Origin of the sequence: Leucobacter sp. Ag1 (assembly GCF_000980875.1) — a bacterium.
GTDB classification, from domain to species: Bacteria; Actinomycetota; Actinomycetes; order Actinomycetales; family Microbacteriaceae; genus Leucobacter; species Leucobacter iarius.
The window spans coordinates 1-54,435 of the sequence record NZ_LAYO01000086.1 but is presented as its reverse complement, the minus strand read 5'-3'; the positions used below and the strand labels follow the sequence as shown (position 1 = coordinate 54,435).

At 71.3% G+C, this 54,435-nt stretch carries 56 protein-coding genes, 1 tRNA gene and 1 pseudogene; 23 read left to right on the top strand and 35 right to left on the bottom strand.

The features are described 5' to 3' along the window. From XM48_RS18445 to XM48_RS06225, 3 genes and pseudogenes are all read left to right on the top strand, one after another. Positions 1 to 409 (top strand): annotated as a pseudogene (locus tag XM48_RS18445) (hypothetical protein); the annotation flags it as partial. A 101-nt stretch (positions 410 to 510) separates the two neighbouring features. Next, a complete protein-coding gene (locus tag XM48_RS06230; protein ID WP_231580819.1) occupies positions 511 to 1,290 on the top strand; it encodes an HNH endonuclease family protein in 780 nt (259 codons plus the stop codon). 52 nt (positions 1,291 to 1,342) lie between these two features. Continuing rightward, positions 1,343 to 2,758 (top strand): dipeptidase, encoded by a 1,416-nt coding sequence (locus XM48_RS06225; protein ID WP_084821030.1) that lies wholly within the window; start codon positions 1,343 to 1,345, stop codon positions 2,756 to 2,758. 81 nt (positions 2,759 to 2,839) lie between these two features. Here the strand turns inward: XM48_RS06225 and XM48_RS06220 are convergent, their stop codons facing one another. Further along, positions 2,840 to 4,252: a dicarboxylate/amino acid:cation symporter gene (locus tag XM48_RS06220; RefSeq protein ID WP_084821029.1), complete on the bottom strand. Its 1,413-nt coding sequence runs from the start codon at positions 4,250 to 4,252 to the stop codon at positions 2,840 to 2,842. Between the two features lie 354 nt (positions 4,253 to 4,606). On the opposite strand from XM48_RS06220, the gene XM48_RS06215 reads away from it, so the two are divergent. Then, on the top strand, positions 4,607 to 5,239 hold the full coding sequence (locus XM48_RS06215; protein WP_046454934.1) for a hypothetical protein: 633 nt from the start codon (positions 4,607 to 4,609) through the stop codon (positions 5,237 to 5,239). Between the two features lie 94 nt (positions 5,240 to 5,333). Here XM48_RS06215 and XM48_RS06210 read toward each other — a convergent pair whose 3' ends face one another. The 3 genes from XM48_RS06210 to XM48_RS06200 all read right to left on the bottom strand — a co-directional run bounded on the left by XM48_RS06210 (position 5,334) and on the right by XM48_RS06200 (position 9,530). Then, positions 5,334 to 6,215 carry an ABC transporter permease gene (locus tag XM48_RS06210; protein WP_046454933.1) on the bottom strand — a complete coding sequence of 294 codons (882 nt, stop codon included), beginning with the start codon at positions 6,213 to 6,215 and terminating at the stop codon, positions 5,334 to 5,336. Positions 6,216 to 6,286: 71 nt separating this feature from the next. After that, positions 6,287 to 7,219 (bottom strand): ABC transporter ATP-binding protein, encoded by a 933-nt coding sequence (locus XM48_RS06205; protein ID WP_046454932.1) that lies wholly within the window; start codon positions 7,217 to 7,219, stop codon positions 6,287 to 6,289. 163 nt (positions 7,220 to 7,382) lie between these two features. Then, entirely contained in the window at positions 7,383 to 9,530 is a 2,148-nt protein-coding gene (locus XM48_RS06200; protein WP_156174946.1) for an intein-containing Rv2578c family radical SAM protein, read from the bottom strand. Positions 9,531 to 9,629: 99 nt separating this feature from the next. Between XM48_RS06200 and XM48_RS06195 the strand changes: the two genes are divergently transcribed. Then, positions 9,630 to 9,995, top strand: a complete 366-nt coding sequence (locus tag XM48_RS06195) for a hypothetical protein (protein WP_046454931.1) — start codon at positions 9,630 to 9,632, stop codon at positions 9,993 to 9,995. Positions 9,996 to 10,102: 107 nt separating this feature from the next. Further along, complete coding sequence (locus XM48_RS06190) at positions 10,103 to 10,342, top strand: hypothetical protein (RefSeq protein WP_046454930.1); 240 nt, start codon at positions 10,103 to 10,105, stop codon at positions 10,340 to 10,342. A gap of 45 nt (positions 10,343 to 10,387) precedes the next feature. On the opposite strand, the gene XM48_RS06185 is transcribed toward XM48_RS06190, so the two are convergent. From XM48_RS06185 to XM48_RS06130, 12 genes are all read right to left on the bottom strand, one after another. Continuing rightward, positions 10,388 to 10,690, bottom strand: a complete 303-nt coding sequence (locus XM48_RS06185; protein WP_046454929.1) for a chorismate mutase — start codon at positions 10,688 to 10,690, stop codon at positions 10,388 to 10,390. An 8-nt stretch (positions 10,691 to 10,698) separates the two neighbouring features. Continuing rightward, the gene (locus XM48_RS06180) at positions 10,699 to 11,985 is read right to left on the bottom strand and encodes an adenylosuccinate synthase (protein ID WP_046454928.1); all 1,287 of its coding nucleotides are present in this window, start codon (positions 11,983 to 11,985) and stop codon (positions 10,699 to 10,701) included. A gap of 1 nt (position 11,986) precedes the next feature. After that, positions 11,987 to 12,421, bottom strand: a complete 435-nt coding sequence (locus XM48_RS06175) for a DUF3151 domain-containing protein (RefSeq protein ID WP_046454927.1) — start codon at positions 12,419 to 12,421, stop codon at positions 11,987 to 11,989. 50 nt (positions 12,422 to 12,471) lie between these two features. Further along, on the bottom strand, positions 12,472 to 13,203 hold the full coding sequence (locus XM48_RS06170) for a hypothetical protein (protein WP_046454926.1): 732 nt from the start codon (positions 13,201 to 13,203) through the stop codon (positions 12,472 to 12,474). Between the two features lie 167 nt (positions 13,204 to 13,370). Further along, the gene (locus XM48_RS06165) at positions 13,371 to 13,859 is read right to left on the bottom strand and encodes a YajQ family cyclic di-GMP-binding protein (RefSeq protein ID WP_046454925.1); all 489 of its coding nucleotides are present in this window, start codon (positions 13,857 to 13,859) and stop codon (positions 13,371 to 13,373) included. A gap of 45 nt (positions 13,860 to 13,904) precedes the next feature. Beyond that, positions 13,905 to 14,732 (bottom strand): CoA ester lyase, encoded by an 828-nt coding sequence (locus tag XM48_RS06160; protein WP_046454924.1) that lies wholly within the window; start codon positions 14,730 to 14,732, stop codon positions 13,905 to 13,907. A gap of 9 nt (positions 14,733 to 14,741) precedes the next feature. Then, on the bottom strand, positions 14,742 to 15,128 hold the full coding sequence (locus XM48_RS06155) for a hypothetical protein (RefSeq protein WP_046454923.1): 387 nt from the start codon (positions 15,126 to 15,128) through the stop codon (positions 14,742 to 14,744). 28 nt (positions 15,129 to 15,156) lie between these two features. Next, the gene (locus XM48_RS06150; RefSeq protein ID WP_046454922.1) at positions 15,157 to 15,498 is read right to left on the bottom strand and encodes a hypothetical protein; all 342 of its coding nucleotides are present in this window, start codon (positions 15,496 to 15,498) and stop codon (positions 15,157 to 15,159) included. Then, positions 15,495 to 16,193, bottom strand: a complete 699-nt coding sequence (locus XM48_RS16860) for a M23 family metallopeptidase (protein WP_052961333.1) — start codon at positions 16,191 to 16,193, stop codon at positions 15,495 to 15,497. The genes XM48_RS06150 and XM48_RS16860 overlap by 4 nt, the downstream gene beginning before the upstream one ends. Before the next feature lie 23 nt (positions 16,194 to 16,216). Next, the gene (locus tag XM48_RS16855; RefSeq protein ID WP_052961332.1) at positions 16,217 to 17,101 is read right to left on the bottom strand and encodes a M23 family metallopeptidase; all 885 of its coding nucleotides are present in this window, start codon (positions 17,099 to 17,101) and stop codon (positions 16,217 to 16,219) included. Next, positions 17,088 to 17,327, bottom strand: a complete 240-nt coding sequence (locus tag XM48_RS18240) for a hypothetical protein (RefSeq protein WP_046454921.1) — start codon at positions 17,325 to 17,327, stop codon at positions 17,088 to 17,090. Before XM48_RS18240 ends, XM48_RS16855 begins: the two co-directional genes overlap by 14 nt. 265 nt (positions 17,328 to 17,592) lie before the next feature. Next, positions 17,593 to 17,922: a helix-turn-helix domain-containing protein gene (locus XM48_RS06130; RefSeq protein ID WP_156174944.1), complete on the bottom strand. Its 330-nt coding sequence runs from the start codon at positions 17,920 to 17,922 to the stop codon at positions 17,593 to 17,595. Between the two features lie 78 nt (positions 17,923 to 18,000). Here XM48_RS06130 and XM48_RS16850 point away from each other — a divergent pair, with 78 nt between their 5' ends. Both XM48_RS16850 and XM48_RS06120 read left to right on the top strand, forming a co-directional pair. Then, entirely contained in the window at positions 18,001 to 18,516 is a 516-nt protein-coding gene (locus tag XM48_RS16850; protein WP_052961331.1) for a helix-turn-helix domain-containing protein, read from the top strand. Next, positions 18,516 to 18,983, top strand: coding sequence for an ImmA/IrrE family metallo-endopeptidase (locus tag XM48_RS06120; protein WP_052961330.1), 468 nt, complete (start codon positions 18,516 to 18,518; stop codon positions 18,981 to 18,983). The genes XM48_RS16850 and XM48_RS06120 overlap by 1 nt, the downstream gene beginning before the upstream one ends. Positions 18,984 to 19,417: 434 nt before the next feature. On the opposite strand, the gene XM48_RS06115 is transcribed toward XM48_RS06120, so the two are convergent. Further along, positions 19,418 to 19,502, bottom strand: a tRNA-Tyr gene (locus tag XM48_RS06115). Between the two features lie 130 nt (positions 19,503 to 19,632). On the opposite strand from XM48_RS06115, the gene XM48_RS06110 reads away from it, so the two are divergent. Continuing rightward, positions 19,633 to 20,151, top strand: a complete 519-nt coding sequence (locus XM48_RS06110) for a GNAT family N-acetyltransferase (protein WP_046454919.1) — start codon at positions 19,633 to 19,635, stop codon at positions 20,149 to 20,151. 40 nt (positions 20,152 to 20,191) lie between these two features. Here the strand turns inward: XM48_RS06110 and XM48_RS06105 are convergent, their stop codons facing one another. The 5 genes from XM48_RS06105 to XM48_RS06085 form a co-directional block, all read right to left on the bottom strand. Further along, positions 20,192 to 23,950, bottom strand: coding sequence for an aldehyde dehydrogenase family protein (locus tag XM48_RS06105; protein WP_052961329.1), 3,759 nt, complete (start codon positions 23,948 to 23,950; stop codon positions 20,192 to 20,194). A gap of 58 nt (positions 23,951 to 24,008) precedes the next feature. Next, positions 24,009 to 24,800 carry an ABC transporter ATP-binding protein gene (locus XM48_RS06100; protein ID WP_046454918.1) on the bottom strand — a complete coding sequence of 264 codons (792 nt, stop codon included), beginning with the start codon at positions 24,798 to 24,800 and terminating at the stop codon, positions 24,009 to 24,011. 3 nt (positions 24,801 to 24,803) lie between these two features. Continuing rightward, positions 24,804 to 25,802 (bottom strand): ABC transporter permease, encoded by a 999-nt coding sequence (locus XM48_RS06095; RefSeq protein ID WP_046454917.1) that lies wholly within the window; start codon positions 25,800 to 25,802, stop codon positions 24,804 to 24,806. 60 nt (positions 25,803 to 25,862) lie between these two features. Continuing rightward, entirely contained in the window at positions 25,863 to 26,870 is a 1,008-nt protein-coding gene (locus XM48_RS06090; protein WP_046454916.1) for an ABC transporter substrate-binding protein, read from the bottom strand. Between the two features lie 166 nt (positions 26,871 to 27,036). Continuing rightward, entirely contained in the window at positions 27,037 to 27,594 is a 558-nt protein-coding gene (locus tag XM48_RS06085; RefSeq protein ID WP_046454915.1) for a YbhB/YbcL family Raf kinase inhibitor-like protein, read from the bottom strand. Positions 27,595 to 27,764: 170 nt separating this feature from the next. Here XM48_RS06085 and XM48_RS06080 point away from each other — a divergent pair, with 170 nt between their 5' ends. Beyond that, on the top strand, positions 27,765 to 28,535 hold the full coding sequence (locus XM48_RS06080; protein ID WP_046454914.1) for a FadR/GntR family transcriptional regulator: 771 nt from the start codon (positions 27,765 to 27,767) through the stop codon (positions 28,533 to 28,535). A gap of 34 nt (positions 28,536 to 28,569) precedes the next feature. Here the strand turns inward: XM48_RS06080 and XM48_RS06075 are convergent, their stop codons facing one another. From XM48_RS06075 to XM48_RS06065, 3 genes are all read right to left on the bottom strand, one after another. Continuing rightward, on the bottom strand, positions 28,570 to 29,433 hold the full coding sequence (locus XM48_RS06075) for a TipAS antibiotic-recognition domain-containing protein (protein WP_046454913.1): 864 nt from the start codon (positions 29,431 to 29,433) through the stop codon (positions 28,570 to 28,572). Between the two features lie 178 nt (positions 29,434 to 29,611). Next, entirely contained in the window at positions 29,612 to 31,012 is a 1,401-nt protein-coding gene (locus XM48_RS06070) for a pyridoxal-dependent decarboxylase (RefSeq protein WP_046454941.1), read from the bottom strand. 77 nt (positions 31,013 to 31,089) lie between these two features. Continuing rightward, a complete protein-coding gene (locus tag XM48_RS06065) occupies positions 31,090 to 32,118 on the bottom strand; it encodes an Lrp/AsnC family transcriptional regulator (RefSeq protein ID WP_046454912.1) in 1,029 nt (342 codons plus the stop codon). 122 nt (positions 32,119 to 32,240) lie between these two features. Between XM48_RS06065 and XM48_RS06060 the strand changes: the two genes are divergently transcribed. From XM48_RS06060 to XM48_RS06050, 3 genes are read left to right on the top strand one after another with little or no spacing between them, the layout of a single operon-like run. Further along, the gene (locus tag XM48_RS06060; protein WP_046454911.1) at positions 32,241 to 33,752 is read left to right on the top strand and encodes an MFS transporter; all 1,512 of its coding nucleotides are present in this window, start codon (positions 32,241 to 32,243) and stop codon (positions 33,750 to 33,752) included. After that, complete coding sequence (locus tag XM48_RS06055; protein WP_046454910.1) at positions 33,752 to 34,951, top strand: amidohydrolase; 1,200 nt, start codon at positions 33,752 to 33,754, stop codon at positions 34,949 to 34,951. Before XM48_RS06060 ends, XM48_RS06055 begins: the two co-directional genes overlap by 1 nt. A gap of 40 nt (positions 34,952 to 34,991) precedes the next feature. Next, positions 34,992 to 35,927 (top strand): rhodanese-related sulfurtransferase, encoded by a 936-nt coding sequence (locus tag XM48_RS06050; RefSeq protein ID WP_046454909.1) that lies wholly within the window; start codon positions 34,992 to 34,994, stop codon positions 35,925 to 35,927. Between the two features lie 25 nt (positions 35,928 to 35,952). Here XM48_RS06050 and XM48_RS06045 read toward each other — a convergent pair whose 3' ends face one another. Next, positions 35,953 to 36,531: a TetR/AcrR family transcriptional regulator gene (locus tag XM48_RS06045; protein ID WP_046454940.1), complete on the bottom strand. Its 579-nt coding sequence runs from the start codon at positions 36,529 to 36,531 to the stop codon at positions 35,953 to 35,955. A gap of 66 nt (positions 36,532 to 36,597) precedes the next feature. On the opposite strand from XM48_RS06045, the gene XM48_RS06040 reads away from it, so the two are divergent. Continuing rightward, positions 36,598 to 37,239 carry an NAD(P)H-dependent oxidoreductase gene (locus tag XM48_RS06040; protein WP_046454908.1) on the top strand — a complete coding sequence of 214 codons (642 nt, stop codon included), beginning with the start codon at positions 36,598 to 36,600 and terminating at the stop codon, positions 37,237 to 37,239. Here XM48_RS06040 and XM48_RS06035 read toward each other — a convergent pair. From XM48_RS06035 to XM48_RS06000, 8 genes are all read right to left on the bottom strand, one after another. Further along, a complete protein-coding gene (locus tag XM48_RS06035; protein WP_046454907.1) occupies positions 37,208 to 37,963 on the bottom strand; it encodes an ABC transporter ATP-binding protein in 756 nt (251 codons plus the stop codon). The two genes, XM48_RS06040 and XM48_RS06035, sit on opposite strands and share 32 nt — an antisense overlap. Then, on the bottom strand, positions 37,960 to 38,850 hold the full coding sequence (locus tag XM48_RS06030; protein WP_046454906.1) for an ABC transporter ATP-binding protein: 891 nt from the start codon (positions 38,848 to 38,850) through the stop codon (positions 37,960 to 37,962). The genes XM48_RS06035 and XM48_RS06030 overlap by 4 nt, the downstream gene beginning before the upstream one ends. Then, positions 38,847 to 39,662 carry an ABC transporter permease gene (locus XM48_RS06025; RefSeq protein WP_046454905.1) on the bottom strand — a complete coding sequence of 272 codons (816 nt, stop codon included), beginning with the start codon at positions 39,660 to 39,662 and terminating at the stop codon, positions 38,847 to 38,849. The genes XM48_RS06030 and XM48_RS06025 overlap by 4 nt, the downstream gene beginning before the upstream one ends. Continuing rightward, entirely contained in the window at positions 39,659 to 40,621 is a 963-nt protein-coding gene (locus tag XM48_RS06020) for an ABC transporter permease (RefSeq protein WP_046454904.1), read from the bottom strand. The genes XM48_RS06025 and XM48_RS06020 overlap by 4 nt, the downstream gene beginning before the upstream one ends. 90 nt (positions 40,622 to 40,711) lie before the next feature. Continuing rightward, positions 40,712 to 42,217 (bottom strand): ABC transporter substrate-binding protein, encoded by a 1,506-nt coding sequence (locus XM48_RS06015; protein ID WP_084821026.1) that lies wholly within the window; start codon positions 42,215 to 42,217, stop codon positions 40,712 to 40,714. Between the two features lie 79 nt (positions 42,218 to 42,296). Beyond that, on the bottom strand, positions 42,297 to 43,079 hold the full coding sequence (locus tag XM48_RS06010; protein WP_046454903.1) for a DUF1684 domain-containing protein: 783 nt from the start codon (positions 43,077 to 43,079) through the stop codon (positions 42,297 to 42,299). Positions 43,080 to 43,275: 196 nt separating this feature from the next. Further along, positions 43,276 to 44,652: a CoA transferase gene (locus tag XM48_RS06005; protein ID WP_052961328.1), complete on the bottom strand. Its 1,377-nt coding sequence runs from the start codon at positions 44,650 to 44,652 to the stop codon at positions 43,276 to 43,278. Positions 44,653 to 44,669: 17 nt separating this feature from the next. Then, positions 44,670 to 46,655, bottom strand: coding sequence for a M13 family metallopeptidase (locus XM48_RS06000; protein ID WP_046454902.1), 1,986 nt, complete (start codon positions 46,653 to 46,655; stop codon positions 44,670 to 44,672). Positions 46,656 to 46,729: 74 nt separating this feature from the next. Between XM48_RS06000 and XM48_RS05995 the strand changes: the two genes are divergently transcribed. The 5 genes from XM48_RS05995 to XM48_RS05975 all read left to right on the top strand — a co-directional run bounded on the left by XM48_RS05995 (position 46,730) and on the right by XM48_RS05975 (position 50,958). Then, entirely contained in the window at positions 46,730 to 48,088 is a 1,359-nt protein-coding gene (locus XM48_RS05995) for an MATE family efflux transporter (protein WP_046454901.1), read from the top strand. 69 nt (positions 48,089 to 48,157) lie between these two features. Then, on the top strand, positions 48,158 to 48,553 hold the full coding sequence (locus XM48_RS05990; RefSeq protein ID WP_304413610.1) for a VOC family protein: 396 nt from the start codon (positions 48,158 to 48,160) through the stop codon (positions 48,551 to 48,553). A 90-nt stretch (positions 48,554 to 48,643) separates the two neighbouring features. Continuing rightward, positions 48,644 to 49,900, top strand: coding sequence for an MFS transporter (locus tag XM48_RS05985; protein WP_046454900.1), 1,257 nt, complete (start codon positions 48,644 to 48,646; stop codon positions 49,898 to 49,900). Between the two features lie 20 nt (positions 49,901 to 49,920). Next, a complete protein-coding gene (gene nucS, locus XM48_RS05980) occupies positions 49,921 to 50,613 on the top strand; it encodes an endonuclease NucS (RefSeq protein WP_046454899.1) in 693 nt (230 codons plus the stop codon). 129 nt (positions 50,614 to 50,742) lie between these two features. Continuing rightward, positions 50,743 to 50,958, top strand: coding sequence for an SCO4848 family membrane protein (locus tag XM48_RS05975; RefSeq protein ID WP_046454898.1), 216 nt, complete (start codon positions 50,743 to 50,745; stop codon positions 50,956 to 50,958). A 23-nt stretch (positions 50,959 to 50,981) separates the two neighbouring features. Here the strand turns inward: XM48_RS05975 and XM48_RS05970 are convergent, their stop codons facing one another. Then, the gene (locus XM48_RS05970; protein ID WP_046454897.1) at positions 50,982 to 51,491 is read right to left on the bottom strand and encodes a TetR family transcriptional regulator; all 510 of its coding nucleotides are present in this window, start codon (positions 51,489 to 51,491) and stop codon (positions 50,982 to 50,984) included. A 122-nt stretch (positions 51,492 to 51,613) separates the two neighbouring features. On the opposite strand from XM48_RS05970, the gene XM48_RS05965 reads away from it, so the two are divergent. The 4 genes from XM48_RS05965 to XM48_RS05950 are packed head-to-tail and all read left to right on the top strand — an operon-like array spanning position 51,614 to position 54,222. Then, positions 51,614 to 52,291, top strand: a complete 678-nt coding sequence (locus XM48_RS05965) for a biotin transporter BioY (RefSeq protein WP_046454896.1) — start codon at positions 51,614 to 51,616, stop codon at positions 52,289 to 52,291. Then, positions 52,288 to 52,995, top strand: a complete 708-nt coding sequence (locus XM48_RS05960; RefSeq protein WP_046454895.1) for an energy-coupling factor ABC transporter ATP-binding protein — start codon at positions 52,288 to 52,290, stop codon at positions 52,993 to 52,995. The genes XM48_RS05965 and XM48_RS05960 overlap by 4 nt, the downstream gene beginning before the upstream one ends. Positions 52,996 to 52,999: 4 nt before the next feature. Further along, positions 53,000 to 53,659, top strand: coding sequence for an energy-coupling factor transporter transmembrane protein EcfT (locus XM48_RS05955; RefSeq protein WP_046454894.1), 660 nt, complete (start codon positions 53,000 to 53,002; stop codon positions 53,657 to 53,659). A gap of 23 nt (positions 53,660 to 53,682) precedes the next feature. Beyond that, positions 53,683 to 54,222 (top strand): SseB family protein, encoded by a 540-nt coding sequence (locus XM48_RS05950; protein WP_046454893.1) that lies wholly within the window; start codon positions 53,683 to 53,685, stop codon positions 54,220 to 54,222. Positions 54,223 to 54,435: the final 213 nt, after the last annotated feature.

The following is a 54,435-nucleotide window of genomic DNA, read 5'->3' as shown; positions in this document are numbered from 1 at the left end:
AGCCGGAGCCGGAGCCGGAGCGAGTGCGGATGCCGGGACAAAGGGCGGCGCCTCCGCGAACTCGGCAGCCGGGGCGGGTGCTGCGGCGAAGGCCGGCACTTCCGGAACAGCGGAAGCGACGGCGAAGTCAGCCGCATCCGCGACGGCGACGGCGAACGCCACGGCCACGACGGAGGCCGAGGGAGATCATGATCCGCAAGCCGGCGCGGCGAGCGGCGGTACCGGCGCGGATCCGCACGAGGGAGGTGCCTCGACTCGCGGCGCGACCAGCGACCTCTCGGTCACCGGGGCCTCCTCCGCCCCGCAGATCGGATGGCTCGCCGCGATCATGATCCTGCTCGGCACAGGACTCACCGTGTGGGGTGCTCGTCTTCGAGCGCAACAGCGATACGCAGTATCGGAGCGCTGATCCGCTGCGGCTCCGGGCGCGCCGGACCCGTCCCTCGGGTCCGGCGCGCCCGGAGCCGTGGCGAGGAGTCCTCCGCACCGATCCTTGGAAGAATGGAGCCGGTGAGCGCGAAGAACGACCTGGCCCGAGCCCGCCGCCGGCTGAAGTCCGCCGCATGGGTGCTGGGTGCGATCCTCGTCGCTGCCATCGCCGTCGGGGCGAAGCTGCTGCCCGAGGCGTTCGATCCCGCACCGACCGCATCGCCGTCACCGTCGCCGAGCACGGATCCGACCCGCACCCCCGAGCCGAGCCCGACGCCCGCACCGCCCGGCGGTGCCGCGCTGGCCGCGCTCGAAACGCTCGAGGTCAAAGGCCGCGCGCCGAAGACCGGCTACGACCGCACCGTCGTGTTCGGCAAGGCGTGGCTCGATGTCGACCGCAACGGCTGCGACACCCGCAACGACATCCTCGCGCGCGACCTGACGGACACCGCGCGCCTGAAGAACTGCAAGATCGCCTCCGGCACCCTGCTCGACCCGTACTCGGGCGAGACCATCGCCTTCGAACGCGGCCCCGAGACCTCGCCGCTCGTGCAGATCGACCACGTCGTCGCTCTCTCGGACGCCTGGCAGAAGGGCGCGCAGCAGCTGACGCAGGAGCAGCGCGAGTCGCTCGCGAACGATCCCCTCAACCTGCTCGCCGTCTCGGGCACGCAGAACTCCAGCAAGGAGGCCTCCGACGCCGCGAGCTGGCTGCCGCCACGGGCCGGGGCGCGCTGCCCCTACGTGGCGCGGCAGATCGCCGTCAAAGCGAAGTACGCGCTCTGGGTGACGGACGCCGAACGGAACGCGATGCGGGGCGTGCTCGAGCGGTGCCCCGCGGAACCGCTGCCGGCGGGCTGACGGCGCCGACGAGCGCTCGCCCGGGCGGGCCCGGGCGCGACAGAATAGAGGCATGACCGACGAAGCAGTCCAGACCCCGTTCACCCCGCCCGCCGATCGCGTCGAGATCGGCGCCCGCATCGACGCGCTCATGCCGCAGGTCCTCACCGACCTCACCGAGATCGTGGCGATCCCGTCGATCGCCGACGAGCGCGTCGTCGATCCCGCCGAGTGCGTGCGCGCCGCCGAGTGGGTGCGCGACGCGTTCCTCACCGAGGGGATCCCGGTCGAGCTCACCGAGACCCCGGACGGCACCTACGCCGTGATCGGCCACCGCCCCGCGCCCGCCGGGGCGCCGACCGTGCTGCTCTACTGCCACTACGACGTGCAGCCGATCCTCGACGAGCACGAGTGGCTGAGCCCGCCCTTCGAGCTCACCGAACGCGACGGCCGCCTCTACGGCCGCGGCTCCGCCGACTGCAAGGGCAACCTCGTGGCGCACCTCGCGGCGCTGCGCGCCCTGCGCGCGGACACCGCGGCGACGGACCCGGCCGCGTACCCCGTCGGCTTCGTGCTCGTCGCAGAGGGCTCCGAGGAGCAGGGTCGCGCGAGCCTCGACCGCTACGCCGAAGCGAACCCGGAGCTGTTCCGCAAGGCCGACGTGATCCTGATCCAGGACGCGGGCAACTTCGCGAACGGCGTGCCGACCCTGACGACGAGCCTGCGCGGCGCCGTCGACGTGGTCGTCGAGGTCTCCGCGCTCGAGGCTTCGCTGCACTCCGGCGAGTTCGGCGGCGCGGCACCCGACGCCCTCGCCGCGCTCATCCGCATGCTCGCGACCCTGCGCGACGAGCGGGGCGACCTCAGCGTGCCCGGGATCCCGACCGACCAGGTCTGGCCCGGCGTCGAGTACGGCGAGGACGCGTTCCGCAGCGACGCGGGCATGCTCGACGGCACCGAGCGGATCGGCTCGGGCGCGGTCGCGGATCAGCTCTGGGCGCGACCGACGCTGACGGTGCTCGGGATCGACGCGCCTCGCGTGGTCGGCGCGGTCGCCGCGATCCAGCCCCGCGCCGCCGCGAAGCTGAACCTGCGCGTGCCGCCGGGCGCCGACCCGGCCGCGCTGCGCGACGCGCTCATCGCGCACCTGCACGCCATCGCGCCGTGGGGCGTGAAGGTCGAGACGAGCGCCGGCGAGCTCGGCCACCCGTTCAGCGCCGACACGACGGGCGAGAGCTTCACCCTGCTCAGCGATGCGCTCACCGACGCCTACGACGGCGTCGCGACCGTCACGAGCGGCGGCGGCGGATCGATCCCCCTCACGAACGTGCTCGCAGGCATCAACCCCGAGGCCGAGATCGTACTGCTCGGCGTTCCGGATCCGGAGAGCCGGATCCACTCCACCAACGAGAGCGTCGACCCGAACGAGATCCGCCGGATCGCGCTCGGCGAGGCGCTGTTCCTGCAGCGGCTCAGCGCGCGGTCGTAGCACCGAATACGGAAGGGCCGGTGCCGGGAATCGATTCCCGGCACCGGCCCTTCCGCGTCATGAACGAGCGTTCGCGCTCGATCAGGCCTTCGCGGGCTCCGGATCCAGTTCGGCGCCGCGATCCGCGTCCGCGTCGTCGTTGTCGAACGCGCGGCCGTTCCGGGGCGCGTTGTAGAGGTCGAGGTCGAGGATCCCCTCGCGCTTCGCCACGATCGCGGGCACGAGCGCCTGGCCCGCGACATTCACCGCGGTGCGGCCCATGTCGAGGATCGGATCGACCGCGAGCAGCAGGCCGACGCCCTCGAGCGGCAGGCCGAGCGTCGAGAGGGTGAGCGTCAGCATGACCGTGGCGCCGGTGGTGCCGGCGGTGGCCGCCGAGCCGACGACCGAGACGAGCACGATCAGCAGGTACTGCGTGAACGAGAGCTCGAGGCCGAAGAACTGCGCGATGAAGATCGAGGCGACGGCCGGGTAGATCGCGGCGCAGCCGTCCATCTTGGTGGTCGCGCCGAGCGGCACCGCGAACGAGGCGTAGCCGCGGGGCACGCCCAGGTTGCGCTCGGTCACGCGCTCGGTCAGCGGCAGGGTGCCGATGGAGGAGCGGCTCACGAACGCGAGCTGGACCGCGGGCCAGACGCCCGAGTAGTACTGCTTGATCGAGAGGCCGTGGGTCTTCACGAGGATCGGGTAGACGACGAACAGCACGAGCGCGAGGCCGATGTAGATGGTCACCACGAACCAGGTGAGCGATCCCATGGTGCTCCAGCCGTACTCGGCGACCGCGTTGCCGATGAGGCCGAGCGTGCCGATCGGGGCGAGGCGGATGATCCACCACAGCACCTTCTGGATGATCGCGAGGGCGGACTCGACGACGCGGATGAACGGCTCCGCCTTCTCGCCGATCTTGAGCGCGGCGATGCCGATCGCGGCCGAGACGATGATGACCTGCAGCACGTTGAAGTTGGGGGCGAGGTCGAGCGCGCCGGTCGCCGGGTCGGCGATGGCGCCGCGGACCTCGAGGCCGAGGAAGTTGCCGGGGACGAGTCCGGCGAGGAAGTTCCACCAGGTGCCGACGGTGTAGGGGTCGCCGGTCTTCAGCTCGCCGTGCGCGGCCGCGGATCCGGGCTGGATCACGATGCCGAGCACGATGCCGATGGTCACGGCGATGAGCGCCGTGATCGCGAACCACAGCAGGGTCTGCCCCGCGAGGCGGGCCGCGTTGGTGACCCGGCGCAGACCGACGATGCTCGAGACGATCGCCGTGAAGATGAGCGGCACGACCGCGGCCTTCAGCAGCGAGACGTACTTCGACCCGATGGTGTCGAGCGTGACCTGCAGGCCGTTGGGGTTGCCGGCGCCGTCCTTGCCGAGCGAGAGCGCGATCGCGCCGAGCACGACGCCGAGCACGAGCGCGGCGAGGATCTGCCAGCCGAAGGAGGTCGCCCAGCGGGGCAGCCTCCGCTTCGCGGTCGGGGCCTGGGCGGTGGTCGACATGGATCGTCCTTCCTGCGCGGTGCGCGGGTTTCGATGTCGCGGTGGATCGACGGCGCGCAGCCGGATCCGATTCCGTGGAGGGGTCCGTTCGGACCCACAGCGGTCCAGCATAGCCTCACATCACGTTCACTTATGTCACCCATGTCGCAATGTTTCATAACGGGCCGTGACCGAACCGTCCCGCAGCGACCCGAGAAGCGCGCCCGAGACGGCTCGACGCACCCGAATCTCCCGCATGAATCCGCCGTTTTTGCAGCAAGACTTGCTTTGTAACGGTACGGTAACGCATACTGGAACTTGTGCCGCTCGATCAGAGCGTGAAACTTCAACCGAGGATCCAAGGAGAAACGCAGCGTGCAGACTCCCGCCAAGGCGTTCATCGTGACGCTCGTCGCGTCCGTGACGTTCGCCCTCGGCGCAGCGCCCGCAAGCGCAGCTCCCGCACCGGTCGACTTCGCCGCAGCTGCCGCAGAAGTGGTCCAGCCGCCCGCACAGACCCTGCGCACGCAGCAGGAGGACGTCAGCGCGAACACGCTCGATTCCATGCTGAAGATGAGCGATGTCGCCAACGCCCCGCACGGCTTCGATGTCGAGAAGACGATCGCGGCCGCCGAGAGCGAGGTCGGCACCAGCCGCCCCACCGGTTGGAGCGCCCCCGGCGAGTGCATCATGTCGGCCCAACGCTGGATCCTCGCGGGCGGCGGCAAGTGGGTCGGCAGCGGCGATCCCGTCGCGAACTACGCCGGCGCGACCCGCCTCGCGCTGTCCGACGCCCAGCCCGGCGACATCATCCAGTACGAGAACATCGCCTCCCCCACCTCCTGGGTCACCGGCGTCCACACCGTGCTCGTCACCGGCGTCGACAAGGACGGCACCCTCACCATCATCCAGTCGAACAGCCCCGGCGGTTCGGGCCTCGTGACCAAGAAGGAGAACTGGACTCCCGAGCCCCCCGCCGGCTTCCAGGCCGTCGTCTGGCGCTTCTAAGACTTCCCGCGCTTCAGCGGACGACGAAGGCCCGTGATGCTCACGCATCACGGGCCTTCGTCCGTCCCGGTGCCCGGCCGGGCGCCGGCGGCGGCTACTTCGCGTCGCGGGTGCGGAACAGGATCCCGGCGGGGATCACCGCGACGAGCGCCCAGGCGAGCATGATGAGCATCGCGCCCCAGTAGTCGGGACCCGTCGCGCCCGGCACGGTCGCCTCGGCGATGCCGGCGGACATGGTGTTGCCCAGCGCGGCCGGGATGTAGTGCGAGACGGTGGTGACCCACTCCCAGCCGGTCATCGTGGCGATCTGGAGCCCGAGGGGCAGCACGAAGGTAACTCCGGCGATCACCGCGATGCCGCCGGCGGTGCTGCGGAACAGGGTCGCGACGCCGAACGCGAGCAGCGCGATGAGCGTCAGGTACACGATGGCGCCGATCCCGCCCGAGACGACGACCTTCGAGAAGATCACCGAGCCGACCTCGGAGTTGAACAGCAGCGCGATGAGCAGACCACCGATCACCAAGATCGCCGCGGTGACGACGGCGACGACGGCGAGCACGATCGCCTTCGCGAGGAACACCGGGGTGCGCTTCGGCACCGCGGTGAGCGTCGAGAGGATCATGCCGCTCGAGTACTCGCTCGAGATCGCGAAGACGCCCAGCACGCCGAACACCAGCGCGATGAACGGCGCGGCGATGGTGGCCGAGGAGAGCGCGTAGGTCTCGGGCGGGATCGTGGGCACGCCCTCCATGCCCGCGCTGGACTTGAGCCCCCAGGAGATGAGGAAGCTGAGTCCGAGACCCGCGACGACGGTGGCGATGAGGGTCCAGCGGATGCTGCGCAGCGAGGAGAGCTTGATGCCCTCCGAGCGCAGCACGCCGCCGAAGCGGAGACGGGGGCGCACGGCGTTCCGTTGCGCGTCGGATCGACGGGCGGGCGCCTGCGGGGCGCTTCCGGCGGGAGCGGTGGTGGTCATGGTGTGAATCCTGTTCGTCTGGTGCGTCGCGGATGAGCGCGAGGCGAAAACTCGGTGTCTGGCGGCTCGGCTCAGGGAGCCGGCGGGAACGCGTGCGCGGCGTCGGTGCGGTACTCGACGTCGTCGCGGGTGAGCGCCAGGTAGGCGTCCTCCAGGCTGGACCGCACCGGCGTGAGCTCGTGCAGCTCCACCCCCGACTCGAAGGCCGCGCGACCGACCACGGCCGCGGGCACGCCCTCGACGGTCAACGAGCCGTCGGCGCCGTGCTCGACCCGGACCTCGGGGACCCGCAGCAGCAGCTCGGCCAGGCGGGCGGCCTCGGGGGCGCGCACCGAGACCCGGTCGGTCTGGGCGCTCGCGATGAGCCGATCGATCGGAGCGTCGGCGACGATGCGGCCGCGTCCCAGCACGATCACGTGGTCGGCGGTCTGCGCCATCTCGCCCATCAGGTGGCTCGACAGCAGCACCGTGCGCCCCTCGGAGGCCAGGTAGCGCACCAGCTGGCGCACCCAGAGCACGCCGTCGGGGTCGAGACCGTTGACGGGCTCGTCGAGGATCAGCACCTTCGGGTCGCCGAGCAGCGCCGCGGCGATCCCGAGCCGCTGACCCATGCCGAGCGAGAAGCCGCCGACGCGCTTCGCGCCGACCGCTGAGAGGCCGGTCATCTCGAGCACCTCGTCGACGCGGCGCTCGGGGATCCCGTGCGTCGCGGCGAGCGCCCGCAGGTGGCTGCGGGCGGAGCGACCCGGGTGCACGCCCTTGGCGTCGAGCAGCGCACCGGCGACCGCGAGGGGTGCGTCGTGCTCGGCGTAGGGCTTGCCCATGATGGTGACGGTGCCGCTGGTGGGCCGGTCGAGCCCGACCATCATCCGCATCGAGGTCGACTTGCCCGCGCCGTTCGGTCCGAGGAAGCCGGTGACCTGCCCCGGCTGGATGCTGAAGCTGATGCCGTCGACGGCGGTCTTGGCTCCGTAGCGTTTCGTGAGTCCGGTGGCCTCGATCATGGGGGCTCCTTCTCGTGGTCCCGCGCGAAGGCGAGGGGTCGGTTCCGAGCGGGGGATCCGCTCCGGGATGATTCCACGGTATGCGGGACACCCGGCCGAGCACGTCCCCCTGAGGTACCACTTCCCGCCCGGAGGCTCCGACCCGGGGAGGAGATCCGGTCGTTCAGAACAGCGTCGGCTGCGGTTGCAACTGCGGGATCGCGGGCTCCGGTGTCTCGCGGATCGCCGGGCGCCCTGGCGCCCACTCGAGGCCGTGCTTGCGGATGAGCGGTCGGATCCTGGCGGCGAGCGCCCGGCGGTACTCCTGGGGCGCGCGGCTCGCGCCCTCGGGGTACAGGCCGCGATACCGCTCGACCAGGTCGGGGTGCTCGCGCCGCAGCCAAGCGAAGAACCAGGGCTTCACACCGGCGCGCAGGTGCAGGGGCCCGTACATGACCGACCGCGCCCCGGCTTCCCGGATCTCGCGCAGCAGCGCATCGAGCTGCTGCGCACCGTCGCTGAGGTGCGGCAGCACCGGCATGACGAAGACGTCGATGGGCAGGCCCGCCTCGCGCGCTCGCGCGACGGTCTCGAGGCGCGCCCGGGTGCTCGGGGTGCCCGGCTCGACCGATTGCTGCAGTTCGTGGTCGCCGATCGCGATCGACATGGCGAGGTCGACCGGGGCGCGCTCAGCGGCGTCGGCGAGCTGCGGCAGGTCGCGGCGCAGCAGGGTGCCCTTGGTGAGGATCGAGATCGGGGTGCGGCTGCGCGAGAGCGCCTCGATGATGCCAGGCATGAGCCGATAGCGCCCCTCGGCGCGCTGGTAGGGATCGGTGTTGGTGCCGAGCGCGACGGTCTCGCGCGCCCATTTCGGCCTCGCGAGTTCGCGCGCCAGCACCTCGGCGACGTTGACCTTCACCACGATCTGCTGGTCGAAGTCGGCCCCCGTGTCGAAGTCGAGATAGCGGTGCGTGCCGCGGGCGAAGCAATTGTGGCTGATCACTCCGTTCGCAATGAAATCGCCGGTGCCTGTGGTGATGTCCAGCAGCTCGCGTTCGCCTTCGAGCGGCTCGATCGCGACCACCCGAAGATCGGCGACGGTCTTCACTGCGACGCCCTCGACCGACAGCTTCCTCGTAATGGCCGGCTGCACCGTGGCGAAGAATCTCTGCCGAGTCGGCAGGCCGCCGAGCAGACGGATACTCCGCACCCCGTTCGGGCGCGCAGGTTCGACGGTGTGCGAGAGCTCGAAGCGCTCCATCGCGGCCGAGATCTCCGAGAGGAACTCGGGGTTCTTATTCGGTATTCGAACGATTCCCCGGGAGCAGCTTCCCTCGGCGTCGAAGACGCCGGCGAGGAACCCGGCGCACCAGTCCAGGTCGGCAAAGCGCGTCTCGTGCGTGATGCGCTCGATCGCCTCGACCTGCTTCCGGGCGGCGGTGTGCAATGCGCGGATCGCCCGGCGGGTGCTGCTCGCGGGAGCGAACGGCCGCTCTCGCACGACGATCCCCTCCGCTTCCAAGTATCGGCGAGAGCGGTCCAGGGCCTCCTCGTCAGCCAGAGCAAGGCGGAACATGACGATGTCGCGCACGCGGGACCCGTCGTCGTAGCTGCGACGGAAGATCATGCCATCTCCGCGCACCATTCCCGCGAGGTACCCTCGCCGGTATGCATCGCCCTCGATATCGACGGCGCCTCGCGATGCACCTCCGCCCAGCCCGAAGCCCATCAAGCGATTCGCCGTGGTCAGGTGCGGACGCTGCCCGGACTCGCTGTTCCGTACGAACTTCCATCCTCGATCGGTGAGGAAGCGGTGATCGCCGCTCGCGATGAGGGTGGTCCCGTCCGCGAGGGCGACCCGGTAGGCAACCTTTCGGGTCCTCCACTTGTCGAGGATCGTCGTGCGCACGTACCGTCGGTACCTTCCGCGCCGTTCCGTTCCGATGATCTCGGCCCCGACCTGGAGCTCTCTCAACGGTCGCTGCCTCCCGTCCGCGCAGAGGATGAGCGTCTCCGGGGAGACGCAGTACACGCACGCATGACTGCAGCCGCGGTAGGGGTTGATGGTCCACGCGAACGGCATCGAGGACTGCCCCGGCACCCGGTTGAGCGCGCTCTTCGCCAGCACCTCGTGGAACACCGCGCCCTGGAACTCCGGCGCCCGCACCGTGCGCAGGTGCCCCGGGAGCGCCGCCAGCGTCGACCGTTCGAGCCCCGGCAGGGCCGGATCCGTCGCTTTCGCCGAGACCGAACCAGCCTCGGGCGCGGACGATCCCGCATCGGCGGCCGCCTCTGCGGCGCCGGGATCCCGCAGTTGACCGTCCCATCGCATGCGAATCATTCGAACATATGTTCGAATGATTCGCAACCCACTCGCCGGTCGGAAAGCAGTATCCTGACTCGGTACCCGGAACGCGACGATGGGAGATCCGTGGACGGATGGCAGCAGGGCGGCTGGGGCTGGTTCGCCCTTGCGCTCGTCAACGCCGGCCTGGCCGAGCAGAAGAACCGATCGCGCCTGAACTGGTTCCTGCTCTCGCTGCTCCTCGGGCCGTTCGCGACCGCCTACATCGTGATGACCGCGAAGCCGGAGCCGTCGGCGGCAGCGGGGGCCACTGTCATCGAACCGCACGCGGGCCTCTGGGTCATGGCCGTGCTGCTGCTCGGCGGAGCGCTGATCGCCGGCCTGTTCGCGCTCACCACCCCGTGGCTCTGGTTCGTCGCGGGCGGATGCTTCGCACTGTCCGCGACCGCCGGGGTACTCGCGTGGAAGGTCGCCGCGCGGAGCACCGTCTGAACGACGCACCGCCGCCCCGAGACAGTCGGGGCCCGCGCGGGTTAGGCTGTGCGCAGAGGCAGACAGCGGGCCCACGGGGGGTTCGCGCCCGGCGCAGGAGGTGGCCCGTGGACCAGTCGCACATCACCGACGAAGAGCTGCACGCCGCGCTCGAGAGCTACCGTTGGGCGCTCGGCGACGCCCAGCGCGAGGCCGGGGACGACGCCGAGCGCGACGAGGTCGTCGCCGCCGCGCGCGGCATGCTCCGCGACGACGACCCCGAGCAGCACGACCTCATCGTGGCCCTCGCGGAGAGCGACAGCGGCGATCCGGTCTGGAACCTCGAAGAAGAGCTGCTCGACGACTAGCGGGGCAGCGTGGTCGAGCCGCGGGTCCCGCGACTCGACCAGCGGCTACGCGTCCCGCTGCTCGGCGATCCGCACGTGGTGGTGGATCACCTCGGCGACCACGAAGTTGAACCACTTCTCGGCGAACTCCGGATCGAGGTTCGCCCCTTCGGCCAGCTCGCGCAGTCGGGCGATCTGCCGCGACTCACGGCCGGGATCCGACGCGGGCATCTCATGCTCGGCCTTCAGCAGCCCGACGGCCTGGGTGCACTTGAAGCGCTCCGCGAGCATGTGGATCAGCGCGGCGTCGATGTTGTCGATGCTCGACCGCAGTCGGTCGAGCTGCTCCTGGGCGGACGGCTCGGACACGGCGGTCCTCAGCCCACCAGGTCGTGCAGCACGACGACCTGCTCGCGCTCGGGGCCGACGCCGACCGCCGAGATGCGGGACCCGCTCATCGCCTCGAGCGCGATGATGTAGTCCTGCGCGTTCTTCGGCAGGTCCTCGAAGCGGCGGGCGCCCGAGATGTCCTCGTTCCAGCCGGGGAACTCCTCGTAGATCGGCTTCGCGTGGTGGAAGTCGCTCTGGTTGACCGGCATCTCGTCGTGGCGCACGCCGTTCACGTCGTACGCGACGCAGACGGGGATCGTCTCGAGCCCCGAGAGCACGTCGAGCTTGGTGAGCACGAAATCGGTGACGCCGTTGATGCGCGCCGCGTAGCGGGCGATCGGCGCGTCGTACCAGCCGCAGCGGCGCGGACGACCCGTGGTGGTGCCGAACTCGAAGCCCTGCTTGCGCAGGTAGTCGCCCGACTCGTCGAACAGCTCGGTCGGGAACGGACCGGCGCCGACGCGGGTCGTGTAGGCCTTGACCACCGAGATGACGCGGTCGATCTGGTGCGGAGGCAGGCCCGATCCGGTGCTCGCGCCGCCCGCGGTCGCGTTCGACGAGGTGACGAACGGGTAGGTGCCGTGATCGATGTCGAGCATGGTCGCCTGACCGGCCTCGAACAGCACGGTCTTGCCCGCCTGCATCGCCTCGTGCAGCAGCAGACCGGTGTCGCACACCATCGGCGCGATCATCTCGCGGTAGCTCAGCAGGTCGTCGACGACCTCGTCGACGCCGATCGCGCGACGGTTGTAGATCTTGACGAGCACCTGGTTCTTGAACTCGAGCGCCGCCTCCACCTTCTGGCGCAGGATCCCCTCGTCGAAGAGATCCTGGATCCGGATCCCGACGCGGTTGATCTTGTCGGCGTAGGCCGGACCGATACCGCGGCCGGTGGTGCCGATCTGGCGCTTGCCCAGGAACCGCTCGGTGACCTTGTCGAGCGTGCGGTGGTAGGCCGTGATGACGTGCGCGTTCGCGCTGAGCTTGAGCCGCGACACGTCGACCCCGCGGCCGCCCAGCGCCTCGAGCTCGCCCTGCAGCACCTCGAGGTCGACGACGACGCCGTTCGAGATCACCGGGGTGACGCCGGGGGTGAGGATGCCCGAGGGGAGCAGGTGCAGCGCGTACTTCTCGTCGCCGACGACCACGGTGTGCCCCGCGTTGTTGCCGCCGTTGAACTTGACGACGTAGTCGACCCGGCTGCCGAGCAGGTCGGTCGCGCGGCCCTTGCCCTCGTCGCCCCACTGGGCGCCGGTGATGAGTACAGCGGGCATCTCAGCCCCTTCCCTCGAGCGTTCCGCTCGCTTCGATCTGGGCGATCGCGGTCGCGTCGGCCCCGTTCAGAAATTCGGTGAGGCGCTCGACCTCGCCCGTCTCGCCGATCGCGCCGGCCGCGCGGCGCAGCGCGAAGAGCGCGCGCAGCACGCCGCGGTTCGGCTCGTGCGTCCACGGCACCGGCCCGGCGCCACGCCATCCGGCCCGCCGCAGCGCGTCGAGCCCGCGGTGGTAGCCGACGCGGGCGAAGGCGTAGGACTCGATCTCGCGGCCGTCGGCGTACGCGCCATCGGCGAGCAGCGCCCAGGCGAGCGGCGAATCCGGGTTCGCGCGAACCACGCTCTCGATCGGTTCGCCGCGGTCGAGAGCGTCAGAGACATGCGGTTCGGCCGGGAGCCGCGTGGGCTCGGGACCGAGAAGGTTCTCGCCGATCACCCGCCCAGTGTACCGGGCGGGTGACCGCGATTCGTGGAACCGGGCCCGTCTCAGAGCTGGAACGAGGTGATGATCCGCTTCAGCGCGGCGTACTCGGGGGTCTGCATGAACGCCTTCGCCTCGTCCATGGTCGCGAAGGTCCGCGGACGGAGATCCTCGTGCGTGCCGACCTGCATCCCGTCGGAGAGCACGTAGAGACGGTCGGCGGTCCGCAGCAGATTGACGTCGAAGCAGGTCTTCACCGGCGGAGTGTTGACCAGCGCGACGGTCGCGGCGACGGCACCGTCCCCGGTGCTCCAGGCCCGATAGACGAACTGCGGCGCAGTCAACGCGACCGCGGGCTCGGTGGCGGGAGCGTACCCGGTGAGGGACACGTCCTGGCGATCGAGCTCCTCCACCTGCATGGGGACGCTGTCGGCGGAGCAAGCGCCGCCGAGCCCGGTGACGCCGTTCAGGAAGATGAGCTGCCGCTTCCCCGCCGCGTCGAGCACGTTGAGCTGGAAGATCCCCTGGTCCGCATAGGGCGTCTTCTGCTCCTCGAGCTTCCAGCCCGGGGGCAGCTCGAACGACGCGGTGAATCGCTGATCCGAGAATCGCGTCCAGGCTGCCGGGGTCTCGGTGGGCGTGGCGCTCGGCTTCGGGGTGCTGCTCGGCGAGGAGCTCTGACTCGGAGAGGGCTTCGGCGCCGGCTCAGCGGCGCAACCGGCCAGGGCCGACGCGAGAATCGTTGCGGTGATCAGGAGGATCCCACCAGATCGGCGGGCGGAGGAGAAAGGCTTCATGGCTCGAAGATTAGCGATCTCGAAGCCGCTCTTGGATCACAATTCGTATCTCCGTAATAACGATTTCGACACCGTGATCGAGCAGCGCCGAACAGCCGGTATCGGGAACGAAAAACGGCTCGGTGCCGCGGAGCAGTGGCCCGCGGCACCGAGCCGTTTCGGAGGTCTCAGCGGAAGTTGACGAACTGCAGCGCGACGTCGACGTCGGCGCCCTTGAGGAGCGCCATGGTCGCCTGCAGGTCGTCGCGGCTCTTCGAGGAGACGCGGAGCTCGTCGCCCTGGATCTGCGACTTGACGCTCTTCGGGCCCTCGTCGCGGATCAACTTGTTCAGCTTCTTCGCGGCGGCCTGGTCGATGCCCTCCTTGAGCTTCGACTCGATGCGGTATTCCTTGCCGCTGGCGAAGGGCTCGCCCGAATCGAGCGCCTTGAGCGAGAGGCCGCGCTTGATGAACTTGGACTGCAGCACGTCGAGCACCGCGTTCGCGCGCTCCTCGGTGTTCGCCTTGATGAGGATCGTCTCGCCGCTCATCGAGATGTCGGCGCCGACGCCCTTGAAGTCGTAGCGCTGCTCGACCTCCTTGCGGGCCTGGTTGACCGCGTTGTCGACCTCCATCGAGTCGATCTTGCTCACCACGTCAAACGAAGAATCTGCCATGCCCCCAGCGTACGCGAAACCGCGCGAGGTGTCCCCGCACCCGGTTCAGCCGGCCTGCGCGAGGATCCGCTCCGCCCGGTCGCGGATCGGGGCGTCCACCATCTGCTCCCCCACGCGCACGGCACCGTCGCCCGTGTCGACAATGGTCCGCGCCCACGCCACCTGTTCTGCGGTCGGGCCGAAGCCCGCGTGGATCGCGGCCAGCTGCACCGGATGGACGGCGAACTGCCCCGTCACGCCGAGCCCGCGGAAGCGGCGCGCGTCTCCTTCGACCCGGTCCAGGTCGGCCAGCTCGAACGACGGCGAAGCGATCGGGCCGAGGAGACCCGCGATGCGCGACTCCAGCACGAGCCTGGCATAGGCGAAGTCCATCGTGACCGAGTCGAGTTCGGCGTCGAGATCGAACGACAGATCGGCCGCGGCGATCTCGCCCACCCGGGCCAGGCCCGCTGCGCTCTCGATCTGCGCGAGCACCTCGAGCGGTCCGGCGGCCGGCCCCGTCCCCGCATCCGCTCGTGCGGCGGCGATCGCGTGCGCGAGCGCCGCCGGATCCTCCACCTTCGGCACCGCGATGCCCGCGAGGCGACCTCGCGCCCCCGCGGAGAGCCCGGCGAGCGCCGCGAGCTCCGATTCGAACCGTGCGGACCGCGGACCTTCGACGCGCACGATCACCGATGCGGCGAGCGCGTGCTCGGAACCCGACTCCGCCTCGAGGGCGGCGATCACGTGCGCCAGCGCGGCCGCCTTGTCGGCGACGGCCACGCCGTCCTCGAGGTCGATCACGACCCGGTGCGCTCCCGAGGCGATCGCTTTGGCATAGCGGTCGGGCCGCGAGGCGGGCACGAACAGGTAGGAGAGCGCGGCGGCCGTCATGCCTGGAGCCTACCCCGGGGGTCGGATGCGCCGCGCGTGCCTCGGCGCCTCGGTACCGGCCTCGGCCTCGGCTTCAATCCCGACTACCCCGCCGGAGGCCTCGTGCTCGGCGAATCGCCCGACCGGCGCTTCGAGGATCGTGCCGGATCCGTCCGCGGCCCCGAACCCGTCCGCGGCGGGTTCGTCGGGAACGATCCCGACATCACCGGGTCTGCGCGAGAGCGTGCCGAGGTTGGAGATCGCGCCGACCCCGGCAGCCGCACCGAGCAGATTCGCGGTCTGCACGAACGCGGGCGCGAGCGGGGACTCGACTGCGGTCATGAAGAAGCTCGTCGCCATGGCGAGCAGAGCCAGGCCGTAGACGGCCAGCCGGAGGACCGGAGTGGATTTGAACATGAGCGCTCCTTCCGCGAGCGGGGTCGGTTCATTCGATATAGCCGTCGGGAGCGCCCGGCGGCGGGGGCGGGTCGCCTCGGTGGATGTGAGCGCGGAGCTGCGCGACGTACTCGCGGGACGCCGCCTTGTCGGCCCACATCCGATCCATGCGGGCCTGGTCGGCGCGCCGCTCCTCGCGCAGGAGATCCGCGTACTGGTTGCGCTCCTCCTGGAGCTGGTCGATGAACGCCTGCATGTCGTCCCGCCGTCGGCCGCGGGCCCGGTTCAGCGCCGCGAAGGCCCCGCCGGAGGCCCCGAGCAGCGCCGTCAGCACGGTGCCCCAGTTCACCCTCGACAGCCCCTCGGCGATCAGGGACTCGGCCGAGCTCATGAGCGCCTCACCTCGTCCAGCTGCGCCTTGACCTGGTTCCAGTGCTTGACCGTCATCCGTCCGAAGGCCGGGGTTCCGTGCGCACGAGCCATGTCGTTGATGTAGGACTGGGGGACCCCCGAGAAGGTCGTGTAGAACCCCGAGTCGAGGTCGTAGATGACGCACCGCTCCTCCGTCGCGGTCCGGGGGCGGGTCGTGCCGATGAACATGCCGATGGGATTGGCCATGGGGAGCACCTCCTTGAGTGCGGGGACGGCCGGTCGAGCCGAGCGGACGAGGTGGGTCGCACGGGTCGCACGGCCGAATGTCGAGGGGTGGAGCGAACGGGGATCGATCCAGGCGCCGGCCGACCAGAGCCGGTCCCGGCGGAGCTCCCAGTGCAGGTGCGGCCCGGTCGAGGCGCCGGTGTTGCCCGAGAGGGCGATGATCCGGCCCGCGGCGACCCGCTGCCCGAGATCGACCCGGTACTCCGACAGGTGGCCGAAGCGCTGCAGCAGGCCGTCGTCGCGCAGCAGGTCGATGGTCCGCCCGCCGAGCCCGTCATCGCCGACGTACACAATCGTGCCGTCGCTGGTGGCGGGCACCGGGGTCCCGACCGGCATCGGCCAGTCGGTCCCCCAGTGCGGCGCCCACCCGGCGGGCCGGGTCCCGGGCCACTCGATCGCACCGGCCGGTGGGAACGGGTAGTAGAGCATGGGCTCGGGGCCGGTCGCTCGGACTAGACCACCTTGAACAGGTAGGCGTCCGAGTCGAGCGCGGTCACCTTCACGGGGGCGGTGTTCGCCGTGTCCGCTTCGAAGCGCAGGAAGACCTGATCGCCGTCGGCGATACCGCGCTTGAACTCGACGTTCGCGCGCACCAGGCCGTTCTTGTCGATGACGCGGGACTCGGTGTAGTGGGTCGAGCTCCGGGCCGGGGTCGTCTTCTGGTTCTGGATGACGTACACGATGCGCACCACGTCACCCGGCTGCCCCTGGGCGTACAGGTGCCCGGTGAAGGAGTAGGCGCCGACGCCACCGGCGACGTTCTCGGCGTTCCAGGTGTTCGGGGTGGTGGTGTGCAGGTAGAAGTGCGCACCCGGAGCGACGGTGCGCCCTCCGTTGCGTGCGTACTTGTCTTCACGGTGGTATGCGATCACTTTGATCTCCTTCTTCTTGGGGGGAGTTACCGGGGGGATGACGGTCGAGCCCTGGGGCACGAGGGTGTGGGTGCGAGGATCCACTCGACCGGAGATGCCGTTCGCCCAGTTCGGCGAGAGGGGCAGCGTCTCGAAGTGGCAGTGGGGACCGCTCGCCAGGCCGGTCGATCCGACGTAGCCGATGAGCTGGCCGCGCTTGACGGTCTGCCCGGCGTACACCACGAACGCGTTCATGTGGGCGTAGCCGGAATACCCCCACGCGTGCCTGATGAGCACGTAGAGCCCGGCCATCGGTCCCATCCACGAGTTGTTCCGGCCGTTGCCGCTCGCAGAGACCACGCCGTCGTCCGTGGCATAGATACCGGTGCCGGTTGGGGCTGCGAGGTCGATGCCGGTATGGGAGCGGCCCGCACCGAACTCATCGGTGATGAAGAAGTTCTTCAGCGGCCATTCAATCTTCGCCACCGGGGCCTCCTTCGGGAATCTGGGCGATCGGGGGAATCTCCTCGAAGCAGTGCCCGGGGGGATCTTCGGGAGTGGGTGTGGGGTCGACCGGGTCGGTCTGGGGCGGATCGCCCGACTCGTTCGGGTCCGGATCCGGATCGATGTCCGGGTCGGTGTCCGGATCCGTGCCCGGATCCGTGCCGGTCTCGCCGGCGTTCGCGAACTCGAGGTCGTCGATGTCGGTCATGGTTCTCCTTTCGGATAGCGGTGGTGAGCGCGGAGGCGCTCCGTTCGGCTCGTCTGCGTTGGGTGTCCGGGGAGCGACGAGCGCCTCCGCAGGGCCGTCGATAGGCGACGTCCCCGTGCCCGTGCGCCGATCTGCGAGCGCACGCACGGGCTCTGCACGTGACCCCGTGCCGGTTCCGCCCCACCACGGACGGCCACGCGTCATCACCCCGACGCCTTCGGTTCCCCGCCTGAACGGGGCCAACTGGTGGATCGCTGCGGCACCCCTACCGCGGCGACTCCGGTGCGCTCGGTGCGCGCCGCGCCGCGGTCGCGGGCGGTCGCTCCGGCGGGTTCGATGGGCTCCCGGGCGGAACCGGTCCCGCCTCGCCGCGCGAGGCTCGGGGGAACAGGACGTGCGGAAGCGGGACGTCGAAGTACCGTGCGATCGCGAAGAGCTCGTCGATGGTGAAGGGGCTGGCGCACAGCATTCGTCGTTTGAGGGTGGAGAGGGAGATGCCGATCGAGTCCGCGAGCCGCTCCTGCGTCTCGGACCGATCGCGCAGGAGAGCTCGCACGGCCAGAGCGGCTTGGGCACTGGGTGTTGCGTAGTTCATGTGAACTATATTCACTCTTCTGGAACTACATAGCAAGCCCTCTGGACTACTCGTGCCAGAACTGGCACGATGGACCCCATGAACGACTACGACACGCTCGACCTGACGCGGCACATCGCCGGGCAGGTACGCGCACTCATGGCCAAGTACGGCGTCAGCCAGAGCCAGATGGCGGAGTCCGTCGGGACCTCGCAGTCCCAGCTGTCGAAGATGGTGCGCGGCGTCCGCCCGATCTCCATCGACCAGCTGGACGCCATGTGCTTCTCGCTGGGCGTCGAGTCGTGGGAGCTCGTGCGCGAGGCCGAGGAGTTCCTCGCCGCCCACGACCGCCGCTCGCCGGCCCGCCTCGTCTTCGCCGAGCACGGAGTCGCCCTGCGCACCCCGCACACCATCAACGAGGAGTCGAAGCCCGCGATCGTGCAGGCTCTCGGCGGCCGTCGTCGAAACGCCGCTGAAACCGTAGAGTCGAACCTCATTGTCGGACGCTTCGGTCAAGATGAGGACCAGTCGATCGCCGAAGAGCTCGCCGCGTCCCAGCGCCGGGCCGCGAGCAAGCGGTCGCGCGACCGAGGAGAGGACGGCGAGTACGACTGATGGATCTGATCTTCTTCGACATCCTCGACTCGCTCGGCGTGACCGTCGAGTACGTCAATCTCGAGCACCTCGATCGGGATGGCGAATACGACCACGACCTGAAGCTCGTCCGGCTCCAGCGCGACATGGCGCCGCGCCTGCACACGTTCAAACTCGGGCACGAGACCTGCCACGCCCTCAACGGCGACGTCCCGTCGCTCTTCCCCCACTTCGACGCGAAGATGGAGCGCCGTGCCGACGAGTGGGCAGCAACGCGACTCATCGCACCCGAGCGCTACCGCGAGGTCGAGGCGCTCCGCGACGGCCACGTCGCGTCCATGGCCCACGACCTGGGGGTCGTCTCGGAAGCCGTCGAGGTCTATCAGCAGATGCTCGAGCGCATCGGCGACGCCGTCTACCTGCACCCGCGCATGGGCGTCGGCCAGTGGTCGCGCAAGTTCGCCGATACCCGCGACGCGCTGGGCTGAGCGGCGGATGTTCGAACCGCACCGTGAGGGTCGGCGTGTCGCGTCGAACATGGGTTCGATCCGCATGCGCGATCCGCGTTATTTCAACACCGAGCGATCCGCACGAACGATCCACAGCTGTGGATAACTCTGTGGGAAACCGGGGGAAAACGCGTGAATACCGGCTCTGAGATGTGGAAAAGCTGTTGATGACCGCCGAACTACAGTTCTGTAATTCGAATGCGCAAGGGCCCCGGAGGCTCCGCGCGGATCTGGGGCATCTCGCGGAGATCCGCAGAATCGCGGACGCACCGGGCGCCCGGATCCGAAATCGTGCAGATTTCCGCAGAGAGGTCAGGGAACGGCCGGGAGTAGGGAGCCGGACGCACCGGCCGAGCGACCCCCGAAAACGCAAAAAGCCCGGTCAGGATTTGATCCTGACCGGGCTTTTCTGGTGGTGGCGGGTGAGGGATTCGAACCCCCGTAGGCAGTGCCAGCTGATTTACAGTCAGCCCCCTTTGGCCGCTCGGGTAACCCGCCGTTGGCCGCGCGAACACGACCGAGAGACCACTCTACCCGGATTCGTCTCGGATCCGAAATCGGGCCGGGATTCGGCCCCGCGGCGCGTCGCCCAGCGTGTCGGCGCGGCATCCGGTGGCAGGATCGGAGCATGAGCGAGCTCCACGAATCCAGCAGCCCCGCCGCCGCGCTCCCGCAGGGCCTCGCGCTGCGCAGCGCCCGTTTCGCGGACCTGGACGCCTCCGCGCTCTACGCGATCGCCCGGCTGCGCTCCGAGGTGTTCGTCGTCGAGCAGGACTGCCCCTACCTCGATCTCGACGGGCGAGACCTCGAGCCGGGCGCCGAGCAGTTCTGGATCGAGGTCGCGGACGCCGCACCCGAGGCGCGCGTCGCGGCGACCCTGCGCGTGCTGCAGGACTCCGACGCGGCCCGCATCGGCCGGGTCGCGACCGCGCTCGACTGGCGGGGCCGCAGCCTCGCCGCGGCGCTGATGCGCGCCTCCATCGACGCGCACGACGCCGCATCGCCCGAGCGCCCGATGGTGCTCGACGCGCAGTCCTACCTCACCGGCTGGTACGCACGCTTCGGGTTCGTGCAGCACGGCGAGGAGTTCGTCGAGGACGGGATCCCGCACACGCCGATGCGGCGGGAGCCGCGGGCCGCCGCCTAGCGACTGGGCGCGTCCCGCTTAGCGACCGGGCGCATCGCGCCTATCGGCCGAGCTCGATCACCCGGTCCTCGACCGCGAGGATGGGGGCTGCGAGCCCGTGCCGGTGGGTCGCGATCGAGATGGACTGCTCGCGCAGCAGCGTGAGCAGCTCGACCGGCCCCGCCATGGTGACGGGTTCCGCCCAGAGCGCCACGCGGCCGCCGTGGCCGAGCCACTCCGCCGCGCGCACGCGGTCGCCGCCGATGAGCCGGATCCGGCGCGCTGCGCTCGGATCCACTCCGACGAGCGCGGCACCGCCCTCGCTCCCCCGCGCACCGGCGTCGGCGGCGCTCGACGCATCGGCCACCGCGGCGAGCACCGACATGCGCTCGAGCCAGTCGTCGTCCCGTTCGAGCGAGACCTCGATGCCCTGCCGTTCGAGCAGCGACACCACCGGTGCGGGCAGCACCACCCCGGTCGAGACGGTGATGGGCGCCCGTACGATGAGCGCGGCGGCGAGCACCCGGATGAGTTCGGCGAGCTCCCCCGACTCGGCGAGCCGGAGCTGCGTGGCCACGGGCCAGTGCCGTACGAGGTTGCGCTCGATGCCGAGGCCGACCGTGTCGCGCGCGATGCCGAGCGAGGTGCGCCAGGTCAGCGCGTCGCTCAGCGCGGCCCGCCGCACCCGGTCGAAGGCGGTGTAGTCGAGCGCCTCCTGGGCCGCCTCGATGAGCAGCTGCACCTCGGGATCGAGGCCGCGCAGGTGCAGCGTCGAGCTCTGCGTCCCCTCTCGCACGCTCCACGAACCGAGGGCGAGCAGCCGGTTCGGGCCGCCCGCGAGGGACCCGATGCCAAGCCCGGCGTCGTTCCAGCCGCCGACGGGCCGCTGCTCGATGCGCGCGCCCGTGGTCGGGCGGCAGATCGCCAGCGACGCCGCCTCGACCCGTTCGAGCCAGGGCAGGATCTCGTCGGCGTCGAGCGAGTGGATCGCGGCGACGGCCCCGCTGCCGGCGTCGTTCTGGATCGCGATCGCCTCGTCGAGGCTGCGCGCGTGCGTCACGCCGAGCACGGGCATGCCGATGGAATCGCGCCAGAATCGCGCCGAGCGCTTGACGCCCCAGCGCACGCCGGGCCGCCAGAGGAGCCCCGCGTCGTCGAGGCGCTCGGGTTCGACGAGCCACTCCTCGCCGGGGTCCAGCTCGGTGAGGGCCCGCAGGCCCGCGGATCCGGGCGACTCCGGGAGGGGCCCGAGCTGCAGGTCGAGCGGGTCGCTCGATCCCGCGCGCCCGGTGTGGCCGGCGCGGAGCGTGCGGACGGCGTCCGCCAGGCGCGAGCGGAACCGGCGGGATCGCGCGATGCCGCCGAGCAGCACGAGCTGGCGGGCGCGGAGCGGATCCGCCGCGGGCGCGCCGAACGCCGAGGCGAGCACGTCGGGGATCGCGGTATCGACGTCGGCGCCGCCCGTGACGAGCACGGAGGCGCGGGCCTCGAATCGGCCTTCGATCCGCAAGTCGGGGCGCCGGCGCAGCAGCGCCGCGGCGGTCTCCCGACGCCCGAGCACGAGGGCGCGATCGACGCGCGGGTCGCTCGCGAGCTCGGCGGCCAGGGCCAGGTGGTCCGGTGCGTCGGGGTCGGCTTCGCTCTCGGATGCGGCTCCGGCTCCGGGCTCGATCAGCGTCACGACCCCGGCGGGGAGGCCGGCCGCTTGCCATTCCTCGAGCAGGACCCGCGTGGAACGGATCACCGAGGGGTGGGCCGCGACGATCGCCGCGCTGCCCGCTGCGATCACCGAGAGGATCGCTTCGGCACGTTCGGCGAACGGCGTGCCCGCATCGCAGACCACGACCGCGACCCGGTCGGGATGGAACTCGGCTCCGCGCACGGACCCGAGGTCCTCCGTGAGGCGCCCGAGCCAGCGGGCCGCGTCGACCGCGTCGCCCACGGCGGCGTCCAGCAGCGCCACCGGGTCGCCGCTCTCGGCGGCGAGCGCGGCGATGAGCCGGTCTCGGGCCGCGACGGTGCCCAGGGCGAGCCTGCGCACCCGCGTCGCGCGGTCGCCGTGGCGCGGCGCCTGCCAGATCCCGGCGGCGGTGGAGGCGGCCGAGACGACGGCGTCGGCGTCGAATCCGCCCGATCCACCCAGGGCATCCGAGGCGTCGCCCGGAGCCGCCGACGCGGCTTCGGAGCCGGGTTCGGCGACGAGCGAGACGAGCGAGCGGACCCATTCCCGATTGTCGGTGCGCGACGCGTCGGTCGCGGGCTCGGCGGCGAGGCCGGACTCCGAGATCACGGGGATGCGCAGCGCGGGGCCCGCGGCCTCGAGAGTGATCTCGCCGGTGGATCCGCGGGTGAGGCCGAGGACGGCGGCGGTGAGGCCGCCGGTGTCGAAACGGTCGGGGTCGGCCGGGGGCCGGTAGAACAGGGCGCTGTCGCGCTCGCTCGGATCCCACTCCCGGGCGCGCAGCTGGGTCCGGTGCGATTCCGGGAACGGTTCGGCGGCCTCGGCGATGGCCTCCGCGAAGTCGACTCGGTCGGGGTCCGCCGCGTGGGCGGCGAGCGCGAGCAGCGGCTCGGCGAGGCCCGACGGCTCCCCCGAGGGGATGAGCGGGAGGCGGATCCGGATCTCGTGCGCGCCCGTGGCGAGCACCCGGGCGAGGGACGGATCCGCGCCGGCGCGCAGCTGCAGGCCGAGCAGTTCTCCGGTGCCGTGCCGTTCGGCGAGCACGGTCGCGGCGGCGAGGAGGCGGGGCTCCTCGCTCTGCACGACGAGGCGCACGGACGGCCCGTAGCCGAGCGCGAGGTGCGCGAGGCGCAGCAGCTGCGCGGCGACCGCCGTGCGCCCGTCCAGCGTCGGCACCGGAAGACCGCTGCGGATCGACGCGATCCGCTCGGCGCCCGCCATGCCCGTGTCGGCGAGCACGATCTCGGTGGGCGTTCCGCCGTCGCTCGCCCGCTGCACCGCCCACCGGCCGATCCGCTCGACGACGCGGCGGGACTCGGGCAGTTCGGCCGGTACGACCAGGCCGATGCGCACGCCGTCGAGGCGGGCGTCTCCGGCGGCGCGCAGCAGCACCTCGGGGGCGAGTCGGGCGCCTCGGAATCCGACGGCGTCGAGCAGGATCGCGGTGCCGCCCTGGCGCGCGGCCTCGAGCACGGGCCGCAGGGCGTCCACCGCACGGGTGACGTCGGCGTCGAAGGTCCAGTCGGTGCCGCCCGGCAGCAGCCGCAGCGGATCGACCAGCAGCTGATCGATCCCGGCCTGCTCGGCGAGTGCCACGAGGCGGGCGACCTCGAGCTCGACCCGGTCGGCGCCGAGCACGGGCTCGCCGCCGAGCGCGATCAGGGCCGAGGTGCCCGGTTCGATCTTCGCGAGCAGCCGATCCGCGAGCCCGGATGCGTCGATCGGCTTCTCGGGCCCCTGCGGGAACTTCGCCGTGAACGCGATCGACGAGACCCGATCCCGGAACCAGCGCCGCGCGAGCGGCAGTACCGCCCACGGCAGGCCGAGGGCGGCGATGCCGCCGGCCCGGACCGCCAGGCGGTCGCGCACCGGCATGGATTCGGGCAGCTCGTGGGCGACCTCCCGCAGGCCGAGCGCGGCCGCGAACGGGTCCGCGGATCCGAGCAGGTGCTCGAGCAGGCGGCGCGTGAAGTCGAGTCCGCCGGCGTCGGCGCGCACGCCGGCGAGCAGTTCGGGGGCGCGTTCGCCGCGCTCGGGATCCGCGTGCGGCTGCAGGGCGCGCGCCCAGTCGGCCGCACGGGCCTCAGCTGCCCGAGCGATGCTCTCCCACCCGCCGACGCCGCCGCGTTCCTCTGCCATACGCCCACTGTAGGGCTGGCCCCTATGCGCGCCCCGGGAGGCGCGCTGGATCGGGGCGCTAGGCGAGCAGCGCGCGGTCGTCGAGCTGGGCGCCCTTGATCTTCGCGAACTCGGCGAGCAGCGCCGGCACGGTGAGACCCTTCTTCTGCTCCTCGCCGGCCTCGAACACGATCCGACCCTCGTGCATCATGACGAGCCGGTTGCCGAGGCGCAGCGCCTGCTCCATGTTGTGCGTGACCATGAGCGTCGTGAGGCCGCCCTGCGAGACGATCCGCTCGGTGAGGTCGGTGACGAGCGCGGCGCGCTGCGGATCGAGCGCCGCCGTGTGCTCGTCGAGCAGCAGGATGCTGGGGTGCGTGAAGCCCGACATGAGCAGCGACAGCGCCTGGCGCTGACCGCCCGAGAGCAGGCCCACCTTGGCGCCGAGACGATCCTCGAGGCCGAGTTCGAGGGTGCGCAGCTCCTCGCGGAACCGCTCCCGCTGCGCACGGGTGCGGCTCGGGCCGAGGCCGCGCGCCGTGCCGCGACGCAGCGCGAGGGCCAGGTTCTCCTCGATCGTCAGGGTCGGCGCAGTGCCGGCCATCGGATCCTGGAACACGCGGCCGATGTACTTCGCGCGCTGGAACTCCTTGAGGCGGTTGACCCGGCGCCCGTCGATCTCGATGCTGCCGGAGTCGACCGTGTAGCGGCCCGAGATCGCGTTGAGCAGCGTGGATTTGCCGGCGCCGTTGGAGCCGATGATGGTGACGAAGTCGCCCTCCTCCAGCCGCAGGCTGAGGCCGGCGAGCGCCCGGCGCTCGTTGACGGTCCCGGCGAAGAAGGTCTTCTCGATGTCGGTGATGGCGAGCACGGCTCAGGCCTCCTTCGGAGCGGTCGGGGTCGCGGCGGCGGTCGGGGCCGCCTCGGTTGCGACGGGAGCGGGATCCGGAGCCGGATCGCGCGGCGGGACCCGGCCGCCGCGGCCCCGCAGCGAGGGCACCCGCTTGAGGAAGCCCCAGCGCGGCAGCAGTAGCGCGAGCACCACGAGCACCGCGGTGACGAGCTTCATGTCGTTGGGATCGAGACCGACCTGCATCGCGAAGAAGATGATGAGGCGGTAGACCACCGCGCCGATCACCACAGCGAGGCTCGCGAGCCAGATCCAGCGCTGGCCGAGGATCGCCTGGCCGACGATCACCGAGGCGAGGCCGACGAGGATCAGGCCGATGCCCATGCTGATGTCGGCGAAGCCCTGGAACTGCGCGACGAGCGCGCCGCACAGCGCGACGAGGCCGTTCGACAGGGCGAGGGTGAGGATCGTGGTGCGGTCGGTGCTGACGCCGAAGCTGCGGATCATGGGGCCGTTGTCGCCCGTGGCGCGGATCGCGAGCCCGAGGTTGGTCGAGAGGAACCAGTCGACGACGAGCTTCACGAGGATGACGCCGACGGCGATGATCGCGACCGATGCCCAGGTGCCGAGCAGCATGTTCTCGCGCAGCGGATCGAACACCGTCGAGGCCCGCAGCAGCGGCAGGTTCGCCGCGACCGCGCTGTCGGGCTTCGTCGTGCCCATGATCCTGAGGTTGATCGACCAGAGGGCAATCATGGTGAGGATGCCCGCGAGCAGGCCGTCGATGCGGCCCTTGGTGTGCAGGAGGCCGGTGACCGCTCCGGCCGCGAGCCCCGCCGCGACCGCGGCGAGCGTGGCGACGATGGGGCTCTGGCCGAGCGTGATCAGCGCGGCGGCGGTCGCAGCGCCCGTGGTGAAGCTGCCGTCGACCGTGAGGTCGGGGAAGTTCAGCACGCGGAAGGTGAGGTACACGCCGAGGGCCATCACACCGTAGATGAGGCCCAGTTCGATCGCGCCGATCATGGAGTTTTCCTGTTCTTCGGTCCGGTGCGCCGGGCGAATGCCCGGCGCACCGGAGATCGACTACTTGACCTTCTCGGCCTTGTCGAGGATGTCGGCGGGGATGGTGACGCCCATGCGCTTCGCCGCGCCCTCGTTCACCACGTAGTTGACGTCTTTGGCGGTCTCGACCGGCAGATCGGCCGGCTTCTTGCCGTCCTTGAGGATCTGCACTGCCATCTCGCCGGTCTGGTAGCCGAGCTTCTCGTAGTCGATGCCGAGGGTCGCGATCGCGCCCTTCTCGACGGTGCCGGCCTCGGCGCCGATCACGGGGATCTTGTTCTTCTCGGCGACCTGCACGAGCGCAGCCAGACCGGAGACGACCGTGTTGTCGGTCGGCACGTAGATCGCGTCGACGTCGCCGAGCGACTCGGCCGCCTGCGCGATGTCGTTCGCGGTGGTCACGGTCTTCGTCTTGAACGCGAGGCCCTGCTTCTTGCCGGCCTCCTCGGCGGCCTTCACCTGCACCTCGGAGTTCGCTTCGGCCGAGCTGTAGACGATGCCGACGGTCTTGGCGCCGGGAACGATCTGCTTCAGCAGCTCGAGCTGCTTGTCGATGGGAGCCGCATCGCTCGTGCCGGTGACGTTGCCGCCGGGCTGCTCGTTCGACTTGACGAGCTGCGCCGCGACCGCGTCGGTGACGGCGGTGAAGAGCACGGGCTTGTTCGTCACGGCCTGCGCGAGCGCCTGCGCCGCGGGCGTCGCGACCGCGAGGTACAGGTCGGCATCGCTCGAGGCGAACTTCTGCGCGATGGTGACGGCGTTCGACTGCTCGCCCTGCGCGTTCTGCTCGTCGAAGGTGACCTTCATGCCCGAGTCCTCGAGGGCCTTCTTGAAGCCCTTGGTCGCGGCGTCGAGCGCGGGGTGCTGCACGAGCTGGCTGATCCCGATCTTGACGCTCTTGGCGGCCGAATCGGAGCCGGAGCCGGAGTCGTTCGAAGCGGTTCCGGAGCAGCCGGTCAGTGCGAGGGCCGAGGCGGCGGCGATGCCGACCAGGGCGAGTGCACGGCGGCGGAGCGAAGTCTGTCGCATGGGTGTTGAGTCCTTTAATAGGGCCCGGAGACGCCGGTCGGGTCCGCTGCGCGGTGTGCACGGGACCCGGATGCCTTCGAGCAGGGGAAGCCGCACGAGATCGCACAACTTGCTCAGCATGGTATCCGCCGCGCGGCGAGCCGCGAAACGGGGCGTGCGCTACGGGTCAGTCGGCCTGTCCGTACTCGCCCGTCGCGACGAGCACGCCGCGCGCCAGCACCGCGTCCCGCATGAGGAAGCCGAGCACCGCGGGCGTCGCCTGCGGATCGATGTCGATGCGCTCGACGCTCAGCGCGTGCACGACGAACCAGTAGTGGTGCACGCCGGTGCCCTCGGGCGGTCCCGCCCCCACGAACGCCGGTTCGCGCAGCTCGTTCGGCATCGTGATCGCGCCCGCGGGCAGCAGCGGCGAGCCGAGTCCCCCGGCCCCGGCCGGCAGCTCCGAGACGCTCGCCGGGATGTTCGCGACGGCCCAGTGCCAGAAGCCCGATCCGGTCGGCGCGTCGGGATCGAAGCAGGTGACCGCGAAGCTGCGGGTCTCGGTGGGGAAGCCGGACCAGCTGAGCTGCGGTGAACGGTTGCTGCCGCCGGATGCCGTGTCGTAGATCTCGGCCGGCAGCGGTTCGCCCGCCTCGATCTCGGTGCTCGCGAGCACGAACTCGGGCACCTCCCGCACGGCGGCGTAAGGATTGTTGGGGCCTCGCCCCTGCGTCGGCTGCGTCATCGGGGACCTCCTCGTCCGGCCGGGCGGCCGGGATCCTGTCTGCGGTCCCCAGCCTAGGAGCAGGTGACGGCGAGGGCTACCGTCAGCCGCGCAGTCGATATACTCGGGGCACGGCTCGGCGCGGGTGCGCCAACGAGTACTCGGGCCGTGCTTGAGGCGGAGAAACAGACATGGCAGTGACGACCGGATCCGAACGGGCCCGCGCGACGCTCGCCTACCTGCGTCGCAAGATCACCACGGGCGACTGGCCCGTCGGCGAGCGGATCCCGATCGAGCCCGAACTCGCCGAGCAGATCGGCGTCGGCCGCTCGACCGTGCGCGAGGCCGTGCGCTCGCTCGCCAGCATCGGCATGCTCGAGACCCTGCCAGGGCGCGGCACCTTCGTGCGCTCCTCGACGCCCACGAGCACGCTCCTCAACGAGTTCCTCGTCGACTTCACGCTCGAGGAGATCCTCAGCTACCGCCGAGCGCTCGAGATCGAGGCCGCGCAGCAGGCTGCGCTGCACCGCAGCGACGACGACCTCGAGGCGCTCGAGCAGGCCGCGGCCGACGAGCTCGGCTGCAACCGCTGCCCGGTGTTCACCCGCGGCGCCGAGTCGAGCGCGTTCGACAGCCGATTCCACCAACTGCTCTTCGATGCCGCCAAGAACCGGCTCCTCGCCGCGCTCTACGCCGGCATCAACGAGCAGCTCCGCAGCCCCGAGCACCGCGGCCGCCTCGCGAACGTCGCCACCGCGACCGAGATGGAGCGCGATCACGCCCGCGTGCTCGACGCCATCCGCCGCCGCGACTTCATCGACGCCGTCCACTCCATGGCCGACCACGTCGACCACGACGTGGTGATCGTGAGCGAGAACCAGGTCAAGCAGCCGCTGCCGCGCACCCCCGAGCAGGAGGAGCGCATCGCGCAGGTGCGCGACAACGAGGCGAGCCGGGCCTAGTCCGCCGGGGCCTGCGCAGCCCCTCCCGAGCCGCCTAGCGGCGCTCGGCCCACGCGCGCAGGCTGTCGCGCACGAACGTCGCTCCTGCGGCACCGCCGTAGTTCGCGGCGAACCGCTCGTCGGCGACGTACATCTCACCGAGGCCGAGCACGTACCCGACGACATCGCCGCCCGGGGCCGCCGCGGGCGTGCCCGCGATGCCCGTCAGCCAGGCGACGTGCCGTTCGGCGAGCGCCTGCGCCGCCTCCCCCGCGGGATCCTCGCCGCGCTCGGCGGCCGCGATCCAATCGGCGTTCAGCGCCGCGACGCGATCCTTCCATTCCTGCTGCCCATCGGCGCCGAGGCCGTTCCACCAGGCGTCCGACTTCGCGTACGCGTCGGCGCCCCAGCGTTCCTCGACCTCCTCGCGGTACTGCGTGTGATCGAATCCGTCGAAGATGTTCCGAGACATGAGGTCTCCTCCGTTCCCTTCCGTTCCCGAGAGGTCCGCGCCGCCGCTTCCGCGCCGATCCAGCTCCGCGATCGTACGTTCGACCGCACCGATGCGGGCGTCGAGCTGCCGCTGCTCCTGACGCAGCAGCTCGAGGTGCCCGCGCAGGATCCCGGCCTCGGCGCGCGAGGCACCCGCGGCGCTCGCCGCGGGATCCGCCGCCGCGCGGCCCGGATCCCGAACCGTCGCGTCCTGAGCCGCGAGCACCTCGCCGATGCGCGGCAACCCGAGGCCCAGATCGCGCAGCAGCAGCACCCGCTGCAACCGCACGAGCGCGCGGTCGTCGTAGAAGCGATAGCCGTTCGCACCGACCCGGCTGGGCGGCACGAGGCCGAGCTCGCCGTAGTGGCGCAGGGTGCGCGAGGTCGTGCCCGCGGCCTTCGCCACCTCCTGGATCGAGTACTCCACGGTTCCTCCCGGTCGTCGGGACGGGGCCGTCCGTGGCCCCTCCGATCCCGACGATTCAACGGTAGAACTTGACGTAACGTCAAGGTCAAGCGATGAGAGTGCGAGATCCTGCGACTCGTACCTCGCGCAGGATGACGGCATTCCGCGGGCCTCGGGAGGGGCGGGCCGAAGGAGGCGACTACTTCATCGAATCGAGGATCGCGGTGAGCTGCTCGAAGGTGGTGAGCGGGTTCACGATCGCGAAGCGGGCGTTGGTGCGTCCCGCGTGCGAGCTCGGCACCACGAACGCCTGCTGGTCCTCGAGCAGCTGATCCGACCACCGCTCGTAATCGGCCTTCGACCAGCCGTCGCGCTCGAACACGACGACCGAGAGCTGCGGATCGCGCACGAGCGAGAAGCCCGGGCGTCGCTCGATCTCGTCGGCGATGCGGCGGGCGAGCGCGATCGAGTGCGTCACCGCGTCCCGGTAGGTCGCGGCGCCGTAGGTCGCGAGCGAGAACCAGAGCGGCAGGCCGCGCGGCCGGCGCGTCAGCTGGATCGAGTAGTCGGAGGGGTCGTAGGCCGCCTGCTCGGTGAGCACGTCGAGGTACTCGGCGTGCTGGGTATGCGCGAGGCGGCCGTTCTCGGGATCGCGGTAGATCAGCGCGCACACGTCGTAGGGCGCGAACAGCCACTTGTGCGGGTCGACGATCACCGAGTCGGCGCGCTCGACGCCCGCGAAGTGGTGCCGGGCGAGCGGCGACAGTATCGCGGTGAGGCCGTAGGCGCCGTCGACGTGCAGCCAGAAGTCGAAGTCGTCCTTCAGCGCGGCGACGCCCGCGATGTCGTCGACGATGCCGAAGTTCGTGGATCCACCGGTCGCGACGACCGCGAACACGCGCTCGCCGTCGGACTCGAGCGCCTCGCGCACGGCGGCGGCCGAGAGGGATCCGGTGTCGCCGCCGGGCACGGCGATCACGTCGACGTCCATGATCTCGGCCGCGGACTTCACCGAGGAGTGCGCTTCGGCGCTGCAGACGACCGCCCAGCCGCCTTCGGGGCGGGCGGGAAGCCCCGCCGCGGTGCGGGCGCGGCGCGCGGTGTCGCGGGCCGCGACGAGCGCGGAGAGGTTGCCGATGGTCCCGCCCTGCACGAACACGCCGCCGGCTCCGGCGGGCAGGCCGAACTCGCCGGCGAGCCACGTCAGCACCTCGTTCTCGGCGTGCACGGCACCCGATCCCTCGAGCCAGGATCCGCCGTACAGCGCGCTCGCCGAGACGACGAGATCGAACGCCATCGCGGCCTTCGACGGAGCGCTCGGGATGAACGAGAGGTACTGCGGGTGATCGGTTGTGATGCAGGCGGGCGCGAGCACCATCTCGAAGGCGGCGAGCGCGCGGCTCGCACCGATGCCCTCCTCGCTGATGGTGCGGCCCGCGAGGCGGGTCAGCTCGCCCGGTGAGGACGCGTGGTCGAGCGGGGTGTCGGTGGCCAGCAGGCGGCGCCGGGAGTAGTCGAGCACCAGGTCGACGATGCTCCGGGTCTCCTCGGAGACCGAGTGCATGCGGGTGTGGGCGTTCGGGTCGGCTTCGGCGGTCATGACGGTCTCCCGGGTCGTGCGCAGACGGGTGTGCATCGCAAGTCTCGATCCTGCGGCGGGAATCGCACAAGCCCGCTTCAGTCTGGACCGGTCCAGCCGTTCTGCTCCGCGATCTCCGGACGGGCGAGCCCGCGCGCGTCGAGCGCACGGCCGAGATGTTTGCGAACCCGGAGGATCAGCGAGCGGTCGGCGACCCTGGCTCGCGGCAGTCGGCGTTCGAGCTGCGCCTCGAAGTCGAGCGCCTCCGCCCGGGAAGTGGCACCGGCGGCCACGATCAGCGGGTAGGGCCCGGTAACCGAGGCGGCAACCTGGACGGCGTCGAGATCGGCGAGCGCAGCGCTGCTGCCGATCACGGTCTCCGCGGGAGCCTGGATGAAGTACCACGCGGCTACCGGCCAGTTCGATTGGCGGAGTGCCACGTCGACCCGCAGGACGACGTCTCCCGAGCGGCGCAGTCGGGACACAGCATCCGCCGCGCGCTGCGCGCTGATTCCGAGAGCCGACCCCAGCTCTGCGAACGATGCGCGGCCGTCCCGGCGCAACAGTTCGACGAGCGCGTCGGCGAGCGCGGGATCCACCCGCTTCGCGGATCCGGCCCGCGGCGGCCGCGGCTTCGGAATCCGCCCGCGCTGCTCGGCGGACAGTGTCCCGAGACTCCAGTCCGAGCCGATCCGCATGATCCGGTCGAGCACGTGGGTCTGCATACTGCGCACACCGGGCAGCGCTCCGAGCTCCGAGAGCACGTGATCGGCCAGCGCGTCCTCCGTGCGGGCGAAGAGGGTCGCGAGGAGATCGCGGCGGCCGGCGGTGAGGTCGAGCGAGGCGACGCGGTCATCGACGGCCACTCGATCCGCGACCTCGAGGACGCGGCCAGGTTCGCAGGAGAACTCGATGAAGGCCGCGACGGGCATCCGTCTCGGCCCCTCGGTGAGCGAGATCCAGGCCCGCCCCTCCGACTCGATGCGCGCCCAGCGCCTTGCCACGGTGGCGGCGTCCACGCCGACGACCCGTGCGACCGCGTTCCAGGGGATCCGAGGATCGAGCTGCATGGCGTTGAGGATCTGCAGGTCGAGTGCCCCGAGTGCCGATTCGAGGTTTTCTGACATCAGGGAACCTCCTATTGCAGATTTTCTGCATTCATCACGGACTTCTCGCGATGCTGGCACGCTGTCTGCGGGCCTGACACGAGTGTAGAAGCGCAGGTCCTCCCCTGCGAATAGGAACCTCAATGACGAACTCCTCCGTCGAGCGCACCGGCCTCAGACAGGCCGCACCGCTGCTCGTCCCCGCTTTCATCCTGCTCGAGTTGTTCGGCGGCCTCGTGCAGGGCTGGATCGTGCCGCTGCTCGAAACCATCGGCACCCACTACCGCGTCGGTGACGGCGCCCTCAACTGGGTGCTCACCGTCGGCCTGCTCTCCTCGGCCGTCTCCGTGCCCCTCATGACGATGCTGGCCGACCGCTTCGGCGCCAAGGTGCTGCTCGTCGTCTGCGCCGCATGCACGGCGATCGGGTCTCTGCTCATCGCCTTCGCCCCGAGCTTCCCGCTGCTCCTCATCGGCGTGATCGTCCAGGGCCCGGTCGCGGCGCTGCTCCCGCTCGAGATGGCGACGCTGAAGCATCACCGATCCCAGAACGCCGCGCGCATCGTCGGTGCACTGGTAGGCACCCTGACCATCGGCGTCGCGCTCGGAGCGCTCTTCGGCGGCACGATCATGGAGTGGAGTGGAAACCTCGTCCTGACGCAGAGCGTTCCCGCCGTCGGACTCGCGATCATCACTCTCGTCCTGCTCGTCGCGGTTCCCGCGACTCCGGGCGACAGCCGACGCAGCGTCGACTGGTGGGGCGCCCTGCTGCTCGGGCTGGGCGTGGCCGGAATCATGTACGGTCTGGCGAACGGCCCGTCCGCCGGATGGCTCGCGCCCGATGCCCTCATCCCGGCAGCGGTCGGCGCACTCGCGCTCGCGGCCTTCGTCCTCGTCGAGCTCCGCGCGACGACCCCGCTCTTCGACCTGGCGCTGCTGCGCCGCATTCGTCTCGGCGTCCCCCTCGCGCTCGGGCTGCTCGCCGCGATGGTCATGTTCGGTTCCCAGACCCCGATGGTGCTCTACCTCACCGCGTCGCCCGAGGCGGCCGGGTACGGCGCCGGTGTCTCCCCCGGTGCCGTCGGCCTGATCTTCGCCATCACCGGCATCTCCTCGAGTCTCGGCTCCTTCGCGACGCCCCTGCTCCGTCGCGCGCTGAGCGTGCGCACGACCGTCATAATCGGCACTGCGATCGTCACGGCGACCATGTGCGTGCTCGCGACCGGCCCCGGCAACGCCGTGTTCGCCACCGCCTGTTTCGCCGTGTCCTGGTTCGCCCTCGGGATCCTGCTCGCCACCATGCCCGGCATCGTCGTGGAGCGTGCTCCGCAGGAGTCCGCTGCGTCCATCTCGGGCATCTACAACACCGGACGCACCATCGGCGGATCGATCTCGGGCGCCGTGATCGCGACGCTCATGACCGTGCTCACCGCAGCCTCGGCTCCGGCCGGAGCCGACCTCGCCGAGGTTCCCGCCCCCTTCGTCGCGTTCCAGCTCACCTTCGCATTCTTCGCGCTGCTCGGAGCCGTCGCGACGGTGCTCGCCATGCGGCTGCGGGATCGTGTGCCCGCGGGCGATGCGAGCACCGTCGAAGCCCCGAACACTCCCGACTCTCCCAGCACCCCCAACACCCCGATCGCCGAGGAGGCACTCTGATGACCACCGACCGCATCCGCTCCGCCATCGCCGCGGCCGAAGCCGATCTGCTGCGCCTGAGCCACGAGATCAGCGACGACCCCGAGCTGGCCTTCGCCGAGGTTCGCGCCGCCGAACGCGTGGCCGCCCTGCTCGAGCGCCGCGGTTTCGCCGTGACCCGAGGCGCGTACGAGCTGCCGACCTCCGTCGAGGGCGTCTTCGGGACCGGCGATCTCACCGTCGTGATCCCCTGCGAGTACGACGCCCTCCCCACGGTGGGCCATGCCTGCGGGCACAACGTGATCGCGACCGCCTCGGTGGGCGCGGCGCTCGGACTGGCCGAGGTCGCCGATGAGCTGGGCCTGCGCGTGGTCCTGCTCGGCACACCGGCCGAGGAGGACGGGGGCGGGAAGATCCTGCTGCTGCAGCGGGGCGCCTGGGACGATGCGGCGCTCTCGCTGATGGTGCACCCGGCCCCCACGGGGCAGTTGCCCGCGAGCGGCCACCTCACGCTCGCGCTCGAGCACATCGAGATCGAGTTCACCGGCCGTGCCGCGCACGCCGCAGCGATGCCCCACACGGGGATCAACGCGGGCGACGCCGTCACACTGACGCAGGTCGGCATCGGTCTGCTCCGGCAGCAGCTGCCGAAGTCGATCGTCGTCGCGTCGCGGGTAGTCGAAGCGGGCGAAGCCACGAACGTGATCCCGGCACGCGGGCTCATGGAGATCGAGATCCGGGGCACCGATCCCGAGGAGTGGGCCGCGGCGCGCGAGCGGGTGCGTCGCGTGGCCGAGGGGGCGGCCATCGCCACCGGCTGCGAGTGGGCGATCGAGCAGACCGAAGCTCCCTACGAGCCGCTCGATTCGCACGCAGAGCTCTCGGCGCTCTGGGATCGCGCCGTGACCGAGGAGCTGGACTACGTGCTCGGCGAACCGCCCCGCGGCTTCGTCGGCGGTTCGACCGACATGGGAAACGTTTCGCAGTACCTGCCCGCGATCCATCCGATGCTCGAGATCCGCGGGACCTCGGCGTCGCCGCACCACCCCGACTTCGCTGCGGCAGCGCGTTCCGAAGCCGGTGATCGCGCAGCCATCGACGGCGCGATCGCGCTCGCACTGACCGCGGCCGGGGCGGCGGCGTCGCCCGAGCTGCGCGAGCGCCTGCTCCTCGCACGCGCGGAGCGCGCCCCCTACGCCGAGTTCGCAGCCGGACGCTGAGACACGGCGCGGGCGCGGGCACGTCGCCTACCATTGACGGGTGTCCGCGCCCAAGATCCTGCTCGCCTATGCCTTCGCCCCCGTCCCCGATCCCGAGGCGGTGCGCCTCTGGCAGCGCGAGCTGTGCGAGTCCCTCGGCCTCCGCGGCCGCATCATCATCTCGAAGCACGGCATCAATCTGACCGTCGGCGGCGAGCTCGACGCCTGCAAGCAGTACCTGCGTCGCACGAAGGCGTACGCGCCGTTCGCCGCGCTCGTGCCGAAGTGGAGCGAGGGCACCGCGTTCGAACCCGATGCGGCCGAGCCGCTGCACGGCGTCGACCGGCGCGCGCCCTGGCGGCGCATCGCCGACTTCCCGAAGCTCAGTGTGAAGGCGCGCGACGAGCTGGTCGCCTTCGGGATCCCCGACGAGACCGTGGTCGACGAGAACGGCGTGGTCGGCGGCGGTACGCACCTGTCGCCGCAGCAGGTCAACGAGCTGGTCGCGGAGCGCGGCGAGGAGGTCGTGTTCTTCGACGGCCGCAACGCCTGGGAGGCCGAGATCGGCCGGTTCAAGGACGCGGTCGTGCCCGACGTGCGCACCACCCACGGGTTCATCGAGCAGATCGAGAGCGGCACGTTCGACGAGCTCAAGGGTCGCCCGGTCGTGACCTACTGCACGGGCGGGATCCGCTGCGAGATCCTCTCGGCCGCGATGGTCGAGCGGGGGTTCGGCGAGGTCTACCAGATCGACGGCGGCATCGTGAAGTACGGCGAGGCCTTCGGCAACGACGGGCTCTGGGAGGGATCCCTCGCGGTGTTCGACGGCCGCGAGTCGATGGACTTCGCTCCGGGGGCCGCGGTGCTCGGGCGCTGCGCCGTCTGCGGCGAGGCGTCGAAGCAGCTCGCGAACTGCGCCGACCCGGCCTGCCGCAAGCGCCTCGTGCTGTGCGCGTCCCACGCGGGCGCCTCCTGCGAGGAGCACATCGCGGCCTGAGCGTTCGACCGAGCTGCTCGGGTCGTCAGTTCGGCAGCATGCGGGTCGCACCCGCAGCGAATGCGGCCTGCGCCGCGGCGGCCGGGAAGTGCCCCGCCGCGCAGAGGGTGCCGAGGCCGTGCATCAGCCCCCACAGCGCGAGCGCATCGCTCTCGGATCCGAGACCGACCGCGGCCGCGGTCGACCCCAGGATCGTTTCGAGCTCCTCGATGAGCGGCGCCATCGTCTCGGTCGGGGCGCCCGGGATGCACACCGTCGGGTCGTAGACGGCGGTGAAGGCGTTCGGGTGCTCGACGGCGAACCGGATGTAGGCGCTGCCGCCCGCGAGCAGCGCGTCGACGGGCCCGCCGGCGGCTCGGGCGCCGCCGACCGCGTCCCGCACGCCGGCCAGCAGCTCCCTCATGCTGCGCTCGGCGAGCGCTTTCAGCAGCCCGCGCCGGTCGGTGAAGTGGTGGTACGGAGCGTTGTGGCTGACGTCGGCCGCGCGCGCGACCTCGCGCAGACTGATCTCGGTCGCGGGCTTGCGCTCGAGCAGCTGCATGGCCGCGTCCTCCAGCGCCTGGGCCAGCCGACCGTGATGGTAGGCCTCTCGGGAACTTGACACGAGCAACATCATTCCTTATCTTGACACTGCCCACATAAATAGACACTGTCAAGATTGGATCGCCGGATGCCCACCGCCCTCGTCATCGACGGACACCCGAACCCCGATTCGCTCACCTCGGCGATCGCCCGCAGCTACGCGGACGGGCACGGCGACGCTCGCCTGCTCGCACTCCGAGACCTCGACTTCGACCCGCACATGCGCTTCGGCTATCGCAAGCGGATCCCGATCGAACCCGATCTGCAGGACGCGCGCGACGCCCTGCACGCCGCAGAGCGCATCGTGATCGCCACCCCGATGTGGTGGGCATCGGTGCCCGCGCTGCTCAAGGGCTTCTTCGACCGCGCCCTGCTGCCGCAGCAGGAGTACCGGATGTCGCCCGCGGGCCTCCCGCAGGGCCTGCTCACCGGGCGCCGCGGTCGCATGTACCTGCTCGCCGACACCCCTCGGATCGCGCTGCCGTTCGTGGGGACCCCGGCCGCGCGCCAGGTCTCTCGGCACACGATGCGCTATTGCGGCGTGCGCCCGTTCCCGGTGCGGCGCATGCTGGGCGTCGGCGCCGCGAGCGAACGGCAGCGCGAGCGCTGGATCGCCGAGGCAGCCCGAACCGGAGCCTCTGATCGACGCCGGGACGACCTGCGCTCCGGCCGAAGCGCTGCCGCAGAGCCGATCGCGACTACCCCGGCAGCCGCGGGATCGCCGAGATGAGTCGGCGCGTGTAGTCCTCTCGCGGCGTCGACAGGATGCCCGAGGTGGGGCCCTCCTCGACCACGCGACCGCCCTCGAGCACGAGCGTGCGCTCGCAGGTCGCGGCGACGGCCCCGAGGTCGTGCGACACCATGACGAGCGCGAGGCCCGTCGTCGCGCGCAGCTCGTTCACCAGGTCGATCACCTGGGTGCGTGTGCTCACGTCGAGGGCGCTCACCGGCTCGTCCGCGATGAGCACGCGCGGGCGCACGACCGTGGCCCGGGCGATCGCGATGCGCTGCCGCTGACCGCCCGAGAACTCGTGCGGATACCGCAGCGCAGCGTCCTCGGGCAACCCGACCGAGGCCAGCGCGGCCCGCACCCGATCCGCCGCGTCGGCGCCGCGCGCGATCCCGAGCGACTCGAGGGGTTCGGCCACGATCCGGTCGACGCGCTGCCGGGGGTCGAGCGACGAGTACGGATCCTGGAACACCGCCTGCACGCCCGAGCGGAATCGCCGCATCGCGGCTCGATCGCGCAACCGCAGCGGGGCTCCGTCGAACCGCACCTCGCCCGCCGAGGGCGCCGCGAGCCCGAGCAGCAGCGAGAGCAGCGTCGACTTGCCGGCACCGGACTCGCCGACGACACCGACGGACTCGCCCGCGCCGAGCCGCAGCGAGACCCCGTGCAGGATCGGGCGGCGACCGTAGGCGAAGTCGACGTTCGCGGCCTCGAGCACGGTCATGCGTCGCCTCCTGCGTCTCCGCCGCGGCCGTCCGCCGCGGTGCTCCCGCCGCCCGCCGCGCCGTCGAGCGCCGCGTCGAGCGCTCGCGCATGCGCGACGAGCTGAGCCGTGTACGGATGCTGCGGAGCGCGCACCAGATCGGCGACCGCGCCCCGTTCGACGGCCTCGCCCGCACGCAGCACGAGCACCCGCGAGGTCTGCTGCGAGACCACCGCCAGGTCGTGGCTGATGAAGAGCAGGCCCATACCGCGCTCGGCGACGAGCCGGTCGAGCAGCCCGAGCACGTCGGCCTGCACGGTCACGTCGAGCGCGGTCGTGGGCTCATCGGCGACGAGCAGCTCCGGACGCGCGGCGAGGGCGATCGCGATCGCGATGCGCTGCCGCTGCCCGCCCGACAGCTCGTGCGGGTAGGCGCGGGCGAGGCGCGGATCCTCGAGCCGCACCTCGGCGAGGGATTCTGCGACCGCCCGGGCGAGCTCGGCACCGCGGAGGCCGCGGTGCCGTCGCAGCGGTTCGGCGATCTGCCTGCCGACCCGCATCAGCGGGTCGAGCGCGGTGAGCGGCTCCTGGAACACGAAACCGATCGCGGGTCCGCGCAGCGGCCGCAGCTCGGCTTCGCTCGCGCCGATGGTCTCGACGCCGGAGAGCACGGCGGAACCGCCGGCCGACAGCCCGGCAGGCAGCAGGCCCGCGATCGCGAGCGCGGTGAGGGACTTGCCCGAGCCGGACTCTCCGATCAGGCCGACCCGCTCGCCCGCGGCGATCTCGAACGAGATGCCGCGCACGAGCTCGGTCGCCTCCGCCCCGGCACCCGCCGAGACGGTGAGCCCCTCGACACGGAGCAGCGGCGCGTCCGCGCCCGCCCGCTCGCCGGTCTGAACGCTCATGCGGATCGCCTCCTGCGCCGGGTGGGGTCGGCCGCGTCGCGCAGGCCGTCCGCCACGAAGTTCACGCCGAGCACGAGCACCACGAGCGCGATACCCGGTGCGATCGCGCCGACCGGGGCCTCGAGCACGGTGCCCTGCGCCTCCTGCAGCAGGCGGCCCCACGACGCGTTGGGCGGCGGAGCGCCGAGTCCCAGGTACGAGAGGCTCGCCTCTGCGAGCACGGCCGCGCCGAACTGCAGGGCGAGGGTGACCGCGAGCGTGGGCGCGATGTTCGGCAGCACGTGGCGCCGCACGATCCCGAGCGTGCGCGTGCCGCTCGTGCGCGCCGCGGTGACGTACTGCGATCCGACGACCCGCTTCGCGAGGATCCGCGCGATGCGCGCGATGACCGCGGACATGCCGAGCCCGATCGCGAGGATCGCCGAGCCCAGCGACGGCGGCTGCAGCGCGACGATGAGCATGGCCGTGAGCAGCACGGGGAACGCGATGGCCACGTCGAGGAGCGCCGAGATCGAGTCGTCGAGCCACTGGACCGCGAACGCGGCGATGAGGCCGAGGGTCACCCCGATGAGTGTCGCGATCACGACCGATCCCGCACCGACCAGGAGCGCGATGCGGGCGCCGACCATGAGCTGGCTGAGCAGGTCGCGCCCCAGCTTGTCGGTGCCGAGCAGGTGCTCCCCCGAGGGCGGCGACAGGCGCCCGCCGGAGGTGTCGTCGAGCGGGTACGGCAGCCACACGAGCGAGACGAGGGCGACGAGCACCACGACCGAGACGAGGCCCAGACCGATCCAGAGCGTTGCGCGCTTCACGACGCCACCCCCACGCTCGCCCGCAGCCGGGGATCGATGAGGCGCTGCACGACATCGGCCGCGAAGCCGACGAGCAGCACCAGCAGGGTGGTCACGACGAGCACCCCCTGGATCGCGGCGAAGTCGTGCTTCGCGATACCGTCGACGAGGTAGCTGCCGAGCCCCGGCAGCGCGTAGACGCTCTCGACCACGACCGCCCCGAGCAGCGTCGTCGCGAGCTCGATGCCGAGCACCGAGACGACCGGCACCGCGCCGTTGCGCAGCCCGTGCCGCCACAGCGCCTCACCGAAGCCCGATCCGTGCGCCCGCGCCGTGCGCAGGTAGTCGCTGCCGAGCACGTCGAGCGTCGCCGACCGGATGTAGCGGGTCAGCGAGGCCCCCATCACGAGACCGATGGCCAGCGCGGGCAGCACGAGCGACGAGAACGCCCCCGCCGGATCCGACCAGTCGTCCGCGGGGAAGCCGCCCGTCGGGAACCAGCCGAGCCCGAGCCCGAAGACCCACACGAGGATGATCCCGATCCAGAACACGGGGACCGCGATGCCGAGCTGCGCGACGCCCGACAGCAGCGTGCCGTACCAGCGGTCCGACTGCACCGCCGCGGTCACGCCCGCCGCGACAGACAGCACCAGCGCGATGCCGAACGCGAGGAGCGTGAGCGGCAGCGTCACCCGCAGTCGCGAGGAGATCTCGGGTCCGACCGGCGCACCGGTGATGAGGGACTCGCCCAGATCGAAGCGCAGCATCTGGGCCGCCCAGGCACCGAACTGCACGAGCAGCGGCTGATCCGATCCCACTTGCTTGCGCGCCGCCGCGATCTGCTCGGGAGTCGCGCTCACCGAGAGCAGCGCGTTCGCCGGATCGCCGGGCAACAGGCGCAGCAGCACGAAGATCACGATCATCGCGACCGCGAGCGATCCGATCAGGAGCGCGCCGCGGCGCAGCAGATAGCCGAGCATCGTGCACTCCTTCCCACGGGTCGGGCGGTCGCCGCCACCGACGCGAGGGTGCCGGGGACCAGCGGCCCCCGGCACCCTCGCGTCTTCGAGCTACTTCTTGACGATGTTATAGGCGGGGAACTGCGAGTTCAGCCCGTTGACCGGGTATCCGCTGACGTCCTTCGACGCGACCACGATCTGCGGGTACAGGTACAGCCACGCGCTCGCCGCATCGGTGGCGATCTGCCGGTTGGCCTGCTTCAGCAGCTTGACCTGCTCGGCCTCGCTCGAGGCCTGCTCGGCCTCGTCGATCCACTTCGTGACCTGCGGGTTGTCGTAGCCCCAGTAGAACTCGGGGTTGCCGTACCAGACCACGTCGCGATCGTTGACGTGCTCCTGCAGCGTCGCCTCGAAATCGTGGTTCTTGAACACCTTCGTGTACCACTCGTCGGCGCTGATCGTGTTGATCTTGACCGTGATCCCGACCTTCTTCAGCTCCGACTGCAGGAACTCGGCGACCGCGGGGTGCGGATCGTAGCTCGGGGTGTCGAGCGTGAAGGTGAAGCCGTTCGCCAGCCCGGCTTCCGCGAGCAGGGTCTTCGAGCGCGCGGGGTCGTAGGGGTTCAGCTTCGTGAGGTCCTCGTACCAGGGGTCGCTCGGCGGCACCATCGAACCGATCAGGGTGCCGTAGTCGCCCCAGATCGCGTTCAGCAGCTTCTTGCGATCGATCGCCGAGTAGATCGCCTGGCGCACCTTGGCGTCGGTGAACGGCTTCGCCTTGTCGTTGAAGGCGAGCAGCTCCTTGGTGGTCGACTTGCCGTCGTTGATCGTGAACTTTCCGCTCTTCTCGAACTGCGGCAGCGCATCGGGGTTCTGCACGCTCGTGATCAGGTCGAGGCGGCCGCTCGTGAGCGCCGTGTCCTCGGCCGTCGCGTCGGTGAAGTACGAGAACACGACCTTGCCGTTCTTCGCCTTCTCGCCCCAGTAGCCGTTCCAGCGGTTCAGCGTCAGGGTGCTGCCGCGCTTCCACTCGCCGAGCGTGTACGGCCCGGTGCCGTCCTCCTGCTTCTCGAGATTCTTGGCGTCGGCGTTCACCACCCAGATGTACGAGAGCAGGTAGGGGAACGAGATCGAACGCTGCTTGAGGTCGACCTTCACGGTGTGCGCGTCGGGCGTCTCGATGCTCTTGATCACTTCGAGGCTCGACTTGCGCGCCGACTGGGAGTCGGGCGCGAGCACCGCCTCGATGCTCGCCTTCACATCGGCGGAGGTCAGCGCCTTGCCCGAGTGGAACTTCACGCCGTCGCGCAGCGTGAAGGTGTAGGTGAGTCCGTCAGAGCTCATCTCGTGCTTCGTGGCGAGCAGCGGCGAGATGGTGCCGTCGTCGTTCAGCTTGAAGAGGCTCTCGTAGACGTTGCCGGTGAGCGCCTCGGTGACACCCTGGCCGCCGCCCGCGACGTTGCTCAGGTTGACGGGCTCGTAGAGCGATCCGATGCGGATCGTCGCGTCGGCTCCGCCGGCGCTCGCGCCGCCGCCCTGGGCGCAGCCCGTCAGGGCGAGGGCCGAGACGGTGAGGGCCGCAGCGGCCGCGAGGGCCTTCCGCTTCAGAGAGATCATGGGATTCCTTCGGGTCGGGCAGTGGTGCTGAGTAAGTGGGTGCGTACGGCGGATCCGGCTCGCGCAGGATCCGCTCCGGTCACACCGTGTAGATGTCGAAGCCGTCGCGGAACTCGGGCAGGCGCTCGCCCGCGAGGATCGGCCAGGGCAGGCGGTTCTGCGCGGGCGGCATCGGGCAGTTGTACTGCGCCGAGAAGCCGCACGGCGGCACGAAGGCGCGGTTGAAGTCGAGCGTCACCCGACCGGCCTCGCCGAAGGCGCCCGCGTCGCGCGGCACGAAGAGGAAGCGGCCCGCGCCGTAGCTCTGCGTCCCGTCGGTCGCGCGGTTCGTCGGATCGCCGAACACGAGCAGCAGCTGGCCGTCGTCGTCGAACGCCGAGAGGGTGAAGCGCTCGCCGTCGCGCTCGAAGGCGATGTCGCCCGGGACGACGAGGTCGCGGGTGAGCCCGGCGTCGCGGATGTGCTCGAACGGGATCGTGCGATCGGAGGCGACGGGCGTGAACTCGGCCTCGATCACCCACGCGGGGTCGTAGTCGAAGGTGGCGGTGCCGTCGAAGGCGCGGATCGCCGCCGAATCGGCGTCCCACACGCGGATGCCGTATTCGGGCTCTCCGGTGGTGAGGTCGCGGCGCTGCAGCTCGGTCACGGTGACGCGGTCGCCGCGCCCCTCGGCACGCGCGGCTGAGCGCTCGGCCTCGGCGGTGATGCCCGCCTCCTGCGCGGTCGTGCCCGCGGGGAACCAGCGGGTCTCGACCAGGCTGAGGTTGCCCGTGGCAGAGGTGACGGCCTCGCGACGCGCGACCCGCCAGGCGTCGTGGGCGGCCGCGGCCGTGCTCTGCGTGGACTGCGGGTGCTCGGTCATGATCCGTCCAATCTGCTCGTCCGCCGGTACGGTCCGGCGTTGCCCGGTGCGATGCAACATGCGAAGTCTGCGAATGTCTCGCATTCGCAACACTTCAGTATGCGCCAGGTCGGTCCACCCGCGCGAATCGGGCGACACGTGTCGTAACCGGCGCCGGGTGAGCGGCATTCCCGGCCGCGCGCAGCGCCGGTGGTGCTCAGCGCCATCGCGGCGGATCCTCACCGAATGCACTCCCGGCCCAAGGTCCCGGATCCGATTGCCAGCTCGGCAGATACGCTTCGCCGACGATTCCCAGGGCGCCCCAGCGGCTCGGCGCGGCCTCCGGTACGAAGCCGCCGACCGCGGAGAGCAGCTCGGGCTCGATGAAACCCGCGCCGGTGCTCGCCGCCGCGCCGGCCGCGAGCAGCGCCCGCCCGATGCTCTCCAGCGTCACCTCGACGGCGCCCGCGTTCCGCTCGGCGAGGAGCGCGGTGATCCCGGCCGCGAGCAGCGCCCCGCCGGAGTGGTCGAGCGCCTGCGCCGGCAGCTTCCCCGGGTTCTCGCGGTCCGCGGATTCGACGGCGGCGATGCCGGAGGCCGCCTGGACGAGGCTGTCGAACCCCCGCCGCTCGCCCCAGTCGCCGCCGGGAGCCCACGCACGCACCCGGGCAGTGACGATGCCCGGCTGGGATTCGGCGATCTGCTCGGGTTCGAGTCCGAAGCGCGCGAGCGCCCCGGGGCGTGCCCCCGTGACCACGACGTCCGCCTCCGCCAGGAGCTCGGCGAACCGGGATCGGTCGGCGCGATCCTCGAGGTCGAGCAGGCTCGAGCGCTTGCCGCGCCCCGTGTCGAGCCACTGCCAGAGCGGTTCGGGTCGCACCGGCGAATCGACGCGCAGCACGTCGGCGCCGAGGCCCGCGAGCGCGCGCGTCGCGACGGGACCGGCGATGACCCGGGTGAGGTCGAGCACCCGGACACCGTCGAGGGGTCGTTCCGGATCCGCCCCGAGAACGGCGCGCGCCGCTCCGGCACGATCCACGCGGATCGGCGCCGTGGGTGCTCCGCGTTGCGCGGCCCAGGCGTCGGGCTCACGCACGGCGACCGCGAGGCCTCCCGCCCGGAACACGGCATCCTCGAGCTCGTGTGCGCCGCGTTCGGCGATCGCCGCGGCCACCGCGTCGCCGCCTGCGTCCGGTCCGAGGCCGAGCACAGCGCGCAGCGCCGCGGCGTGCCACGGATAGTTGGCGTGGGTGCGCACCCACCCATCGGCCGCCGGGAAGAACCCGGAGAGCGGCGCCCAGACCGGAGGGGACTGACCGTCGAGCCGGCCGAGCTGGTCGCTGCGGAACGACGCGGCGATGCGGATCGGGTCGAGCCCCACCGGTTCGGCTCGCTCCGGTGGCCGCGCAGGGGACTTTCCCGTCGCGGCATCGCGCGCGGCCTCCGCGGCGAGCGCGAACGCGCCGACGGCATCCCGCGCCAGATCGCTCACGGGGAGCCGGGCGGGCAGCGGCGGCCGCGGGCCGGACAGCCGCGCCGCAGCTTCCTGCGGGAGTCCGATCCCTCGCAGGAAGCCGCCGACGAAGCTGCTCACGACTACCGCGCTTCAGCTCACCAGATGCTGACGCGCTCGGCGGCGTCGAGCCAGAGCTCGTCGCCCGGCTTCGTGCCGTAGGCCTCGTGGAACGGGGCGAGGTTGCGCACGATCTGGTTGCACCGGAACTCGTTGGGCGAGTGCGGGTCGATGGTCAGCAGGCGCACGACCTCCTCGGGGCGGGACTTCTGCTGCCAGGCCTGGGCCCAGGCGAGGAAGAAGCGCTCGGCGCCCGTGAGCCCGTCGATGACCGGCGACTCGGCACCGTCGAGTGCCCGCAGGTACGCCTTCCATGCGATCTCGAGGCCCGAGAGGTCGCCGATGTTCTCGCCGATGGTGAGCTCGCCGTTGACCGTCTGCCCGTCGGCCCCCTCGGGCGAGAGCGCGTTGTACTGACCGATGAGCGCCTTCGTGCGCTCCTCGAACGCGCTGCGATCCTGCTCGGTCCACCAGTCGGTGAGACGGCCGTCGCCGTCGTAGCGCGAGCCCTGATCGTCGAAGCCGTGGCCGATCTCGTGCCCGATCACGGCGCCGATCGCGCCGAAGTTGGTGGCCGCGTCCCACGTCGCATCGAAGAACGGCGGCTGCAGGATCGCCGCGGGGAACACGATCTCGTTGAAGCCGGGGTTGTAGTACGCGTTGACCGTCTGCGGGGTCATGAACCACTCGTCGCGGTCGATCGGCTTGCCGAGCTTGCCGAGCTCGCGCACGAATTCGAACTCGGACACCCGCCGGGAGTTGCCGACGAGGTCGCCCGCGTCGACCGCGAGCGACGAGTAGTCGCGCCACTTCACCGGGTAGCCGATCTTGGGCGTGAACTTCTCGAGCTTGTCGAGCGCGCGCTCGCGGGTCTCGGGGCTCATCCAGGCGAGCTGCTGGATCGAGTCGCGGTAGGCCTCGATGAGGTGTCCGACGAGCACGTCCATCTCGGCCTTCGAGTTCTCGTCGAAGTGGCGCTCGACGTACAGTCGGCCGACGGCCTCGCCCATCGCGCCTTCGACGAAGGAGACGCCGCGGCGCCAGCGGTCGCGCTGCTCGGGCGCACCGGTGAGCGCGGTGCCGTAGAAGTCGAAGTTGGCGCGCGAGATCTCCTGCGAGAGCAGCGCGGCCGAACCGCGGACGAGGGCCCAGGCGAGCCAGGCCCGCCAGGCCGGGAGCTCCTCGTCGACGAGCAGTGCGGCCAGACCGGCGAGGGCCTCGGGCTGCGCCGCGACCACCTCGGCGAACGCGCTCTCGGGCGCGCCCATCGCACCGAGGTACGCCGACCAGTCGAGCTGCGGGGTGATCTCCTGCAGCCCGGCGAAGGTGCGCAGGTTGTAGAGCTTCTGGATGTCGCGGCTCGCCACCGTGTCCCAGTGCGAGGAAGCGATCCGACGCTCGAGGTCGAACGCGAGGCCGGCGAGGCGATCGGCCTCGCTCACGCCGACCAGGTCGAGCATGCGCTCGATGTGCGCGACGTACTGCTCGCGGATCCCGGCGAACTGCTCCTCGCGGTAGTACGACTCGTCGGGCAGGCCGATGCCGCCCTGCATGACGAACGCGATGTAGCGCGACGGGTCGCCCGGATCGTTGTCGATGTACATGCCGAAGAACCCGCCGAGGCCCTGCCGCTCGAGCTCGGCGGTGACCCGCACGAGTTCGGGGATCGAGGAGACGGCGAGCACCCGGGCCAGGTCGTCCCAGATGGGCTCGGCACCGAGGAAGTCGACGCGGCTGGTGTCCATGAACGAGGCGTAGAGCGCGGCGACCTTGTCGGCCTCCGCCTCGGCGCCGCCCTCGATGAGGCCGGGCGCGGGAGCATCCGTGCCGGTGATGATGTCGCGCACCGCCTCCTCGGCGTTCTCGGCGAGCACCGCGAACGAACCGTAGCGCGCCTTGTCGCCCGGGATCTCGGTGCGATCGATCCACTTGCCGTTGACGTGACGGAACAGGTCGTCCTGCGGGCGGACCGCAGGATCGAGCTCGGTGAGGTCGATGCCGGAGGAGGAGGCTGCGTTGCTCATGCGACCACCCTAGCCACAGCGGCCGACAAAGCGGCCCGATCCGGATGTCGGTGCCCGGCGCTAGCGTGGAACCCATGTCAGACACGGCGCCCGATCTGAGCAACGCGCCCCGCGAGGGGCGCCGCACGATCGACCGCCGGATCGCGTCGCTCGCGATCCCGGCGCTCGGCGCGCTCATCGCGGAGCCCCTCTTCCTCATCGTCGACTCGGCGCTCGTCGGCCACCTGGGCGCGAGTTCGCTGGCCGGCCTCGCGGTCGCCGGCGCGATCCTGCAGACCGCCGTCGGCCTCATGATCTTCCTGGCGTACGCCACGACCCCGATGGTCGCGCGGCGTCGTGGCGCCGGCGACCTGCGGGGCGCGGTGCAGGCCGGCGTCGACGGCCTCTGGCTCGCGCTCGCGCTCGGCGCGGTCGTCGCCGCGCTGCTCTGGGCCGTCGGCGGGCCGCTGGTCGATGCGTTCGGCGCCTCGCCCGACACGACCGCGCAGGCGCGCATCTACCTCTCGGTCTCGTGCCTCGGCATCCCGGCCATGCTCGTGGTCTTCGCCGCGACCGGCCTCCTGCGCGGCATGCAGGACACGAAGACCCCGCTCGCCGTCGCCACGATCGGCTTCGCCGTCAACGCCGTGCTCAATTGGGTGTTCATCTACGGGCTCGGCTGGGGAATCGGCGGCAGCGCCTGGGGCACCGTGGCTGCGCAGTGGGGCATGGTGCTCGTCTACGTCGTCGTGGTCTCACGGCATGCCCGCGCCCACGGGGCGAGCCTGCTCCCCCACCGCGACGGCCTCGCGCACGCCGGGCGCAGCGGCGGCTGGCTGTTCATCCGCACCCTCGGCCTCCGCGCAGCGCTGCTGCTCACCGTGGCCGCGGCGACGAGCCACGGCACCGTCGCGACCGCCGGCTACCAGGTCGTCTTCACCGTCTTCTCGACCGCGGCGTTCGCCCTCGACGCCCTCGCGATCGCCGCGCAGGCGCTCGTCGGCGACGCGCTCGGCCGGCGCGACGAACCGGGTGCCCGCGCCGTCGTGCGGCGCACCCTGTTCTGGGGGCTGCTCTGCGGGGCCGCCGTCGGTCTCGTGCTCATCGCGACGAGCCCGGTGCTCGGCCGGGTGTTCAGCAGCGATCCGCGCGTGCTCGAGATCCTGCCGCCCGCGCTCATCGTGCTCGGCATCTCGCTCCCGCTCGGCGGCTTCGTGTTCGTGCTCGACGGCGTGCTCATGGGCGCGGGCGACGCCCGCTACCTCGCGTGGACCAGCCTCGTGAACCTCGCCGTGTACCTCCCCGTGCTCTGGCTCCTCACGACGACCGTCCCCACGGGCACGCCGGCGCTCATCGCGCTCACCGCCGGGTTCACCCTCGTCTTCATGGCCGCGCGCGCCATCACGCTCTGGCTCCGCGCCCGAGGCGGCCGCTGGATCGTCCTGGGCGCCTGAGCCCGGCCCGCGCATACTCGAAGTACCGTCACTCGTCCCCGCAGCATCCGAACGACAGGAGCCCCCCCCATGACCCTGCAGATCCGCCTCACCCAGGTCTTCGTCGACGATCAGGACCGCGCGAAGGCCTTCTACACCGAGACGCTCGGCTTCCTGGCGAAGCACGACGTCCCCACCGGCGCCGCCCGCTGGATCACCGTCGTGTCCGCCGCGGAACCCGACGGCGCCGAACTGCTGCTCGAACCCAACCTGCACCCCGCAGCCCGGGCGTACACCGCCGCCCTCGTCGCCGACGGGATCCCCGCGGCCCAGTTCGCCGTCGACGACGTGCAGGCGGAATACGACCGCCTGAGCGCGCTCGGCGTCCGGTTCACGCAGGAGCCGACGACCATGGGGCCGGTCACCACGGCCGTGCTCGACGACACCTGCGGCAACCTCGTGCAGCTCATGCACTACGCGGGGTAGTCCGGCACGGGCTCCCCCGACTAGCATCGGAAGACTGCCCGTGATCCGCCACCGGTGCCGCCCGCGGCCCCCGAACCCAGGAGTTCCGCCGTGTCCCAGCCCGCACCGCACTACGCCCATTCGCCCCGCGTCTGGGTCGGCGGGATCCTCGCGATCTTCACGGTCTTCGGGCTCGGATTCGGATCCTGGCTGAGCCGTCTCCCCGCCACCCGCGACCACCTCGGCGCCAGCACCTTCGAGATGAGCCTCATCGGGCTCGGCATCGCCGCGGGATCGGTCATCGGTCTGCTCATCTCGGGCCGCACCGTCACCTGGCTCGGGCCGCGCCGCACCCTGACCATCGGCGCGATCGTGCAGGCCGTCGCCATGCCGCTCGCGACCGTGCTCTTCTGGACCGAGGCCACGATCCCCGGCGTCGTCTGCCTCTTCATCTACGGCTTCTCGTTCAGCACCTCGGACGTCGCGATGAACGTCAGCGGCGCCGCCGCCGAACGCGCGCTCGGCCGCCCGCGCATGCCCGCCCTGCACGCGGGCTTCAGCCTCGGCAGCGTCAGCGCAATGGGCATCGGCGCCCTCGCCGAGAAGCTCGGCATCCCCGTCCCGGTGCACGTCTCGATCATCTTCGTCCTCGTCGTCGCGGTCGCGCTCGTCGCCGTCCGCTTCGTCCCGCACGACGAGCACGCGGCGCAGCGCGCCGCCGAGACCCGTACCGCAGCCTCCGCCATCACCGGCTCGATCCCCGTGATCCCGGCGGGCGCGCCCGCCGGGCCCGCACCGACGCGCAGCCCCTGGCGCGATCCCCGGATCCTGCTCATCGGCCTCATCACGCTCAGCATGAGCCTCGCCGAGGGCGTCGCCGCCGACTGGATGCCGCTTGCACTCGTCGACGGGCGCGACATCGCGAACGCCACCGGCACCCTCGTCCTCGGCGTGTTCTTCGTCTGCATGACCGCGACCCGATTCGCCGGCGCCGCGCTCCTCACCCGCTTCGGCCGCGTGCCCGTCCTCCGCGGCGGCGCGCTGCTCTGCACCGTCGGCGTGCTCATCGTGATCCTCGTGCCCGCCGTCTGGGCCGCGGTGATCGGCGCCGCGCTCTGGGGCATCGGCTGCGCGCTCGGGTTCCCCGTCGGCATGTCGGCCGCGGCCGACCGGCCCGCGACCGCGGTGCGCGACGTCGCGACGGTGTCGGCGATCGCGTACACCGCGTTCCTGCTCGGACCGATGATGATCGGCTTCCTCGGCGAGCACTTCGGCCTGCTGCAGGCGTTCTGGCCGCTCGCCGTGATCGTGCTGCTCTCCGGCCTCGTCGCCTCCGCCGCGCGCGAACCCCGCGCGGCCGCGCACTGATCGACGGGTAGGCTGTTCCGGTGCGAATCGTGGTTGCTGATTGCTCTGTTGACTATGCCGGGCGACTCTCGGCGCACCTGCCGCGCGCGACGCGCGTGCTCATGCTGAAGGGCGACGGCTCGATCCTGGTGCACTCCGACGGCGGCTCCTACAAGCCGCTCAACTGGATGAGCCCGCCCTGCTCGCTCGAGCAGCTCGAGCTCGACGACGAGCGCCGCGATGCCGGCATCGTCGAGCAGTGGCAGGTCGTGCACAAGAAGACCGCCGACAAGCTCGTCGTCTCGCTGTTCGAGATCATCCACGACTCGAGCCACGACCTGGGTGTCGACCCGGGCCTCATCAAGGACGGCGTCGAGGCGCACCTGCAGGAGCTCCTGGCCGACCAGATCGAGCTCCTCGGCGACGGCCACACCCTCGTGCGCCGCGAGTACATGACCGCGATCGGCCCGGTCGACATCCTCGCTCGCGACGAGGCGGGGGCCGCGGTCGCAGTCGAGATCAAGCGGCGCGGCGAGATCGACGGCGTCGAGCAGCTCACCCGCTACCTCGAACTCATGAACCGCGACCCCGTGCTGGCCCCCGTGCAGGGCGTCTTCGCAGCGCAGGAGATCAAACCGCAGGCGCGCACCCTCGCCGAGGACCGCGGGATCCGCTGCCTCGTGCTCGACTACGACGCGATGCGCGGCATGGAGGACCAGAACACGCTGTTCTAGCGGCGCGTCTCCGCCTCTGGTAGGTTAGGTGTCGCAGGACGCTCCGGCCTCCCGCATCAGCCAACGCCTCGACCTCGTCGGGGCGTTGTGTGTTTCCGGCCTTTCACGCCAAGCTCCTAGGCTGGACGCATGACCGTCTTCGCCGGAATCCTGCTGCTCATCAACGCGCTCTACAACGCCGTCGTCTGGCCCCGATTCTGGAAGCGCGTCAGCCAGGATCCCCGCGCCCGCGACGAGCAGGGCAAGGCGACGAAATTCCTCACCGTGCACGCCGTGCTGATCGGCATCGCGCTCGTCATCGCAGCGGTCTCGGCCGTGGCGGGGATCCTGCTGCTGCTCCAGTAGCGCGCACCAGCGGGGCACCGCCCTCAGTCCGCGCGCACCCCGTCGAGGATGATCCCGACGCCGCGGGCGAACGAGGCGTCGAGTTCGACCGGCGACGGACCGTCGGCGAGCACGCCGAGCTCGCGCGCCTGCAGCTGGGTCTGCGTCGACTGGGCGTGCCCGAACACGTAGAGCAGCAGCGTGCGCGCGCCGTCCTCGCCGAGCAGCTCGCCGAGGCGGGCCTCGACCGCCGACGCTCCGAGGCGGAACGCCGACGCGGTCGCGACCACGTCGGCCCCGTCGCGGATCCCGAGCAGCGCTCGCCGCAGGTCCGCGCAGATCCCGGCGGGGTCCTCGCTGCCGAGGTCGACCGTCCCGACGATCTCGTCGGCCATGAGCGCGAGCAGCGTCTGCTTGTCGGCGACGTGGTGGTAGAGCGCGCTCGGCTGCACGTCGAGCTCCGCCGCGACCCGTCGCATGGAGCAGAACTCGAGCCCCTGCGAGTCGAGCACGCGCAGGGCGGCGGCGACGACATCGGAGCGGGAGTTGCGCATGCCCGAATGCTACATGCCGAGACCTGAACACCGTTCAGGTAAGGTGAACACTGTTCAGGTGCCACCGCGGCACCGGCGGCGGTGCGCACCGCACCGCCGCGAACCGTAGGATCGGAGCCGAGATGACCCAGCCCGCACCGCAGCCCAAGGCCGCGCGCACCGCACCCGAGACGCGTGAGCGCGCCCAGTCGCGCCGTCGCGGCAGCACCGCGACCGACCTGGCCCTCATCGCCGGTTTCGCCGCGATCATCGCCGCCAGCGCGCTGCTCCCGGCGATCCCGATCGGGCCCGTCCCGATCACCCTCCAGACCTTCGCCGTGATGCTCGCGGGCGCCGTGCTCGGGGCCCGCCGCGGCTTCCTCGCCGTGCTCCTCTACCTCGCGCTGGGCGCGATCGGTCTCCCCGTGTTCTCGGGCGGCGCCGCGGGCCTCGGCGTGTTCGCGGGCCCGACCGTCGGCTACCTCGTCGCGTTCCCCTTCGCCGCGTTCCTCACCGGCTTCATCGTCGAGCGGCTCCCCCGGCGCAGCATCGCGACGAGCATCCCGCTGATCATGCTCGCCGGCCTCGTCTCGAGCTTCGTCTTCATCCACCCGCTCGGGATCCTCGGCCTCACGCTCCGCGTCCCCATGACGATCGACCAGGCGTTCGCCATCGACCTCGCGTTCTGGCCCGGCGACGTGATCAAGAACCTCCTGATGGCCGCCGTCGCCACCGGCGTGCACCGCGCGTTCCCCGACCTGCTGCCCCGCCGCAACCGCCGCACGGCGAGCACGACGGCCCCCGCACCCGCCGCACCGTGATCGAGTTCGACGGCGCCGAGGTCGCACTGGAGCCGGACCGGGCCGGCGACGAGCCGGTCCGGATCCTGCACCCGCTCGATCTCGTGCTCGCCGAGCGCCGCATCGCCGTGATCGGGCCCAACGGCTCGGGCAAATCGACGCTCGCGAGGCTCATCAACGGCCTCGTGCTCCCCACCGCGGGCGCGGTGCGGGTGCGCGATGCCGCAGGGTCGCCGCTCGACACGATCGACGACGGGGCGAAGGTCCGCCGCCACGTCGGCTTCGTCTTCACCCAGCCGGCCGCCCAGCTCGTCATGCCGACCGTGCTCGAGGACGTGGCGCTCTCGCTGCGCCGCGAACATCGCAGGCGGGCCGAACGCGACGCCGCGGCGCTCGCGGTGCTGGAGCGCTTCGGCCTCGCGGCGCTCGCCGACCGCAGCGTGCACACGCTCTCGGGCGGCCAGCAGCAGCTCCTCGCGATCGCGAGCGTGCTCGCCGCCGGCCCCGGGATCCTCGTCGCCGACGAGCCGACCACCCTGCTCGACCTGCGCAACGCGCGCCGCATCGGCGAACTGCTGCTCGGACTGGAACAGCAGCTCGTCGTCGCCACCCACGACCTCGAGCTCGCAGCGCAGTGCGACCGCGCCCTGCTCGTCGAGGGCGGACGCGTGGTCGCCGACGGCGGCCCCGCCGACGTGATCGCGCACTACCGGGCGACGGTGTGAAGCCGTGACCCGACGACGCGGCCTCCGCGCTCCCGCCGGCTCCCCCATCGGGAGCTACGTGCCCGGCAGCGGCCCCCTGCACCGGACCTCTCCGGGGGTCAAACTGCTCGCGCTCGCCGCCTTCGCAGTGGGCATCGTCGTGACGCAGCAGGCGCTCGCCCCGGTCCCGGCGCTCGTCTGCGGCCTCGCCGCGCTCGCCCTGGGCCTCCTCGCCGCGGTGATCGCGGGCCTGCGCGGGCGCCGGCTCCTCCGAGTGGCGCTGGGCTTCGCCGTGGTCGGCGCGCTCGTCTTCGCGTTCCAGGCCTGGCAGCACGGCCCGGTCCGGGCGCTCACCGTGACGAGCGGGCTGTTCGCGCTCGTCATCGCCGCGTCGGCCGTCACCGCGTCCACCCGGGCGGAGGAGATGGTCGACGCGATCACCCGCGGTCTGCGGCCGTTCCGCCGCTTCGGTGTGGATCCCGACCGGGTCGGGCTCGCCTTCTCGCTCGCGTTCCGCGCCCTGCCGGAGGCGTTCCGCATCGCGGCCGAATCGCGCGACGCCGCGCGTGCGCGCGGGCTCTCGAGGAACCCTCGGGCCTACGCGACCCCGCTCGTGATCCGCATGGTGGCCCACGCCCGTGACACCGGAGCCGCGATGCAGGCCCGCGGACTCGGCGACGACTGACCGGCGAACGTAGAATCGAGGGCATGGCCGACGCCCCGAACCCCGACTCGCAGACCCCCGAGGCCCCCGAGGAGGCATCCGCCGACCCGCGGGTTCCCGAGGGGCTCACCGCCGACTACGAGAACACCGGGGCCCGCGAAGCGCTCGACGCGCTGCAGACGACGCCCGACTACGAGCGCCTCGCCGCGTTCCTCTCGGCGTTGCGCGAGGGCTACCTGGTCGCCGACGTGACCGGGCAGGTCGGCGGCGCGAAGGGCGCGAAGAAGCAGAAGCGCGGCGGCACCCGGATCCGCACCATCCGCTCGACCAAGGGCCAGCTCGTGCTGCCGCTCTTCACCTCGATGGCCGAGCTGCGCACCGCCGTGCCGAAGGGCTCGAACGGCGAGGCGGCGAAGGGCGCGGTCATGCCGGCGCTGGGCGCGCTGAACCTGATCCGTTCCGACCGCTTCGTCGCGGCCGAGTTCGACGCGGGCACCGCGAAGCTCGTCGTGCTCCGCAAGTACATCGAACTGGCGCTCTCGGAGGCCCCGATCGACGCGGCCGCGCTCGAGGAGATGCGGTAGGGGCGACAGGCCCCCGAACGCACAGAAGGAGATTCGGGCTCGGAAAGAGATCCCCTGCGGGAGTCTTCTTCCGAGCCCAAATCTGCTTCAGCTCTGGGCGGATGCGCGCGGTTACTCGGCCTCGACCGCCTTGACCTTGAAGGGGCGCACGATATGGGTGAGGCCGAGGATCGACAGCGAGACGCCGACGAAGAACCAGAGGTAGAGCGCACC

Bases quoted from the DNA above. Each gene is read 5' to 3' on its own strand.
- XM48_RS06065 (WP_046454912.1), bottom strand. From the start codon at position 32,118: ATGTCAGAAAACCTCGAATCGGCACTCGGGGCACTCGACCTGCAGATC.
- XM48_RS06170 (WP_046454926.1), bottom strand. From the start codon at position 13,203: ATGAAGCCTTTCTCCTCCGCCCGCCGATCTGGTGGGATCCTCCTGATC.
- XM48_RS06155 (WP_046454923.1), bottom strand. From the start codon at position 15,128: ATGTTCAAATCCACTCCGGTCCTCCGGCTGGCCGTCTACGGCCTGGCT.
- XM48_RS16850 (WP_052961331.1), top strand. From the start codon at position 18,001: ATGAACGACTACGACACGCTCGACCTGACGCGGCACATCGCCGGGCAG.
- XM48_RS06160 (WP_046454924.1), bottom strand. From the start codon at position 14,732: ATGACGGCCGCCGCGCTCTCCTACCTGTTCGTGCCCGCCTCGCGGCCC.
- XM48_RS06035 (WP_046454907.1), bottom strand. From the start codon at position 37,963: ATGACCGTGCTCGAGGCCGCGAACGTCGACTTCGCCTACGGTCGCCGC.
- XM48_RS05995 (WP_046454901.1), top strand. From the start codon at position 46,730: ATGTCAGACACGGCGCCCGATCTGAGCAACGCGCCCCGCGAGGGGCGC.
- XM48_RS06210 (WP_046454933.1), bottom strand. From the start codon at position 6,215: ATGACCACCACCGCTCCCGCCGGAAGCGCCCCGCAGGCGCCCGCCCGT.
- XM48_RS06165 (WP_046454925.1), bottom strand. From the start codon at position 13,859: ATGGCAGATTCTTCGTTTGACGTGGTGAGCAAGATCGACTCGATGGAG.
- XM48_RS06105 (WP_052961329.1), bottom strand. From the start codon at position 23,950: ATGGCAGAGGAACGCGGCGGCGTCGGCGGGTGGGAGAGCATCGCTCGG.
- XM48_RS16860 (WP_052961333.1), bottom strand. From the start codon at position 16,193: ATGCTCTACTACCCGTTCCCACCGGCCGGTGCGATCGAGTGGCCCGGG.
- XM48_RS05950 (WP_046454893.1), top strand. From the start codon at position 53,683: ATGGCCGACGCCCCGAACCCCGACTCGCAGACCCCCGAGGCCCCCGAG.
- XM48_RS05965 (WP_046454896.1), top strand. From the start codon at position 51,614: ATGACCCAGCCCGCACCGCAGCCCAAGGCCGCGCGCACCGCACCCGAG.
- XM48_RS06110 (WP_046454919.1), top strand. From the start codon at position 19,633: ATGAGCGAGCTCCACGAATCCAGCAGCCCCGCCGCCGCGCTCCCGCAG.
- XM48_RS06150 (WP_046454922.1), bottom strand. From the start codon at position 15,498: ATGAGCTCGGCCGAGTCCCTGATCGCCGAGGGGCTGTCGAGGGTGAAC.
- XM48_RS06020 (WP_046454904.1), bottom strand. From the start codon at position 40,621: ATGCTCGGCTATCTGCTGCGCCGCGGCGCGCTCCTGATCGGATCGCTC.
- XM48_RS06095 (WP_046454917.1), bottom strand. From the start codon at position 25,802: ATGATCGGCGCGATCGAACTGGGCCTCATCTACGGTGTGATGGCCCTC.
- XM48_RS05970 (WP_046454897.1), bottom strand. From the start codon at position 51,491: ATGCGCAACTCCCGCTCCGATGTCGTCGCCGCCGCCCTGCGCGTGCTC.
- XM48_RS06200 (WP_156174946.1), bottom strand. From the start codon at position 9,530: ATGCGATGGGACGGTCAACTGCGGGATCCCGGCGCCGCAGAGGCGGCC.
- XM48_RS06130 (WP_156174944.1), bottom strand. From the start codon at position 17,922: ATGAACTACGCAACACCCAGTGCCCAAGCCGCTCTGGCCGTGCGAGCT.
- XM48_RS06090 (WP_046454916.1), bottom strand. From the start codon at position 26,870: ATGCGACAGACTTCGCTCCGCCGCCGTGCACTCGCCCTGGTCGGCATC.
- XM48_RS06040 (WP_046454908.1), top strand. From the start codon at position 36,598: ATGCCCACCGCCCTCGTCATCGACGGACACCCGAACCCCGATTCGCTC.
- XM48_RS06220 (WP_084821029.1), bottom strand. From the start codon at position 4,252: ATGTCGACCACCGCCCAGGCCCCGACCGCGAAGCGGAGGCTGCCCCGC.
- XM48_RS06030 (WP_046454906.1), bottom strand. From the start codon at position 38,850: ATGAGCGTTCAGACCGGCGAGCGGGCGGGCGCGGACGCGCCGCTGCTC.
- XM48_RS06205 (WP_046454932.1), bottom strand. From the start codon at position 7,219: ATGATCGAGGCCACCGGACTCACGAAACGCTACGGAGCCAAGACCGCC.
- XM48_RS06060 (WP_046454911.1), top strand. From the start codon at position 32,241: ATGACGAACTCCTCCGTCGAGCGCACCGGCCTCAGACAGGCCGCACCG.
- XM48_RS05990 (WP_304413610.1), top strand. From the start codon at position 48,158: ATGACCCTGCAGATCCGCCTCACCCAGGTCTTCGTCGACGATCAGGAC.
- XM48_RS05975 (WP_046454898.1), top strand. From the start codon at position 50,743: ATGACCGTCTTCGCCGGAATCCTGCTGCTCATCAACGCGCTCTACAAC.
- XM48_RS06000 (WP_046454902.1), bottom strand. From the start codon at position 46,655: ATGAGCAACGCAGCCTCCTCCTCCGGCATCGACCTCACCGAGCTCGAT.
- XM48_RS06120 (WP_052961330.1), top strand. From the start codon at position 18,516: ATGGATCTGATCTTCTTCGACATCCTCGACTCGCTCGGCGTGACCGTC.
- XM48_RS06080 (WP_046454914.1), top strand. From the start codon at position 27,765: ATGGCAGTGACGACCGGATCCGAACGGGCCCGCGCGACGCTCGCCTAC.
- XM48_RS06055 (WP_046454910.1), top strand. From the start codon at position 33,752: ATGACCACCGACCGCATCCGCTCCGCCATCGCCGCGGCCGAAGCCGAT.
- XM48_RS18240 (WP_046454921.1), bottom strand. From the start codon at position 17,327: ATGACCGACATCGACGACCTCGAGTTCGCGAACGCCGGCGAGACCGGC.
- XM48_RS06070 (WP_046454941.1), bottom strand. From the start codon at position 31,012: ATGACCGCCGAAGCCGACCCGAACGCCCACACCCGCATGCACTCGGTC.
- XM48_RS06225 (WP_084821030.1), top strand. From the start codon at position 1,343: ATGACCGACGAAGCAGTCCAGACCCCGTTCACCCCGCCCGCCGATCGC.
- XM48_RS06085 (WP_046454915.1), bottom strand. From the start codon at position 27,594: ATGACGCAGCCGACGCAGGGGCGAGGCCCCAACAATCCTTACGCCGCC.
- XM48_RS06010 (WP_046454903.1), bottom strand. From the start codon at position 43,079: ATGACCGAGCACCCGCAGTCCACGCAGAGCACGGCCGCGGCCGCCCAC.
- XM48_RS06180 (WP_046454928.1), bottom strand. From the start codon at position 11,985: ATGCCCGCTGTACTCATCACCGGCGCCCAGTGGGGCGACGAGGGCAAG.
- XM48_RS06015 (WP_084821026.1), bottom strand. From the start codon at position 42,217: ATGATCTCTCTGAAGCGGAAGGCCCTCGCGGCCGCTGCGGCCCTCACC.